The sequence below is a fragment of the Lacticaseibacillus boliensis genome (genome assembly GCF_054784775.1).
This window is the reverse complement of record NZ_BAAIHN010000007.1, coordinates 1-56,137: the sequence shown is the minus strand read 5'-3', so window position 1 is coordinate 56,137 and position 56,137 is coordinate 1. Positions and strand designations below refer to the sequence as shown.

The following is a 56,137-nucleotide window of genomic DNA, read 5'->3' as shown; positions in this document are numbered from 1 at the left end:
GCTTCGCGCTTTTCCGGATGGGTCTGCGTGGCTTCAACTAATTCCGCAATCTCATCTTTAGATAAGAACGTGAAGAACTTGAGGAACTTCTCGACGTCTGCATCGTCTTGGTTGAACCAGAACTGATAGAATTCGTAAGGACTGGTCTTGTCTGCGTCCAGATAGACTGCACCGCCGGCAGACTTGCCAAACTTAGTCCCATCAGACTTCAACATCAACGGGTTGGTCAACCCATAGACTTCAGCGTCGCCACCTTCAACCTTGTGGATCAAATCGATCCCTGCAGTGATGTTGCCCCATTGGTCGGCGCCACCGAGTTGCACCTGCACGTCTTCGTTCTTATATAGATGTAAGAAGTCAATCGATTGCAAGATTTGATAGGTGAATTCGGTGTATGAGATCCCGTTAGCAAGGCGGCTGGCAACGACTTCTTTGGCCAGCATCTGGTTGACTGGAAAAAGTTTGCCGTAGTCACGCAGGAAGTCCAGCATCGACAGCTTCGACAACCAGCTGTAGTTATCCACGATCCGGAAGTTATCTGTACCAAACAGGCGCTCCATCTGGGCGGTGAGCTTCTTTTTGTTCTTGTCGATGGTAGCCATCGTCTGCAACACGCGCTCGGAATTGCGCCCTGACGGATCCCCGATCGAACCAGTCGCACCACCGATGACGATCACAGGCTTATGCCCCATCAGCTGGAAGCGTTTGAGCATCATGAATGGGATCAGGTGCCCGACGTGTAAGGAATCACCGGTTGGATCTGTGCCGACGTAAATGCCCACCTTTTTTTCGGTCGTGAGCTTGCGCAAACCTTCTTCGTCGGTCAGCTGGTTGAGCGCCCCACGCCAAGCCAACTCATCTAAAATATTCTCTGTCATGATGTTCCTCCTAAATTTTTTTGACCAAAAAAATAGCCCTGTTCGCATTGCGAACAGGGGCGAATTGATCCGCGGTACCACCCTGATTTGGCCGAAACCATCTCAATGATGGTTAACGGCATCGCCCGACGATCAGTGTTGTGAGCTGTAATTCGCAAAGCCTGGCTGGTTGACTCGCAGCACCCGTCAACTTTCTGATCACTCACCAGCACCTGCTACTGATACTCACCTGAATCGCATTGAAATTAGTGTAGCACAGCCGTTTGAATTGTCAATCCTGATGCTATCTGCTTGCTGTCGTCAAGATAGAATTGAACAAGCGCCCAACAATTTGCTTTTTTGCAATCAATTTGTGCAGCCCTTGGAAAGTCGGTGTGATCGGCGTAAAATACGGATTAATTAAGGCTCCCCAAAAATTGTCGTTACCTATCTTTACATCTTTTAGGCGGAGGCTTATAATGTACTTGTTATTTAGAACCATTCTAATTTATCCTTTTGGAGGCCACACATTATGAACTTAGCAGAAAAGATCAATGTGATGCGGGCCAGCGTTATGGGGGCAAATGACGGTATCCTTTCAGTTGCAGGGATCGTCATTGGGGTCGCAGGTGCGACCAGCAACAGTCATGCAATTCTTTTGTCCGGGTTATCGGGGATGCTTGCCGGCACCGTCTCGATGGCCATGGGCGAATACGTTTCCGTCAATGCGCAACGAGACGGTGAAAAAAACGCCGTGATCAAAGAATCGCGGGCGTTAGACAACAACTTCGACGGGGAAGTCGACTTTATCCGCCAACAATATATTCAGACGGGTATCTCCGCAGATCTAGCGGAACAAGCCGCCCGTGAAATGATGACCAACGATCCGTTGTCGACGGCGGTGCGTGAGCGTTACGGCTTCGACCGCCACGAACAAACCAGCGCGATTTCCGCCGCTTTGGCCTCGATGATCTCGTTTCCTATCGGATCGATCCTGCCGCTGGTCGCCATCAGCTTCTTCCCCACGGCCATTCGCATGTGGGCGACGGTTGCAGCCGTCATCATCGCGTTAACCATCACCGGCTACACGGCAGCCGCCTTAGGCAACGCTAACCGGCCACGGGCAGCGCTTCGCAACGTCGTTTCTGGGATATTGACGATGGCGGTCACCTACTTTGTAGGCACCCTGTTTGCCCGTTAGGAGGGACGCTTCGATGAAATCTATCTCAATCAAAAACAAGCATCCTCGCGACAAGCAAACCATGGCTGAACGTGCCAACACGTTACGTGCCGGGGTCCTCGGAGCCAACGATGGCATTTTAACGGTTGTCGGCGTCTTGTTCTCCGTCGCTGCGGCAACCACCGACCACTTCACCATTTTCATCGCCGGTCTTGCTGATCTTTTGGCCTGTGCCTTTTCAATGGCTAGTGGTGAATACGCGAGTGTTAGTTCCCAAAAAGATACTGAAACCGCCGTGGTGGCAACCGAATCGCGCCTGCTCGAAACCGATTATCCTGGTGAACTCAAAACCGTCGTGGCCCACTACGTTGATCGCGGCGTGACCGCGACCACAGCTGAGAAAATCGCCAACGAGCTGATGCAAAAAGACGCGCTTGGGACGATGATCGACATCAAATACCAGCTCAAGCAAGACCACTACATGAACCCGTGGGATGCGGCGTTTTCTTCGCTGGTTTCTGCTGCCAGTGGGGGGATCTTCCCGCTGATGGCGATGACCTTCATCCCCGGCGTCTGGGCATGGCCAGGGACGATCGCCTCGGTCGTCCTCACTAGCTGTCTCACCGGCTTCTTATCCGCCAAATTCGGTGATGGCATCGTCAAAAACGCTGTCATCCGCAACGTCGTCATCGGGATCATCACCATGGCGATCCACTACGGCATCGGCCAAGCCATGTAACTACCTAATAAGCCTTCAAGGCAAACTGCTTACCCAGCTTACCTTGAAGGCTTATTTTGGTTGCAAGTCGGTACGTTGACCCATCAAAATGGCGTATAATAAAGCCTGCAGACTAATTTAGCAATCCAATTCCTGTTGCTTGCGTAAAGCTTGCGCTAACCGCTCTAAGCGGTCGATCGTGTCGCCAAGAGTCAAATAATAATAAACAATATTGCCCTCGTGGTGACTACCCACCATCCCGATTTCTCGCAAGACCTTGAGGTGATGCGAAGTCGCCGGCTGTGATAAGCCGATCGTCTCGGCGAGTTCACTTACGGTCAGGCCCTTTTTATCAGGTGCTGTCCCCAAGCTCATCAACAAGCGCTGGCGGCTACTCCCTGCCAGCGCATTAAGGTGTCCAATATCAGCCTGAAACTCTTCAAGGGCCGCGCGTTGAATCTCTGAATAATGTGCCACGATTGTCATCCCTCCATCGGTTAAACTAAAACCCCAGGTACAGTTTACGCCATTAACAATTTATTTAACAGTATTGTTCCATAACTGAGCATACACCTAATTTGGTAGTAAGCGGTGCCATTCAGGCCGATCATGCTAATTTCAGAAAGTTTCACGTCAAATTTCACGATAAAGCTTGCATTATTCCTCACTGTATTTTAATATTTGTCTAATGTTAATGTGACATTCACGAAAAGAGGACATTGTTATGACTGTAAATATTGATTGGGATAACCTCGGTTTTGACTACATGAACCTACCTTATCGCTACATTTCTTATTGGAAAGATGGCGCTTGGGATGACGGCAAGTTGTCGACCAACAACATGCTCACCATCAACGAAAGCTCACCGATCTTGCACTACGGCCAAGGCGCTTTTGAAGGCTTGAAGGCCTACCGGACCAAAGCCGGTAAAGTGCAATTGTTCCGCCCAGACCGCAACGCTGCGCGTCTGCAAGGCTCAGCGGATAAGATGCTCATGCCCCAGATCCCAGTCGACAAGTTCATCGATGCAGCCAAACAAGTTGCCAAAGCTAACGAAGAATATGTTCCCCCTTATGGCACCGGTGCGACCTTGTACCTGCGCCCGATCTTGATCGGGATCGGTGAAAACATTGGTGTGGCGCCTGCCAAGGAATACCTCTTCACCATTTTCGCGATGCCAGTCGGCCCATACTTCAAGGGCGGCATGGTACCAACCAAGTTCATCGTTGCAGACTCCTTCGACCGTGCGGCTCACTTTGGTACTGGTGGTGCCAAGGTCGGCGGCAACTACGCGGCCAGCCTGCAAGCCGGCAAGTATGCGCATGAACACGGCTATGGTGATGCGATCTATCTTGATCCAATCAACCATGAAAACATCGAAGAAGTCGGTTCCGCCAACTTCTTTGGGATCACCAAGGATGAGAAGCACTTGTTGACGCCAAAGTCCCCATCGATTTTGCCTTCGATTACCAAGTACTCCATCTTACAACTCGCCAAGGAGCGCTTCGGTCTTGAAACCGAAGAGACCCAGATCTCCATCCACAGCCTGGATCAATTTGCCGAAGCTGGCGCTTGTGGGACCGCCGCGGTTATCACCCCAATCTCCAGCATCACTTACGGCGACGACGTCCACACCTTTGGCGATGGCAAGACCGGCAAGCTGACCGAAGCTATCTACAACGAACTCACCGGCATTCAGTTTGGCGATATTGAAGCGCCAGAAGGCTGGATCTATCCGGTTGATTAAATCAAACCATCAAGAACTCGGGAAACCGGGTTCTTTTTTTGCTGAAAAACGGGACCAAGACAAAATTAACATTGCCGAAATAGCCGCGATGATTACAGAGAGGTACGCGCCATAAAGCATCGCATTTGCGCAAAAAAGGCTCTGCCAAGCAAATCACAAAGTTTGCGATTTACTCGGCAGAGCCCTTCTATTGTCTGCTTTATGTCTCAGCGGGTGATGATAGCTAGTTAAGGCTGCCGCCGTGGACCTCAGTCGCTTCCACCGCAAGGATAAACGCCTGGTCGTCGATCGTGCGCACCTGATCGACCAAGGACTTGAAATCAGGCTGTTCAACCACCACCATCAACATCTCTGTTGACTGCCCTGAGTAACCACCGACGACTGATTGTACCGTCAACCCATAATCGCTTTGCTCTTGGATTGCCAGCTTGATCGCTGCTATCGACGCACTCATGATGTAGACGGCCTTCTTCCGATCAAACCCGGTTTCGACATAGGTCATCACCAAACTGGTCAGCCCGATCGCAAAGATTGCGAGGATGAAGGCTTCCACACCAGACACCGGAATGTTGAACAGGCAAACGACCAGATCGACCAGGAACAACCCGATCGCCGGTTTGAGCGCCCAATACTTTTTTAAAATCATCGGTGGCACGGTCGTCCCGCCACTAGACGTATCAAGCTGATAGTTCAAACCCACGCCAACAGCAAAGATCACACTCCCGACAATCACCGCCAGCAAGCGATCTTTAACGAGATTCTGCTGTGGAATCACCGTTAACAAAAGTGGCAGGACAAAGCTACCAATCAAGATCCGTCGCGTCGTTTGCTTATCGAGAAATACCCATGCCAACGCAAGCATGATCAGGTTGACGGCCAACGTCGTGATCCCGACAGAAACCCCGAACGCCTCTTGCACCAAAATGGCGATCCCGGTGGCGCCACCGGCGGCAACGCCATGTGGCGCATAAAACCAATTGATGCTGACAGCGATAAGACTTAGCGCGACGAGCATCAGAACGCCGCGCCAAAGCGGGTGGTGGTGTTTGCGCATAAGTCACCTCTTTATCATTATTATCTTAATGATAACAAGTCACTGAAGTTTTGCCAAGCGCGCCTGCAACCGGCGGATCTGCTTTTTGAGCTGATGACCGATGTCGGTTTCCGCCACCGTTCGCCTTTTGGCCTCGGTTTCGACCACCCGCTTGGTCGAAATAATGTCCGTGAGATTGGCTAGCGCCAGGTCCTTGGTCACAAAAGGCTGGTGAGTCACCAATTGCATCCCATAAGAATTATCCAGTAGCGTGTAGCCCCCGATGCCAGTGGTTTTTTGATACGGTCGTGAGAAACCACCGTCGATCACGAGCATTTTCTTGTTTGCCATGATCGGTGACTTGCCTTTTTTCACCGGCGTGTGGCCATTGATCACATGTCCGGTATCGGGATCCAAGGCGAACGCCTCGAGAATTTTACGCACAAAAGGCTCGGAACGTCGCAGCCGGTAATAAGGATTGGGATGTTCGTCATGCGTCTCAGGCGCATCGATGAAATAGCGCTCAAAGGTCGTCATGTCGTGCTTGCCAAAAAGCGGTGAGTATGGTCCCGTCCACAAATACCACAGCAAATCAGTCGCTAGATCTGCCTGTTCCTTAGGGTTGGCATACGCCAAGCGCAGATTGGCCTCTAACATCTCGAACAACTGCCGGCCAGCATAGGTCGTCCCGTTGATCGTCAAGCCGACAAAGTTCCCTTGGGCATCCACAGGCACACAGCCATGAATCAACAAGTTGTGGTTATAACGCAGATACATACCGCCGTTAGCCACCAGAAAATCCATATGCCGGTGCAGTTTTTCCGAGTGTGTGAAGGCCTGTACCAGTTGGTTCACAACATGTTGCTCTTCTGGCAACAAAGCGTAGGGATCTTCTGGGTCAACAGTGGCAAAGCAAGTATCGTGTAGCGGATAGCGCTTGCCGTGCAACATGATCGACTGGCGATCCGCCGAGATCTTGTCCAACAACAGCCGGTGGTGCATCTCAAATTCTGGCCTCCGCTTGATCACAGGGCCTTCAAGCTTGAATTGAATGATCGTGATTGCCTGATGGATCTTGGTGATCTCCAGCAACTCATCTTCTGGAACGTTGGTCGCACCGTGCGGCCGAAACGCCGGGTTATCCTGGTAATAATGTTCTGCCAGCCGCGCAAGATGCCGCAAGTTGATCCCATAACGGTCTTCCAAGATGCCCAGGTTGTTGTAGCGTGCACTGATCCGGATCAAATTAGCGATACACAACGGCGAACCTGCCGCGCCACCAAGCCATAAGATGTCGTGGTTCCCCCATTGAATATCAACACTTTTTCTTGCAATCAACGCCTCCATCACCATGTCCGGTGCGGGGCCCCGATCGTAGATATCACCAACGATGTGAATATGATCAACCGTCAGGTGCTGGATCGTCGTGCAAGTCGCCGCAATCCAATTGTCCACCTGATTAAGGGCGATCAAGTTGTTGATGATTGCCCAATAATAATCTTCCTTGTCAGTGTCGGTCGACGAGTTATACAACAGCTCTTCTGTGATGTAGACAAAATTCGGATCCATCGCTTTGCGGACTTTAGAGCGCGTATATTTGGTGGCCGTATAGGCTAACAAGCGCACCAACCGCGGGACAGTTGTTAGGTACCACTGCACCAACTCCTCGCCTTGAAAGTCTTCATGCCTTGCAGCCAAACGTTCTTTGGGATAATAAACCAAAAATGCGACTTCTTTCAGCGTCTTTTCGGTCATCTCCCCGTGAAAACACTCCCGGATCTTTGCAATCACATTCCCGCTACCGTTGCGGAGCACATGCTGAAACGCGTTGTATTCACCATGGATATCACTCATGAACGCCTCGGTGGGCTTGGGCAAGTTTAAGATCGCCATCAGGTTGATCAGCTCGGTAGTGATTTCTGGTACGGTTTGGTATTTTGCTGTCGGATCGGTCATCGAATCCCTCCTTTTTGCAGGTAGACCAATAGTCATAATGTCATCATCATAGCACACTTAGACGCATCAGGAAAACGGTTACTCCAATCTTCTTGATAGCCACCGGCTCGCGCGTTGTTATGAAAGCCTACATCCTAATTGACCTGGTTTGAAAATTTTGTTGGCAACCTTACCAATTTTTAATATCAGAAATTTTACGACACGCAAAAAACGCCTCTGGCTGGATAGCGGTCAGAGACGTTTAGCATCAAGCTTGGCAACTCACGGCTGATAAGCGATCAGATCACCGGGCTGACAATTCAATGCGGCGCACAACTTGGCCAACGTCGAAAAACGGATCGCCTTGGCTTTACCGGTTTTAAGGATGGATAAGTTGGCCAGCGTCATATCCACCGTTTCTGCCAGTTCCGTCAAGGTCATCCCCCGATCCAAGAGCAGTTGATCTAAATTTATGACAATCATCGCTACCCCCTACACCGTGAGCTCATTTTCTTGCTTGTATGCTAACGCGGTCGCCCACAATCGCTCCAATACCGCTAAGAAAATCGTCACCATCAACGGCACCGCGACGATACCGGCCCCCATCAAACACAGCCCAGGGGCATCTTCTTGCTGGGCGGCAATATATATCTGGGGTAAAATCGCCGCCAGCCCGATCGTGATGCCTGCCACCGCCAGTTTCAATGCGCGTAAGTTCGCCACCGCCAGCGGCGAAAAGGCCGTGTCGGTATCTACTCGCCGCAACAAGCGCCACGCTTGGACCACAGCGACATAAAAACAGATCCAGGCAATGTAGCCGCCGGCAATAAACACCCATGCCCACAGCGCATGCTGGTAGATCTCGGCTAATTTTGGTCCCAACCGCCAAAAGCCGGCGATGCCAAAGAATGCGACGACCACACCGGCCAGCACCAACATCAATTTCAATAATAGGGTCCGTACTTTCATCTCGCTCACCTCAGCAATAGTGTACCGGATAGTTTATCGAATATCAATATGATTTTATCGAAATTCAATAAATTCCCGTTTCCTGGGTCAAGCCAAAAAAACGCCCAGCATCGCTGCCTCATTCCTGAGGGGCGCTACTGGGCGTTCCATCGACAGATCAAGCCGCGGTGATGACGATATCATCGTCTTGGACATCGGCCTTCAACTGCTTAACGTCTTGATGTTCGAGATAGTAGTCGGTCACTTTGTCGCGGATGTGCATGGCGATGACCCGCCGTAGCGGCCGTGCGCCTAACGCTTCATCATAACCTTTGGCAATCAGCCAGTCTTTGGCTTGATCGCTGACAGCCAGCGTAATGTTCTTCTTGGCCAGCGTTTGGTTGACGTCGTCCAACATCAGATCCACGATCTTGCCCAAGTCGTCTTTGCTCAGGTGCGCGAATTCGACGATGCCGTCAAACCGGTTCAAGAATTCCGGACGGAAGAACGGCGCGAGCTTGGTTTGCAGCCCTGTGGCGGCGTCTTTTTCGCCTGTCAGCGCTTCGTTGCCAAAGCCGGCATTAGACGTGGCGATGATGATCGTGTTCTTGAAGTCGACCACGTTGCCTTGACCATCTGTCAAACGCCCGTCATCGAGCACTTGCAACAGCAAGGTCAACACTTGCGGATCAGCTTTTTCGATTTCATCGAGCAAGACGATTGCATACGGATTGCGACGGACCTGTTCCGTCAAGGTGTTGCCATTGTCTTCATAGCCAACATACCCGGCAGAAGTCCCAATTAGCTTAGAAACCGCCGTCCGGTCGCTGTATTCAGACATATCCAAGCGAATGATCGCGTCTTTGCGCCCAAACATATCTAATGCCAACTGCTTGGCCAGTTCCGTCTTGCCGACACCAGTTGGGCCGACGAACAAGAAGCTCCCGATTGGCCGTTCACCATCGTCAAACCCAGCCCGGTTGCGCCGGATCGCCTTGGCGACCATATCGACCGCTTCATCTTGACCGATGACCTTGCCTTTCAGCCGGGCCCCGATCGACTGCAACCGCTGGATATCGTTGGACCCCAGCTGGGCCACCGGAATGCCGGTCAACCGTTCGACCGCTTGGGCGACATCGTTAGGCTTAGCCGTGACTTGCTGGCTCTCATCCCCATTGTTGCGCAACTGATCATTTGCCTGCGCAATCTCTTGCTTGAGCTTGGCAGCCTTTTCGAAGTCTTCATCCTTGGCCGCTTGATCCTTTTGGGTCGTCAGATCATTGATCCGCTTTTGTAAGGTGACCTTGTCTGTGACCGGATGCTTGGCGGCCAGATGCGCCGCCGTCATATCCAGCAAGTCGATCGCCTTATCTGGCAATGAACGCTGCGGTAAATATTGCACTGAGTAGTCGACACAAGCCTTCAACACGGCGTCTGGTAAGGTGACATGATGGTGTTCCTCATACAACTTGCGCAGCCCTTGCAAAATTTTGAAGGTGCTGTCGGCGCTGGGCTCATTGATGGTGATATCGTTGAACCGCCGTGCCAACGCCCCGTCTTTCATGATCGTGTTGCGGTACTCATCTTGGGTAGTCGCCCCGATCACCGTCAGATCACCGCGAGACAGCGCCGGCTTGATGATATCTGCCAGGCCTTTACTGCCGCCTTCGCCGGTGGCACCGGCACCCAAGATCTGATGGATCTCATCGAAGAATAAGATGACGTTGCCGGCTTTTTTCACCGCTGCGATCAGGTCTTGGATATTTTGTTCAAAGCTCCCCCGATATTGCGTACCGGCTTCCAGGTTGGATAAGTCGATGGCATAGATTTCTTTGTCTTGAATCGCTTCTGGGACATTGCCCGCCACGATTGCCTGCGCGAGACCTTCAACGACCGCGGTCTTACCGACGCCGGCATCCCCGACCAAGATCGGATTATTCTTGGTCCGCCGACTCAACACCTCGGCCGTTTCTTGAATCTCGTGATCCCGTCCGATGACAGGATCCAGCAGACCATCTCTGGCGGCTTGCGTCAAATTGCGGCCCAGCTTATTCAAGATGTTCTTGGACTTCGGCTTTTCCTTAGTGGCGACGGGAATATTTCCGGATTGATTTTGCAACTGAGCCGCCTCTTCCGGGGTCAACTCATGGCCATTCACGACATAACGCGGCCGACCATTATCCATGCGGTGCATCAGCTGATTAAAAAAGTCATCCATCCCATTATCAAAAAATGGATCGTTAAAACTTGCCATTGTCATTCCTCCTCATTAAGCGGTACCGTTAAAAAAGCACCGCCAACTCATGGCAGTGCGCTCGGATTATAGTCGGACCACTGCCGGTCTTCTTGTTTACATAATATATTATTGCATCCTTTTAGCACTCTGTCAAGGAGAGTGCTAAAATTATCGCAAAAAAAGCAGGCCACCCATGGGGCCCTGCTTCGTTGCACATTAATTTAATAACACCGCGTCATCATTCAGTTCGTTACCAGACTGTTCCTTAAACATCCGCAACAGGTCCGGCACCGTGAGGCCTTGCTTTTGATCTTGGCGAAGATCTACCGCGATCTTGCCGTGATCGAGCATGATCAAGCGGTTGCCGTACCGCAAGGCGTCTTGCATGTCATGGGTAATCATCAAAGTCGTGATTTTTTGGGCCGCGACCAGCTGCTCAGTCAAGGCCATCACCGTCGCTGATGTCGCCGGATCCAGCGCCGCGGTGTGCTCGTCTAACAACAACAGCTCCGGCGCCTTCAAGGTCGCCATCAACAGCGTGATCGCCTGGCGCTGACCGCCGGACAACAGCCCGATCGCGGTGCTCAAACGGCTTTCGAGGCCGAGGTTCAAACTGGCAAGCTTTTCTTGAAACAACTTGCGATCCGACTTGCGCACGCCGGCGCTCCAGAAATTACGCCAGGTGCCACGCTGCATCGCCAGACTCAAATTCTCTTCGACTGTCAGCATTGGGGCAGTGCCTGACAACGGATCTTGAAACACGCGCGAGATCAGCTTGGCCCGCTTGGCAACCGACTGGTAGGTGACGTCTTTGCCGGCGATCTTGATTTGCCCGTGCGTGACCGGCAGCGACCCGGCCACCGAGTTTAACAGCGTCGACTTGCCGGCGCCGTTACCACCGATGATGGCAACGAAATCGCCTTCTTCAAGCGTCAGGTTAATGCCTTTAAGCGCATGGTTTTCGTTGACCGTTCCTTGGGCAAAATATTGATGTAAATCTTTGACTTCTAATGCTGGCATCGGCTAGTCCCCCATTCGTTTCTGATTTTCGCGCCGGGCTTTGGATTGTTTGAACCACTTCTGAACCAGCGGCAGTGACAGGAATACCACCAGCATCAAGGCGTAGAAGAGGCGCAAGGCGTTAGGATCGACCCCGAGCTCCAGCACGCCGGCGATGATCAACCGGTAAATGATCGCCCCGACGATGATCGTCAACAGCCGTTGCCCGAAGCTCAAGTTGTGTAACAAGATCTCAGCGATGATGATTGCGGCCAGCGCAATGACCAAGGTCCCGATCCCCATCGAGATATCCGCGTAGCCGTTGGTTTGCGCCATCAGGCTTCCAGACAGCGCGATCAGGCCGTTGCTGACCATGTAGACGATGATCTTCATGCTATCGTTGTTGATCCCGTTGGCAGCAGCCATCGCCTGGTTATCGCCGACGGCCCGCGCCGCCAGCCCCATCTGGGTGTTGAAGTAAAACACCAACAAGACGATCACGATCACCAAAACGATCGCGCCGACAAGGATCGCATCCGTCGTCGAGTTCCCGGTCGAAAACAGCGTAAACACAGTTTTCACATTGCTGAGCAGCGACAAGTTGGCCTGACCCATGATGAACAGGTTGACAGAATACAGCCCGGTCATGGTCAAGATCCCTGTCAGCAGGTCAGGAATTTTCAACTTGGTATGTAAGAATCCTGAAACCAAGCCTGCCAAGGCCCCACCGATGAAGCCGTAAAGCGTGGCTAAGATCGGGTTGGCACCATGCACGAGGCTGTGCGCGGTGATCGCAGCACCTAAAGGAAAGCTCCCTTCAGCCGTCATATCGGCGATGTCTAAAATTCTGAAGGTCAGATAGACCCCGATCGCCATGATCGCCCATAATAATCCTTGAGAAACACTTGAAGTGATAATACTCATGTCTAACTCCTTCTACTGCTGACGAGGCATGACCTCGCGTATACTGGTTTGGTTGTGATGAAAAACTATTTGGCTGCTTTGTCCAGGTCTGCTTGGGTCAGATTGAAAAGCTTCATGCGCTTGGCGTTAGAAACCAGTTCTGTCTTGGCTGGAGATTCGATCGGCAGCTTCTTCACGTCTTTACCTTTGAGGATCTTGACCGCCATCTTCGCGGCTTGCTTGCCAAGAGCTTCGTAGCTGATGCCTTGAGTGGCAACCCCGGCAGACTTGATCATCGTCGCGTCGGCGTTGACCACTGGCACTTTTTTATTTTCAGAGACCTTGCCGATCGTTGGCATCGCCGCGGCGGCAACGTTATCCGTTGGGATGTAGATCGCATCGACTTGGCCGGCCAGCGACTCAGCGGCTTGTTGCACGTCGTTGGTGGTGGCAGCGGTTTTCACGACCGCGGTAAGCTGTAGCTTTTTGATCTCTTGTTTGGCCTGACGGATCTGAACCACCGAGTTTTGTTCAGCGGCGTTGTACAGCAACCCGATCTTCTTGGCTTTCGGGAAAAGCTTGTGGGTGAAGTCGATCTGGCCTTTGACATCGACGGCATCGGTGACACCGGTGGCGTTTTTATCCGGCGCCTTGATGTCTGTAACCAATCCGGCAGACTTAGGATCCGTGACGGCGGTGAATAGCATCGGCGTGTCGCTGTCTTCTTTTTGCAAAGCTTGCGCGGCAGGCGTGGCGATGGCGAGGTTCAGGTCGTTCTTATCTTGTTTGAGTTGTTGGCTCATCGATTTCAAGTTGGCTTGGTCGCCTTGGGCGTTGACGTAATCGATCTTGATTTTGTCGCCTTTGTAGCCTTGGGCCTTCAGCTCTTCGGTAAAGCCTTTACGCGCGTCGTTTAAGGCGCTTTGGTCGATCAACTGCAAGATCCCGACTTTCACCGTGCCTTTAGCGGTACTGCTTTTCTTCCCACACGCGGCGAGGCTCAAAACGGCGGCAAGCGTCGTCAGTCCGATCATCAACTTCTTCATCTTCATTTGTTTCTCCTCCAAAATAAAATGGTCGGCCACCTGGAATTGCTCCATGTGACCGGCCAATTTTTCCCGGAAAATAAAAGCCACATGGAAGCTGTTCTCCATGTGGCGTCAAAGACATGTTAAGGGTTACGCCTATCATGGATACAAACCTGCTACGCGGTTTGCATCCTAAAGATGCAAGCCGCTATCCGTAATAGCCGTAATAGTACGCGTTATTCAGTTGTGTTGGTGTTAGTCGTAACATGGTCAACACTCCTTTGCTTGCTATGTGTTCGACGATACACTCAGCAAATCCTCATGTCAATACAATTTTTTCGTTCAACCGTTATTTCAGATCCGCATCGGTGATGCCAAAAGCCTTCATCCGCTTCTCGTTTTTGACCAGCCGCACATCTTTTGGTGCTTCAACTGGGATATCTTTGACCTTCTTGCCTTTGATGATCTTGATCGCCATATCAGCCGTTTGCTTGCCCACAGATTCGAAACTGGCACCTTTGGTAGCCACCCCGGCCAGCGGGATCATTGTCGGATCACAGTTTACCACTGGCACGTGCGTTTCGGTCGAGACTTTCCCGATCGTCGCCATGCCCACGGCGGCAATGTGATCGTTTGGAATGTAGAAGGCATCAACTTTTTTGGCCAGCGCCCGAGCCGTCGCTTCAACGTCTGAAGACGACGCCACCGTCATCTCGACTGGCGTCAACCCCAACTGCTTCATCGCCTTGCGTGCGCGCTTGACCACGGCCAAGGCGTTGGGTTCACCGGCGTCATACAGCATGCCGACCTTCTTGGCTTTCGGGAACATTTGTTGCAACAATTCAAGCTGCGCTTTGACGCTGGTCAAAACGGTGACCCCGGTGGCGTTTTTGTCAGGTGCCTTCATCGCGGCCTTCGTGATCAACCCCGCCGCCACCGGATCGGTGATCGCAGAGAAGATCAGCGGCGTTTTGTTGCCGGCTTTTTCCATCGCCTGGCTGGCAGCGGAGCCGATGGCGATATTGACCGTGTTGTTGGCGCTGGTCAATTGCTGACTCATCTGGTTGAGATTGCTTTGATCGCCTTGCGCGTTGAGCACCTTGACCTTCGCCTTGCCGTAGCCTTTGGCCTTCAGCTCTTCGGTGATGCCTTTTTTGGTATCGTCGAGCGCTTGTTGGTCGAGTTGCTGCAAGATCCCAATCTTGATCGTGCTGGGATCGCTACTCTTCGTGCTCTTGCCACAGGCTGCCAACAACAACACCGCCGCGGCGGTGGCTAAACCTAACATTAACTTCTTCATGATTGTTCTTCCTCCATCATAAAAACCGGCCACTGGAAGCGTCCATGTGGCCGGCCAATTATTTTCCGGAAAATAAAAAGCCACATGGAGTTGATTCCATGCGGCGTCATTGTCATCTCAAAACTGACGGCCTCATGGATGCGCGCACGCAGGCTTGCATCCATGATCCAAGCCCGCTATCCGTAATAGCCGCCAAAGTATGTATTCAGTTGTGTCGTTAGATGCTTCATGTTCAACACTCCTGTCTTGGATAATGACATAACCATACGCCTGATTATGAGAGCCGTCAAGGCATACGATGAGAATTCTTTAATCTATTGGGCGATAGTCCCACTGCCGCTTCACAAAATGTTGCCCATCGCGGGTATCGAGCTGGCTGATGGTCGCATTGTGAAGCATCGCCGGCTCGCGCAGGCGAGCAAACGGCACGCCCAACAGCGTGTTCAACAAGAGTTGAAAGACCAAGCCGTGCCCCACGACCAAGAGCTTGCCGCTGGGATGAGCCGCATAAGCCGCCGCAATCACCGCCCGACTGCGATGCAAAGCGTGGTGATAAGGCTCGATGCCGTAGCGTGCCGCATAATCAGCGTCAAAGCGCGCCGGATCGCTGAAATAGACCTTGAGCGCTTCAGGCTGAGCGACTTCTTCGACCGTGTGCCCGTCCCATTGCCCCAGCCGCATCTCTTCCAATCCAGCCGCCGGGCTCAGTGGTGGCCGGTGCTGATTGGCCGCCAAGATGATCTGGGCAGTGGTCAACGCACGCGGCATGCTTGAGCTGATGATCTGGGTAAACGCCACCGGTGCCAGCGCTTGGCCTACTGCTTCGGCTGCGGCCACTCCTTGTGTGGTCAGCGGTTCATCCACCAACCCGCCATTAAACGCATGGCGGGCATTCACCAAGGTCTCGCCGTGCCGCACAAAATAAAACTCAGTCATTACCATCACCTCCGTATACTAGTATACTAGAGATTGCTTTACGGAGGTGAATGATGCATCAACTAATCCTTAATGGTTATCTTATCGGTACCGGGATCATCGGCGGCTTACTCAGCACCATCGCCGGCATGGCATCATTAGTCTCCTATCCCGTGTTATTGAGTATCGGTCTGCCACCGGTGGTCGCCAATGTCACCAACACCACCGCGCAAATCTTCAGCGGGATCGGGTCGACGGTCAGCTCGGCCAAGGAATTGCGCGGTGCCAGCCACGAAACCGCGACGATCACGATTTTTTCGTTGATCGGTTCCGCCTGTGGCTGCGCGCTGTTGCTGGTCGCTCCGGCCAGCAGCTTCGAGCGGGTCGTGCCGTTTTTGATCGCCGCGGCCGGCGGATTGATGCTGTATTCGCTACTGCACCATCCCCAACAGACGCAAACCACCCACGCTCATCCGCTTGTGCGCAGCGTCGCCTTGTTTTTGGTCGGCATCTACATCGGCTACTTTGGGGCGTCAGCCGGCGTCATTACGCTGGCTCTGCTCACCGTCACGGAATCGCTGCCGTTTGCCACGACCAACGCCATCAAAAACTTTGTCAGCTTCACCGGCAACGCCTTGGCCATGCTGATCTATGCGTTCACCACCACGATCGACTGGCACGCCGCAATCATCATGGGCGTCGGTTTTTTGGTCGGCGGCTGGTTAGGCCCCAAGATCGTCTTACACCTGCCAGTTCGCGGACTCCGGTTTGCCATTGCCATCGCGGCGTTTTTGCTCGCGATCTACCTCGAATTTTCCTGACTAACCCAAATAAGCATCGCGACCACCGTCCAAAAGGCGATGAGATCGCGGTGCTTATTTGGGTGCACTCCTAGTTGGCCAACCCAGCATCCGGCACGATTGCTTCAGTATCGTCTGTTTCTGGTACGATCACGTCTGTTGCCATCACGGTAGCATCCGCGGTAATCGTTTGTGGATCAAGCCGGTCATGCATCTTTTGGACCTTATCCATGTTGGTCACAATCACCATCGTCGTTGTGGCTTTGCCTGCTTGTTTGATGGCATCCAGGTCGGCCGTCACCAGCAAGGTCCCATGGGTGACGGTATCGCCCACGGCCACATGCGTCGTGAACGGCGCACCTTTCAACGCCACGGTATCGATCCCGATATGGATCAAGAGCTCCAACCCCGCCGGCGTGGTGATTCCCACCGCGTGTTTGGTTGGGAAAACGGCGCTGATCGTGCCACTGGCCGGTGCATAAATGTTACCGTCTTGAGGCTCAACGGCGAAACCATCGCCAAGCATCTTCTGCGCAAAGGTGTCATCAGCGACTGACCCTAACTCGATGAGCTCCCCATCGGCTGGACTGTAAAGCGTTTCTGTGATCGTCTTGCCGGCAACCGATGCTGTTTCTGGTTTTTCGGCGGCAACTGGGTCCTGAGCGGCTTCCAAAGTGCTTACCGGCACCTTTTCGGCGACCAGCTTGTGCAACGGGTCTGCGACAAACTGCACATCGGTCCCGATCACGATCTGCAAGTTCTTTTTATCTAGCACATTGACCGCCACCGCTCCGGCGGCACGGATCGCCGACGTGTCGATCGCCGCGGTGTCTGCCAGCTGTAAGCGTAGGCGCGTCGTGCAGTTATCTACGACCAACAGGTTCTCATAACCACCCAACGCAACATAAATTCGCTTGGCTTTCACCGCATACTTGTCGTCTCCGGCAACTTCGCTGATTTCAGCGGCGGCTGTTGCATCGTCTTCGCGACCTGGTGTCTTGAGGTCAAACTTCTTGATCGCAAAATCGAAGGTGAAATAATAGATGAACGCCATCGCCACGCCTTCAACCAGCAACATGTACGGCATGTTGGCGATGGGCATCCGGGCGCTGAGAATGAAATCGACGAGCCCGGCGGAAAAGGTGAAGCCTGCGGTCCAATGCATCAACGCGGCAAAGGCCATGCTCAAGCCCATCAGCACCGCATGAATGACGTATAACGGCCAAGCGACAAACATGAACGAGAATTCCAACGGTTCCGTGACCCCGGTGAAAAATGAGGCCACCGCGCCGGCTAACATCAACGAGCCGGTTTGCGCCTTTTTCTCAGGCTTGGCGTTGCGATAAATCGCCAGCGCCCCTGCCGGTAAGCCAAACATCATGACCGGGAAAAAACCTGCCAAGTACCGGCCGGTGATGCCTTTGACCCCGGCGTTCGCCCAGAAGCGTCCCACGTCGTTGATCCCGGCGATGTTAAAATCAAACACCGCATTCAACGCCTGATGCAACCCCGTCGGGATCAACAGGCGGTTGAAGAAACCGTATAGGCCTGCGCCGATCGGGCTAAGCCCGACCATGAGCTTCCCGAACGCGACCAACGCCCCATAGACCGGCGGCCAGATGAAGAACAGCACCACGCTGATCACCAACATCACCGCTGCGGTCAAGATCGGCACCGACCGCTTGCCGGAAAAGAATGATAATGCCATCGGTAATTTGGTGTTGGCAAAGCGGTTGTATAACGCCGCGGCAATCAAACCACCCAAGATCCCGATAAAGACGTTGCCGGACAACGCCCCAAATGCCGGATCCACGGCTGCTGTTTTGATACCTTTGAGCGTCGCCACGCTAGCCGGTGACAACACCGCCACCGGCACCGAATAAGCGACTAGACCCGCGATCGCCGCCGCGCCATCTTGTTTTTTCGCCATGCCAGTCGCCAGCCCTAGCGCAAACAATAACGCTAAGATGCCGAGAACGGCATTCCCACCAGCCATGAGAAACTGTGCGACTGTCCATTTTTCAGGTAGCCAATGACCGACCCCGACTAATAGTGCTGCTGCGGGTAATACTGAGATTGGCAGCTGGATCGACCGTCCCATCCGTTGCATGTAACTTTTCATAATGACCGCCTCTTTCAACGAAACCTGAACCAATTTCGTAAATATATGATAACAATGTCTAGGTTACGCCCGGAAGTACCGGCGGTCAAAGGATCGTGTTAAATTAAGTAACAACCGTCAGTTTTAATTGGGCCATACCAATTGTGAGGTATGCTGTCATCTAAGCGTAGCGGGCAGCCGCCTTGATGGACGCGCCGGTGGCCTTTTGCACACAAAAACGCCAGCGGCCGATACACATTGGTATAGGTCACTGGCGCAAAAAAGTTTAAATTAAGCCCGCTTTTGGTAGGTCCCAGTGGCGGTGTTGATCTGAACAACTTCGCCAGCCTGAATGAATTCCGGCACGTTGATGACCAAGCCGGTTTCCATCGTTGCGGGCTTGCCACCGGAAGTCACAGAACCGCCTTTGATGTTAGGCTGAGTTTCGGTGACCTTCAAGTTAACCGTCGAAGGCAAGGTGATCCCGATCACTTCAGTACCATAGAATTCAATTTCAACCATGGCGTTTTCCAGCAAGTACAGGCGTTCGTGTTCAATGGATTCGTCTGGCAGTTCGTATTGTTCATAGGTATCCGTATCCATAAAGTAGCTCATGCCATCTTGTTCATACAGATATTGGGCATTCTTCTTCTCTAAGATCGCGGGCGTCAGCTTTTCGCTTGGGCGCATGGTGGTTTGCACCGTTGAGCCTGCGCGGACATCATACAGCTTCAACTGCATCAAGGTGTTGCCTTTGCCTGGCTTGTGGTGGTTAGATTCCAATACTTTGATCAACTTGCCGTCTTTTTCAAACGTCATTCCTGCACGTAAATTAATTGCTTCCATGTGTATTCTCCTTATGCGCTTATGCGCGGTTGATTGCGACTACCAACACCATTGACTGGTGGGGGCAAAGGCATGATCAAGGCATGGCCAAGATCAATAAAAAAGATGAACATGATACCTCCCACAGTGATCAATCACTGTATACGATCTGTTGCGTCCGTGCCGCGATCGTCTTGATTTGCGAAAAATCTAACTGTTCATGGCCGGTCGTCATGATCACCAATATGTAGCGATGCCCATCTTTGGTGGTGACGATCCCGGCGTCGTTATTCGTTTGGGTTAAGAAACCGACTTTATCTTGCACGGTGGCGTGTTTATCCACGCTCGCCACCCCGGCTGGGATGCCGTTGCGATAAACCTGCTTGCCCATGTCGTTAAGCAAGCGTGCGCGTAACTTGGCGTCGGCATACGGCCCCTTGCCGGCATCTAGCAACTTGAGGAGCTTGACCAGATTTGCGACTGTGGTCTCGGCCGACTTGCCGGCAAAAACAGGGGCGATGCCGAGCGTTTTGAGATAGGCGTCCACCTTGTCTTTGCCATAACGCGTCAGGATCGTTTGCGCATAACCATTGTCGGAATTGATGATCATCGCATCAAAATTAGCCTTATCCGTGAGGGTCCAAGGAAGCTTGTCTTTTTCGAGACGGTGGAAAACATAGGCGGTAATAAACAGTTTGTACGTCGACGCCGATAACACCGCCTTTTCAGCATCAGCACTCACTGACCAAGCCCCGCGATGATCGAATCCTTGGGGATGTTTGGCCGCCGCCGAACCCGGTTTTGGCGCGAGGCTGTAATAGCTGAGTTGTACCTTGCCTGTGGCGGCCAGCTGCGAGAAGTAAGTCGTCAGCGACTGCTTGCGCTTAGCCAGCTCGGCAGCACTCGGCTGCTTGGGTCCGCGATCGCGTTTTGCCGCCGGTTGGGCGCGCTGTAGCACATGCGCGTGCACATACACCCCGCCAACGATCAACACGATGATCACCGCGACGACGGCAAGCAAACCGCGGCGGTAACGCTTTTTTAGCCGGTGAGTCCGGATAAATTCCCATAATTCGCGCAGTACTGCCATGAGTGCCCTCCCGAATCCGTGTGCATACATCTAAAATTTTAACGTTAAAAGGCCAACAGAACAAGCACAATCGCGCACTTCCCCTGCTGGTCTTTAATTATTTTGCAAAAATTTCGTGGATCGGCGGTACCGGATGGGCCACCAACCAGTCGTGCACCTGGCGTCCCAAGGCATCTGTCATCTGCGATGCCGCCGCCATTTGTTTCGGCGTGATCGCGTTGACATGCATCCCGCCGGTGATGATGGCGTTGCCTGGCAACACAGACTGGATCCGCTTGGCCAAGCGCTCGGTCAAGACCCCTTCTTGATGCACATGGCCCGGGCGACTTGGTAGCGCGTGCGTATGGATCCCGTCTTGGCCGACAGTCGTCACCACCCCATAATGCGGGACGTCGCCACCTGTCAGCGTCAACAACACGTCTCGGCTTTGACGAGTCAACCGCACCTGGATCGAGTAACCGGCCTGCGTTGCGGTAAACACCTTGTCGTTCATTGGCGGGCCGCCTGCTTGGCCTCGGCCAAGCCCAGCCAGCGCGTCGACAGCTCGTTATCGATGTGCAAATGATCCAACAGCTTCATCGTGGTGTGATTGATCAAGTCATCGATCGTCTTGGGCTGATTATAAAACGCCGGGATCGGCGGGATGATCTCAACGCCCATGCGTGCCAGTTTCAACATGTTCTCGAGATGGATCTGGTTGAACGGAGATTCGCGCGGCACAACGAGCAACGGCCGCCGTTCCTTGAGCGTGACGTCTGCGGCTCGGCCGATCAAAGAATCCCCGAGCCCTGTCGCGATCGCCGCCAAAGTTTTCATGCTCGCCGGGACGATGACCATGCCGTCGTGTCTGAAACTCCCGCTGGCGATCGCCGCGCCCATGTTGCGCACATCATAAACCACATCCGCTAGTGCATTCACTTGCGCTTCGTTGTAGCCGGTGGCCTCAACGGCAAGGTTTTCTTTTGCCCAGGGACTCATCACCAGATGGACCTCGATTTCAGGATCCGCGTGCAACGCCTCTAAAAGCCGCAACCCGTAGATCGTGCCGCTAGCACCTGTAATTGCCACAACGATTCGCTTCATGCACTGACTTCCTTTCTGCTGTCCTACTTCAAATAATCTTGCCAGTTTGGCATTTCCTTGAACGGTGCCCGCTTGAACTGGGCCAACATGTCGTATGGCACGGTGCCGTCTAAAACCAGCTTCGACGACATCCCCCGCTGACGGATACGTGCCGGATCGTATTCTGGCAACTCGGAAGGATCCAACGGATGGTTGCGCAGGCCTTCTAAGACCATGATGTCTTTGTCTGCTTGGAAGCGCGTGTTGATCGTCCACATGACATCGTTCCAGTCGAAGATATCGACGTCTTCATCCACCAAGATCACCGTTTTGAGCTCTTTGAACGCGGAAAATGCTAACAGGGCCGCTTGCCGCTGGATGCCTTCGTCATTAATGTCATCCTTGTGGATCTGCATGATCGTCATCAACTTCCCGCCACCGGCCGGGGCGTTGTAAACATTGGTGACCTTGCCGGGGATCGCACGGTCGACCAGATTCAAGATCGACGCCTCTGTTGGGATCCCGGCCATGGACACATGTTCTTCTGACGGGCCGATGGTGGTTTGCACGATCGGCTTGTCTTGCCGATGGGTGACGGCCTTGATCTTGACGACGTTGACCGCTGGGTTAGCTGTGCCGTTGTAACCAGGAAATTCCGGCATGGCAAACCCAGAGTTGGTGTTGATGTCTTCTTGCATCTTGACGTTGGGTTGGATCTCGGCTTCGATCACCCATTCAGAACGCGCGATGGCCTTAGCGTCGACCGCGACGCCTTGGACGATCTGCACCGGTTCGTCGCGCAATGCCCCCGCCACCTGCAATTCGTTGTAGCCAAGCGGCGTTGTCGGCGGCTCGAAAGTCGCCCCGATGGTGATTGCCGGGTCGAGCCCGATGTTGATCGTGATCGGCATCGGTTCGTTATTGGCTTCATATTGCTTCAAAAACGCCCCAATATGCCGCCCGCCTGGCATGATATACATCCCGATGGTGTCTTTGTCTTCCAGAACCATGCGGTGGATGGTGACGTCAGATTCTTGGCCGTCAACAGAATGGCCATAAACCACCCCCATCGTGATGTACGGGCCGGCGTCGTCCGGCGTGTTGGTCGGCGCCGCCAACAATTTGCGAATATCAAAGTCCTTGTCGGTAGCCAAATGCACGACTTCTTGCGCAGGCGCATCGGCGCGTTGCACTTCCACCGGTGCCACCGGATGCGTGACCGCTTCGTTCAGCGCCTGGCCGAGATGCTTATAATCTTTGTGCAAGATCGTGGCGACCCGCTGGCGAGACGCCTGCAAGCCGATCAAGACCCGCGAGTTAGGAAAGCCTTTGACGTTGTTGAACATCATCGTCGGGCCTTCTTGGGTCGGGCGCATGACCGTCCCGCCGGCGCCAATGTAGCGGTAAACCCCTGCCAAGTCGGCGTTCGGGTCGATTTCTTTATCGGTTTCATGATACTGTCCAGGCATGTTTTTGATTTCAGCTAAGACTTTGCGCAGATCGTATGGTTGTGTCGTCATTTATTTGCCTCCGTGACTTGTTGATGTCTTCATTATCTTCTGCAACAGCGCGCAGAACAATTCGGAATCACGCGCAACATATTCCAAATTGGAATTAGTCAGGAGTCGCATGCGTCTTGATAAATTGCCAAAAAGTAGCAACGGCTGGTGCAGGCGTCGTTTTCAAGCACATGAATGCCAGCCGGCTGGTGATCTGCGGCGTGATGGGTACCGCCCGGATATTGGCATACGCGTTTAGCGGCACCGACTTGCCCATCATGATTGCCACCCCCATGCCTCGGTTAACCATGCCCGCGACCAAATCGATCCGCTGGCCGGTATACCCGATCGTTGGCGTGATCGCGGCGGCTTGCATCAAATCCAGGACGGGCTTGGATAAGCCTGTTTCCGGACTCAGCAATAGCAACGATTCATTGGCGAGATCTTGGATCGACACGGAAGATGCTTGCGCTTTAGGATGATCAGCCGGAAACAACGCGACAAAATGATCTTTTTCTTCATCGAGCACCTGATACTTTGCCGGAGGCTGATCAAACAGACGCGTAAAAATGATATCCGTTTTGCCGGCATCAAGGTCCGCCACCAATGTCGTCGTTTCGGCCTCGGCAAAGTTCAATTCGATCTCCGGATGCTGTTTGCTGAAGGCCGCGATCGCGTTGAACGCCCGATACTGGGCGACCGACGGGATCGTCCGGATCACGAGACGCTTTTTTGCTTGCGCGCGTTGCGCCTGCAACCGCGTTTGCATGTGGTGCGCCGTCTCTACGATTTGTTGCGCATAAGGCAACACTAATTGCCCTTCTGTGGTCAACTTGATCGTCCGGTGGGAACGATCGATCAATTGGACGTCGAGGCTTTGTTCCAACGACTTGATCTGCTTGGAAATCGTCGCCTGGGTGGTGAACCGCCGCGCGGCAGTCTCGGTGTAACTCAACGTCTGCGCCAGATCGACAAAACTGGCCAGTTTATGTGTATCCATGATTCCTCCGTCATCTCGTGTGGGTATCCGGCCACAAAAAAACCTTGCAGCGATTCGCCCTGCAAGGTTGTTAATCCATCACGCCTTTAAACATGCCTTGCTTGCGATTTCAAAGTCACATCAGGCCATATCGTGCTTCTTCACCGATAAATCAACACTTTTCCTCTATAAGGAAGACGCATCGAGTTACATCGTGTCACTCAAATCTGGCACTTTTCTGACAAATTCTGACAAGTCTCGCACACGCAATTATACAAGATTACTGCATAAAAATAAGCCTCCCATCCACTGGATGAGGGGCATTTTGTTAATATGCAGGTTGATGAGCAACCAAAAACTAAATCTCATGGTCTACCTAACAATCCGAAGCTTTGGCGCCTTGCTTAGCTGCTTGTCGATGAGCGAATGCCGAAAAATAGTTTCGAATTCTTCCTTTGGAAATCCTAAATCGGAAGAAATCTTTGCCGAATCAGTGACTTTTGCTTCAATGAGCATTTCAGTAGCTTCTTTAAATAATTCTGGACGTTCTTTTGGTATTACATCGTCATCAGGCTCATGCTTACGCCAATGATTTGATGAGATTTTTTTTTGTAGATAGAGGTACTGATTTTCGGTCATTAAGTGCAACTGACTAGCCTTATAAATTAATGCCGAAATAGAAACTTTCCAATATTGCTTGGCCTCAATAAAAAACGACATATCGGTAGAAATCAAATAATCCATAAAGCTATCATCTGGTAAAAGAAGACTAGACGCAAAATAATGGGCTTGCCTTTCAAGAAGCTTCTTGTACTTTGCATTATCAAGCTCAAAGATGTCTTCAACTGATTCATGCAGAAGTATATGGCCAAGCTCATGTGCCATATTAAATCGTCTTCTCGCGGCCGACTCGTCATTATCAGTAAGCGCAATAACTGGCCGTCCACTAATCCAGCTAGAAACTGCGTCTAGCTTCTCACTATGCATGGTTGTCTCGGAAACAATAATGCCGTTGGCTTCCAAAACATTAGTTAGATTTCCAATCGGTCCTGTACCAAGCTGCCATAGATCACGAACGGACTCCGACATTTCACGAATCATGTCATCGGTTATTTCTTCAACCGGAACATCTAATGGTGTTGGAATGTTTACTTCAGGAAAATCAATATATTCTGAGAGATATCGCTCGGCTTCTGCGACTAATTGCAATCTCATTGTCTGCATTTCTCGCAATTTATTGGTGCTAGCGGCTTGGCTCCTAAAAAAAACGGCGCCCATCGGGGCCGTTGCTTCATCCCTCGAGAACCAACCTGTTGGGAAATTAAGAGCATGAGCCATTTTCAAAATTGAATCACCACGTGGTTCCGATGTACCTTGTTCATACTTGCTTATAGATTGTCTCGAAAGTTCAGCCTGTTCAGCCAGCTGAGCCATACTTATTCCTCGCATCATGCGAGCTTTCCGTAATTGAACGGGATTAAACTTGGCCTCCGTCATTCGTTTTCTCCCTCTCTAGTAATTGTTGAACTCGGTCGTTAAATGCTAGATTAAGTTTTCGTTTCTCATCTCGACTTGGAGTCGAAGTAACAGAAACCGCATCAGTAATATCACACTGATCTAACCAAGCAGTAACTCCAACATTTGGCAAACTTAAATTCACATATCTTAGTTTATAATTGGGACCGCCATATGTCACCATGATATATGGCATTTCCGCTAATTCTTGAGTTTCGTCACCGGCTGGATTGAAGAGATCAATTTCTCGATTAAGGAAGCTACGAGAGTTCCGATTCCAAGCGCTCTTAGGTAGGGACTTTTTAGAACGCGTTTTATGAAGAGTGAATGCGGAGTGCCCGTCATAGATAACAGGATATGTATACCCATTTTTTGAAACCTGATGTTGTTCAAACGTCAGTGGTAATCCTGAACGCTCAGCCTCTGACTGAAACGCAATATCCACATATACATGACGCAACATTCCATACGCGTTTTTAGCCTGAAATAATTTAAGGATTTGCTCTCTGGTTGTAAGCTCATCGAACAACGCATACCCGCGCTTGACCGAATTACTGATAAGTCCTGGAAGACGCGGATCCATTTGATTTTTCATTTGATATTCTAACGGGCTCATATGAAGCTCCTCCTTTTACATATACCGACCTATGTATATATATTGCCTTTTTTAACACGTTTTGTCAACTTTGGTATTTTAAAAAGTCTAAATACTCAGATTAGGTTGCACATTGTGAGCAAAAAATAAGCCTCACCCGAATTAACGAGTGAGGCAATAATGAGCTACTTAAACGTTGCGTAAGGATCCACATTACGCCCGGCACTATCCGCGCGACCGACAGCTAGATACCCGTAGCTGCCGGACCGCGGCTGCCGAATCCAGATATAGCCACCCGATACACACTTAGCGTCATAGGTCACAACTGACCCCGCTGGCAGTGTGGCGATCTTGCTACTCTCCGTGGTCGCGCCCCAGCGTAGGTTGATGGCAGACTTGAGCGTCGCCTTGCCTGACTCAGCCGTCCACTTGACACCCCGCGCATCCTTCCACGTCTTGGCCTTTGCGACTGGCTTAGGCTTGGCGACGTTCGTCACAGTCACCTTCAAGGCATTGACAGTCCCACTAGAGATTGTCGTCTTGGCGTACTTCCCCCATGCGGCTTTATTACCATAAAAGATGTTGCGGTCGATGCCAGCGCTGGTGAACTGCCAGATAGTTGCCGACTTCCACGCTCCTGTCGAATATGGAAAGCTCGGTACAGTCCAGCTATCGGCATTAACTGGATAGCCCGCAATCCAAAGCCCGCAGTATGGCGCACATGACGCCACTTGCGCCACCGCAGACGCCTGCACGTAGATCAGCGGCCAGACACCCGTGAGCGTATGAACGCGCTGAACGAACTTCAATGCCCAGCCTGTATTTCCCCAAGCAACGTTGCTACCTTGTTCCCAGTCCAATGCTAGAACTGCTTCACCAACATAGTTCTTGATGTTTGCGATTAAGTAATTTGCCTCGGCGACTGGATCACCACCACTCGCATAGTGATACAAGCCCAGCAAATGCCCCGCCTTCTTAGCGGCAGCATACTCGGCATTACACTTCGGATTGACGTATGATAGTCCCTCCGTCGCTTTAACGATTACGAAATCAATATCAGCCTGACCCGCTTGTGCAGGAGTCTGGTAACTTGCCACGTCCACACCTTTTAGCGTCATTTTTCTGCCTCCGTCGTTGAGTTCGATTCACTAACAACTGACTCGGCTTTTTGTTTGGCCAGTGCTGCCTGAACCGCGTTATCGATTCGTTGCTGAGTTTCGGCTTCTAACTTATCAGCCGCTTCTTGCTTCGCAGTTGCTTTGGCTACTTGAGCATCACTGACTGCCGAAGCAGTGCCTTTGACCCCAGAGTATACGCCAGATGCCGTAAGTCCAGCAGCCAAGCCAACCATTGCACCAGCGGCAAGATTGCCCCCACCAGTGGCTACTATTGCACCGAATCCAATTAAAGCCCCACACGCGCCTGCCACAAAAGGCATGATGCCGTTCGGCAACTTCGTTTGCTTGATTGCTTGCGTTGCGCCGGAACAAATCACCGCAATCAGCACAAACTGAGCTGCGGTGACCAAATTAAGATTTTGAATTGCTTCCACGTTGTTTCCTCTTTTCTTGTGAATTCTGTTTACGACTTGGTTGCTTACGATAGTGATACGTCAGATAAGCGACTGCAATTGGAGCCAGTGCTTTGACCAGATTCGTGAGATCTCCGAGAAATTGATGCCAGTTAGTCCAGCTCATCATCAGCATCACTCCTCGCTGCGAGGACAACGATCAGTGCCAAGAGCGCAGCGTCTTGCACCCACGGCATAAACCCGCCTGTATGTGCAGCATGAAGTAGCTGATACACAGTCAACGTTGCCATCAAAAAAGCCGCTAACCCTAGGGTAGCAGCGTCCCATTCCTGGTGATGGCTCTTGCTCATGCACCAGAGCAACATCACAATTCCAATCAAAACAAATGCGATGTCGAAGCCATGGTCATTGGCGATGTCACGGACATACGGCGGCCAAACGAAAGGCTGCGGCTCACAGATCATATTGATGCCAACGCCAATCAGCGAAAGCGCAATGATCACATGGTACGGATTATCTTTAAGACCTGCCCAAGCCGTTTGCAATTTTGCTAACACAGTTCCTCACCTCTTTTCCAAGTGAACGTTTCAACTCTATTTAGTGGTATCTGTACTTGGATCAGTTGTGTCGCCACCTGCATCAGTCGGTGTGGATTCTTCGTCTAACTGATCTTGAGTGTCATAGACAAGATCTTGGAAAGACGCGATATCAGCACGTACTTCCTTCTTGTTAGCGTCATACAACGCTTGGTTCTGAATTGATTGGGTAACATTATCCGAGCCGTTGCCTTGTTGATCAATCGTTGCGTTCAAGAATGCAACTTGGGTCCCATTGATCATGCTCTTACCAGTTAAGCTGATGCTCTTGTTAGTTTCTAATGACATGATTAGTCCTCCTTGGCTTCGTCAGCCGGTGCTTTAGCGTCTTCAAATGCTTCGTGTAATGCGAGATACCCGTCGAGATCCTGACCAGAAATCTCATGCTTCTCAACCCATCCGTCAACGATACGATCAACGTCATCAATATGGTTCACGTAGGTGCCACCCTCGATTTCGGCATCTTGGTCGAGCCAAGTGTTGTGTTCGGCTTGATAAGTGTCATCGAGTTTGTCACCAGATAAGGTGTGCTCTTTGAGTAATGTTTGCTCCTCTTCAGCGGCCTCTTGCAGTTTCTTGGTCAACAGCTTTTTGAACTTCGCCAGGGCAATTGTATCGCGACCCTTTGCTGATACTTTCTCGATAAAGTTAGATGCCTTACTAATAACTGAGTTCTTTAAAGTGATTTTCATGATTATTTTTCTCCTATGCGGACTTAGCCGCTGACTTGAGTTCTTCAATTTCCTGTTTCATCTGTGCGAGTAATGGTAACAAAGCGGGTGCTATCCGATCGTAGTTAATCCCTTCAAGCTCGCCATCATCGCCACGGACGACTAAGTCTTCAAGCCCTGCCGCCGCTAAGTCCTCGGCAATCATGCCAAAGTATGGTGTCGGTGCTTGTTTTTGCTCGCCACTTGCGTAGTGAGACAACTCGGCTTTATCCAACCAGTGGGCTGTCGGCAATGATATCAAAGCCTCTGCCATACTAGTCGACCGTGACCGTTCAATCATGGTCTTGTACTTAGACGCAGACGTTGATCTACGAAGAGATCCATCATTAATAACAACAACGTTACTAGAGCCACCAGTAGTTTTGGAATATATTGCTGGTGCGATGATATATGATGCACGCATATAAATGCAACTCCAAGCAGATTGTCCGTCCATTGATGCTCCAACACGAATAAATGGAGAGCTTGAAACCGTACCATCATCAGGTGAGCCACCAACAATGACAACGCCACGTTCAGCGCCACCTAAAATCGTTGGTTCCCACGTACCGTTTGCGTTCTTACCACTTATCAGTCCGCTGAAAGTATTCTTACCAAGCTCCCACGTAAATATGTCAGAGCCGACGTTTGCTGAATTCGCAAGCATGATACTATCTCGGCCGATAATCGTGGCACCGGCCCAGTTGGACCCAACGCCCTTGTTTGAAATAGACAGATATGGCGATGTCTGCGTATCAAACAGCGTTGGCTGGATAAACTGGATTTGACCGCCCTTGAGTAGCACACGATTGGTCGAGTCGGCAACTGACATGTAGCCCTTATCGACATTAATATCGATATTGTCTGTGGTTGAGTGAATCCGTCCAGACTGAAAAGTAACCGTGCCCGTATTGAGGTTGATCGCTAGGTTAGCGCCTGTAATCGTGCCAGCCGAAATCGCACTAGCGTTCAGCCCAATGACGTTGAGTAAACCAGCGTTTAAAGTGCCCGTTATGATGTTAGAGGCGTTGATATTTTTAACATTGACTAAGCCGGCATCGAGTTCGCCTCCAATAATGTTCGACGCAGATAAATTTTTGACCGTGATCTTCGACGCGTCGATCGTACCCGACGCGATCATGTCGGCAGATAAGTTTTTGACTGTCAACTTACCAACATCAAGCGTGCCAGATATGATGTTAGTGGCACTCAAAGCTGTGGTAGCGATAAGATCCGCCGCTATACTCCCGCTGGTGATATTGTCAGCGTTGAGCTTAGTCGTCGCGAGACGGTCAGCGGTGATTGAACCAGATGTGATTTTTGCCGCATCGAGGTTAGCAATAGCCGCTGACTGGATAGACGCATCGTCAAAGTGACTAGCAGCCGTGACATAAAGGCTTGCACCTTGGATTGTGACTGTCCCGCCGCCATCAGCAGACAGGCTCAACGCGGCCGCTATTTTACCGTCGACCATGACGCGCTCATCAATGAGGCCTTGCAGTTTAGTGATTTGGATATCCGTATAAGTTGTAGCATCTGCTGGCGCTGGTGACCAATCAGAAGGTACGGTCCCAGTTTCTAACTTTTCAAGGGCAATAAATATTGCGCCACCAACGGCAGTATAGTCAGATGATTCAAAACGGATAGTTACCGGCCCATCCACTGTACTGATGAAAGTAAATGCAACCCGCTGCCACGACTCAGTAAATGCAAACTGATTTGTTGCGATAACTTGAGCATTGTATTGTGTATTGCCTGCTGAATAATATGCCTCAATAGTAGAATCACCTGGTGAAGCACTCCGAACGTACCCGCTGTATACATAGCTCTGGCCTTTAACCAATTTTACCGTGGTTGCATCCGGTGACATTGAATCCCAAGGATAAGCAGATAGTTGCTGCATTTTCGCCCCTGAATAGGGAAATTCTGGATTTGCATTAAGCAATATGTGAGTGCTTGTATCACCCTCCCATATCCAGCTCTGCATTGTAAGGCTGTCCGGCAACAGATTTGTACCACCGACAGAGAGGTTATCCAGCCCACTCTGTACACTGCTTGCCGTCGCCAGTGCTGAATTGGCATTGGCCACTGCATCGTTGGCCTGTTTGGCTGCCGCCGCCGTGTCAGCAGTCGCTTGCTTAAGCGTCGAGTCGACTGTCGCCAGTGCCGCATCCACATCAGACTTGTTTGTCGTGATGAGCTTGGTGTTGTCAGCAATGGTCTGTGAGAGTGTTGCCTGTGCCGCCGTGTTGTCAGCGAGCTGCTTAGTCAGGTCGGCCTGTGTCTTTTCGTTGGCGGCTAACTTGCCGTCTAGGTCAGCGACGTTTTTCTTGGCCGTGGCTAGGTCAGCGGCGGCCTGAGTCATGGTCGCTGTCATCTCGCCTAGCTTGGTGTCGACCTGCTTCTGGATCTGCGTCCCAGTCGCATCAGATGCTTCGTCGTGCCAAGCGCCATCGTGGTAGATCCACATGTGGGTCCCGCTGGCGGTGGTCTGATAAGCGACATCCCCTTCTTTGCCATCGAGACCAAGGTTGACCGGTGATTGGTCAGACCAAGTGATGGAGTTGAGGCCATTAGCAGCCTTCGCAATCGTCACCTTATCGATGATCTGTACTTGGTTAGTAAGCGCAGATACTTGGCTACTCAGTGAGCTGTACGCCACATCTGGGCGAGACGTGCTGTCGTACGTTTGGGTGAGATACTGCTTAGCAGTCGGCTGCCAAGTGTAAGCCGTGAGCCGTGCCTCGACGTCGATGTCGTCTTGCGTGTGCTTGACGTGCACCGTGTCACCAGGCAGCACCTGGGACACAACGCCGAGTGATTTGTATTCCTCCGTATTTTCGAGCAGCACGACGTTGAGCTTGTAGGTCCAGTTAGCCTGGTCGATGTGGTTATCACTGAATTCTTTGGCTGCAGCGTCACGTAAAAGCTTGTAAGCATCATCTACCGGTACAGCGCCATCTTGGTCGCCAGTCGCCTGTGTCTCATCGATCGCCTTGATGTCGCTATAGGTAATCGTACCGACTTTAGGCTTGCGATAGTTGCCGATCAGCGGGCTATCGACGTACAGCTCAGGTAGCAACAACCCGTTATAACCTTCTGGAAGCAGTCGCGTAATGATGCTCGTGCTGTCCTTTGTCGCCGTGTAGCCGAGCAAGTTGTGGGCGTACTCAAACCGCACGCCGCGATCCTTGCCGATGCGTGGATTGACGGAAAAACTGAAGTCCTGCCAGTCAAATTCACCGCCCCAGCGATTGAGGAAAGTGTTGTCGTCGGTGCCAATCAGAGCGTTGATCACACTCATGCGTACTAGACGGGCACTCGCCGTGTTGCCGATACTCGACATAACCTTAAAGCCGGTATCGTAGTTGGCACCCGTCATGATCTGGTCGAGCGCTGCCTGACCGTCCTTTTCAACAACGTTCGTGTCCGCCAAAAAGTTGTCGTTGAGGTCCCAAAATACTTGATAAGCAGTGATGCTCAGCAGGCCCATGGACTTCACCACCGTCTTGATGCGGAACGCTGTGGCACCACCTGGCACCGGGACCCGCACGATGTTATCAGCGACGAGATCAGTGGCGTACTTGCTCATCATCGGATAGTCGAATGTCAGCGTGAACTTGGTGTTCAGTTGCCACGTGACCACGTCATTGCTGACATCGTCCAGAACATGGCCATGGTGGCTAAAATCTGTCTGATCACGTGGATAAAGTTCGATCGTATCTGTCATACATAACACCACCTAGGAGTAACAACGACCTTCGTCGCTCCAGTCAGGACGACATGATTAACGCCTGGCTTGAACTGTGGAAAGTCGCCTTTAGTTGAGCTTGTGACGTCTTTGCCGCCCATCGTCACCGTGTGCGTCATGCAGTCAATTGTCACGTCTGCCGTTACTGAGTCGATAGAGAACTCATCGGTGTTGACAGACAGCTTCACCGTACCGGATCCAGAAACCACAAGTAGTGGGTCGGAGGACTCACTGCCAGGGTTGTTCAAATCGAAGTTAGCGGTGAAGGTCTGCGCCAGCGTGTCCTGGTACTCAAGTGGATCTAGAACAAAGGTCGGCTTATACGTGCCAATCACATCGGTCGTGTCAATGGTTAGCTCACCAGGCGTGCATGACTTCACCACGTAGTAGAATCCGGTGTCATCACTAAAAGCAAGCTTTGTGGCACTTTGCAAAATTGCCTTGGTTTTTCGCCAGGCGTCATTGATGTTTTTAACGTCGACTAGTTGCAGGGTTGGCGACCAGCTAGTGTCTTTCCAACCAAGCTTTTGCGTCAGCGAACCATTTTTGCGTCCAGGCACATCAGTCGTCTTCACATCACGAGCGGCGGCTGGAATAGGCGGCTTGCTTGTCAGATAAGTGCCCGGCACTGATTCGCCCAGCGCTTTGCCGTCAATAATCAAGTCAACCATTCCTATCGCCTCCCATAACTAAAGTTTTGTGTTGCGTCTTGTTGTTGCAGATAGTCCGACGTATACGGACCGGTGATTGTTGCAAAGGTACGGCCATCAACTTGCAACACGATTGGCCCACCCGTCGGCATGTGAGCGGCAATTGCAGCACCCATCTTGTTCCAAGTGTCCTCATTCAGAGGGATTACTCCCTCTGGTCCAGCTTCACCGCCAACTTGTGCGCGAGCGCCGTCCATGCCAAACATCGTCGGTTGCGTCATAATGCCGCCTTGGGCGTACCAGTCAACAGACAGATGGGGAATGGATCCTTTTAAGAGATCGCCTACATGCCACCCGCTTGGACTGATACCAAAATGTGGCATCGGGATGTGCGGCCAGTGAATCGAGAAATTGAAGAAGCCCTTGATGGCGTTGATTGCACTCCCAACGGCATTCTTTGCCGCATTGATCGGTCCTGAGATTGCATTCTTGATGCCATTCCAGACACTTGACGTCACAGACCTGACCGCATTCCATGCACTAGATACAGCAGACCTAACGCCGTTGACCGCACCAGATACGACAGACTTGATACTATTCCATACTGATGAAGCGACCGATCTAATCGAATTGAAAACGGATGAGGTAACGGACTTGATTGCATTCCACGCCGAGGAAACAACCGACTTAATTCCATTCATGACTGACGAAATTGCGGATTTAATCGCATTCCAGACAGAGGTCACCACCGATTTGATTGCGTTAACCGCTGATGAAACGGCGTTCTTAATTGCATTCCAAACCGATGTGATGAATGATTTCACAGCGTTAAAGACCGATGATGTCACCGACTTAATCCCATTCCAAGCGCTAGTTACGACAGACTTTATTGCAAGCAGAAGTGGTCGCAAGAAGTTCTCAATCGCGTTCCAGACATTGACAATAAATGACTTCACAGCATTGAAGACGGCCGTTGTGACTGTTTTAATCCCATTCCACGCCGACTTGATTACATTACCGATAGCCGCGAGAATTGGACCAAAGAATGCTTTGATGGCGTTCCAGGCCGTCGTGACCACAGTCTTAATCAGGTTCATCGCTGTCGTGGTTATAGTCTTCCACACTTCCATATAGGTGCCGATAATGACGGCAATCGCTGTGATAGCGACTGTGAAGACAGTTTTAATGCCTTCCCAAATGGCGCTGAAGAAAGTCTTGATGCCATTCCAAACTGCCTTGATGGCTGTAGATATCGCTGTGAAAGCTGGTTGTAAATATGCACCGATCGCAGTAACTACCGTTGTGAAGATGTTCTTAATCCCGTTCCACAGACCAGCAAAGAAAGTTGAGACTCCTTGCCAGACGGTTTTCACAACATTGACGATAACTGTCCACTCGGTCTGCAAATATGCACCGATAGCATTCACGACTGTGGTGAATATCTGTTTGACACTGGCCCACAAGTTGCTAAAGAACGACGAAATCCCGCTCCAAACGCCTTTCAGCCAGGTAACGATAGCCCCCCAGTTCTTGATTACGAGGATCACAGCCGTAATGGCAGCAATAACACCGGCAATTACAGCGACAATTGGTAGGATTGTACCCGTCAACAGCGCCATACCACCACCAGCATCAGTAGCAGCCGCTCCTATCATTGGCAAGACAGTTGCAATCATGGTGATAACTGGCGCAAAAAGACCAAGTGCTACAACAATTGCACCAATTGCAACTGTCAGTGTCTTAACTGGTTCTGGTGCTTTGGAAAATGCAGTCCCGATGCCTTGAACAATTGGAAGCAACGCCTTGATCACCGGCAACAACGTCGTCTGAATTGTTCCCCCAAGTTTAGCCATTGTTTGCTCAAATTCTTTTTGAGCTTGCTTAGCTTTATCAACCGGGTCGAGCGTCTGAGCAAACGACTTGGATACGGTACCACCAGAGTCCGAAGCGGATTGCTTCAAACTGTCTAGTGAAATCTTGCCGCTTTGAATAGCAGCAACCATCTTTGGCGCAGATCTGGTCCCAAAAGCTTCAACGCCTGCGTTCAAAGCATCAGTTGGTGTTTTGGCGTTCTTAATAGCATTAAAAGTCTCAGTGATGCCTTGACTGAGTGTCTTGTTTTCCTTGGCATAGACCGTCGATGCCTTAGACATGCCTTTGAGCGCAGTCTCAGCATCAACCCCGCCCTTAGCCCAACTGGCAATAATTCCAATGCCTTGCTGCAGCCCAATGTGCAACTGCGAGAAGACAGGATATGCGGCGGCAACTGAAGACTCCAGGTCATCGACATTCATGCCAGAGGTTTGTGCACCCTTGGCAAGAGAGTCCAAGACTGCGGGCATTTGCTTGCCGGTAACGTTGAATTGAGCCATTGAAGTGTGCAAGGCGTTGACGGCATCAGTCCCGCTTTGCCCGGTGATCGCGCTGAATTTAGCAACTTGTTCAGAGGTTGTTTCCAACGCTTTGCCAGAGAGGTCAAACTGTGACTTCAAGGCCGCCATGGTATTAGACAAGTCCATGGAATCCATCTGTGATCCAGCCATTGACCGCTCGACACGCTCAAATGACTCACCTAACTGATCAGCTGCCGGACCAAGCGCACCCGTCTTGCTGGTCAAATTATCTACAGCATCATCTGTCTCTGACCAGGCTTCCTGTGCCTTACTGTTGAAATTCATGATGCCTTGACCAGCCGACTGCAGGCCATTACCGATATTTTGCAATTTGTCAGCAAAGGTGTTCCGCGCAATCTGGTCCAGTTTGTCATCAGTGGTGCTAGCCTTCTGACCAAGTGTCTCCATTTTGTTACCAAGGTTGGCCATACTTGTTTCAGCGTCATTCAGCTTGATGCGCATGTTGTTAGCTTGTGTTGAGTTCTCGCCATATGCGGTTTTAGTTTGCTGCAGCTGTTGTTTTAGGTTCTCGACCTTCTGCTGAGCAATGCCCATTTGGGTGCCTAGCTGGCGATGAGCTACTTCATTTTTTTCTGCAGCAGTGGCACTACCGCCTAGTTGAGCGGTCTCAAGTTTGGCTGAAGAAACAGCTAACTTCATCTTCTGATCAAGTTCACCTTCCTCAGACTGGAGACCGTTCAGCCTGTCCTTCGCATCGTTGGCCTTAGCGCCGTGCTCGGTCAACTGCTGATTGACACCAGCCAGCGCTGTCTTGAGATTGGTCTCAACACGTTGAGCATCAGCTACCTTACCAACCAGGCGATCAAAGGCAGTGCCCGATGTTTGTCCCTTCTCCTGCATCGCCTGCAGTTGAGCGGTAAGCATCTGCGTACGTTTGGCCGCAGCTTCTGACTGGATCTGCAACTTTTGCTGTTCTGCAACCAGTCGCTGTGACGAACTGGCATTTTCGTCCATCGCTGAGATCTGCGCCCGGAATTCTTTAGCCGCCGTGTTCATGATGGTGTTAATGTCCTTGACAGTGTTGGCAAATGCCACTTGGCCATTCATCTTAAAATCAAGAACAACGTTTTGTGCTTCATCTGCCATATTTTTTCCTCCTTTCTGATTAGTTAAAGAACGGGATCTGGTCGAGCGTGACTTGCTTTCGCTCAAGCTTCGGTGCAGTTGCCGACTTTCGTAGTGCATCTGGATTGTTCGCCTGGATCCAGAACAAATACTGTTTCATCCACAAATTTGGCGTCATCTTCAGAAAGTGCTCCAGGTCGATGCAAAGTAGCGATTGGGCCACAAACAAATAGAAGGCCCAGGGATATTCATCATCCGTCTGGGCCTCCTCCTGTTGCGGCGTCGTTATTTTTTTATATCGTCAAGTTGGAAGTCCTGCGCATTCAGAATGTCCATTGCCTCCTTGATGACCTGTGGAATTTGAGAAAACGGCACTGCCAGATTCATTTCTTGGTAAGTGCATTCAGTGCCGCCTCCAATCAGTAAGCCGTATACGAGCGACCAGACTAGGTGTTGGACCTTTTTATCGCGAATATTGATGGTATGATACTTCATCATCGCATTCAGGTCCCGCTCAAACTTTTTGTACCCTTGGCCATACGCAGATTCGATTGCATTGATGGAATCAAACGTAAACATTGCAGGAACTTTCACGCCTTGAATCGTGAGGTACGTCGTTTCTCTTAATTTAACCAGTTCCGATAGTCTTGCCATGGTTTATCCTCTCTAACCTGCCGCTGGGGGCGTCACGGTAACTGCACATGTGGCGGTCTTACCACCATCTTTGGTGGTGATGGTAATCGTCGCGCTACCCGCAGCTACACCAGTTATTGTCCCGTCTGCAGCTACCGTCGCCTTAGTATCATCACTCGACTTGTACGTTACCGATTTTTCGGCAGCATCGTCTGGTGCTACCTTGGCGGCCACCTTGACTGTCTTACCGACTTCAACAGATACAGTCGTCGGATCAGCTGTCACCCCGGTTACTGCTACCGGGGTCACGGTTTTGGGGAAGCAACTTCCTCCAGCTGTTCTTTGGAGTAGATCACTTGCTTGAAGAAGTCATCGATCGACATGTCAGCACTGTCGCGAGCCGAGTTATAGCGTGCGTAGTAAACACCAGAGTTCCGCAAGCCACCAGCGTTGTAGACAATTTCTGGATTGACTTCCTTGAACGCATCTTCGGAAGTCTCATGAGAGTCGTTCATCGCTGGGTAAAGCGTGCAAGAGGTGAGCCAAATACCATCATGCTGGCCATTGGAGAGCAGCGTATCAAACCCAATGGCAAATTCAGGCATTTGCTTAGCGTCTGTGGTGCCAAACTCGACGCCATGCTCGGCAGCGACACCTTTCATTTGATCAAGCACTTCCACGGGCATACCGATATGCGTGTGTGTGACTTCGATATTTGTCTCTTGAGTGATCGTCCCAAACTTCTTACCGCTGGCGTAAATATCAGTGGACTTGCCATTGCCTTTAAAGGCAATCTTCTTAATGTTTGAGATCCGGGCAATTTCGGTAGAGTATTCTGGTTCCGAACTTGCTGTTTCGTTAGTCGTCTTCATTGCGAAAAACAGATCTCCCACCGTTAGTTCCAGCAAGACATCTCCCGCTTTAGATGGCGTTGTAGATGTTGGTTCTACCATGTGTAATACCTCCTATTTTTTCAGCGCCGCCATGGTTGGTGCAACCATGAGCCGCTTCAGTTCGTCTTTGTTCGTTTCAAATGTGTTATGCACAAAGTTGTACGGCCTGATGCCGCTGGCTGTGCCGTGTTCCAAAAACAACCACCAGAATGCATCCCCAAAAGTAACTTGCACATGATCTTCTTTATTGACCACTCTGAGCTGGTCCTTGAGACTGCCATATTCTTTGGCCAGTGGCGCGTTGGGATCACTTGGCAAAACCGGCGTCAACTTATCGGCATAGGCCTTCGCTGCGTTAGCCAGACCTTCCATGCCAACCTTTTCAGAGACGTTCATCGCCGTCAGTTGTTTGGAGATCATCTCGAATCCGTTCTGACTACTCATCAGCTATCACCTCGATGTAGGTGTAAAAGTTTGTGATCACCGTATCGTTCTCAGCGGTTGGGCTGCCCGGTTGGCCCGCAAAGTCCCGAAAAGGAACGTCTCCAAATTCAGCCATAAATGGCCGTATTTCGCGTTCTGTGCCTGTCGTGAATAAACTTACCTGGTACTGACAAAGCGTGTGCTGTGCCCCACCGCTGGCGACGACACGACTCGTGTGTGTGAATGAATAAACCCAGTAGGGATAACCGGCATCTTTTGGGGCAGTATCTCTGTACACAGGTCGGCCAAGCGACTTCAAGTGCGCCTTGAACTCGTCAAATGTGATCAACATAGTCGAGACTCACCTCCATCGTTTGGTCTCCCGGAATCTCATAGATCCGAGTGATCTTGTAATCGACGCCCTTGATGCGGATCCGGTTACCAGCTTGTGTGATCGACGTGTCACGTCGGATCATGACGCGCAGCACAACGTCTTGCTTAGATTGCTGAGCTAAATACTTTTCAGTCGCAGTGATACCAATATCGGCGTAGTAGAGTGAGCGCTTTTCGACCCACTTCTGCACTGGCCTGTCGTCAGCATCAACCGTTGACTGCAGGCTGAGCAGTTTGGCCACCCACCGCAGTTGATTGGTTAGTGGTTGCTTCGTTGCCATTAGTCAACACCTCCAGATAAAAGATGGGTTCCAAGGACTCAAGCGCAGCGGCTAACAGATCACTGGCTGAACGGTTGTCATACATCACCGTCGCCACCATGACCTGCAAATACTCCTCGGAGTGGCCAATCTTTTTGATCACGTAACGATCCGCAGCGGTCAAATAAAAAGGAAGCATAGACGGATCCATGTCTTCCTCTAGTCTGATATGAGCTTTAAGCTTATCCAGCAAGTCCGTTTCGCCCGTTGGTTGATCAGCCATCTAAGCCACCTCCTTAAGCGGCAGCGGCAACGGTGACCTTGCAGTCGCCGGTGAAGGTGCCAGATGTCGCCGTGATTGTCGCCGTGCCCTCTTTGACGGCTGTGATGGTACCGTCAGCGGCGACAGTAGCAACTGTCTCGTCGCTGGACTTGTATGTCGTAGCGGCTACGACTGCTGCTACATTGTCAGCATCAGCCGGATCAGCGGACAGTGTTGGCTTCTTCGCGTCCCCGACCTTAAGGCTCATCGTACCTTGGAACTTGATGCCAGTCGCAGGCTTAGCGGCTGGTTGCGTTGGTGTGTCGCCACCCTGACCAGCACCGGTGTCGTCACCGGTGTCGGTCGGTGGCGTTACGCTTTTGGGGCCGCAGTCAGAAGCACAGCGCCTTTCGTGGTCAGCAGACCGGCATCAGCAATCGCGTAAGCGCCATAATCAGTAGTGCGACCCTTAACGTGATCTTCCATGGCAACGGTGAGCGCTTGGTTGATGTTTACGACCAAAGTGTCTGGTGCATCAGCAATCAAAACATCCCCATCAGCTGCACCAGCATCAGGCTTGACCACAATGCCCAAGATGTTACCAACACCGCCTGCGTTCAAATTTGGGACAAACAATGGACGGCCTTGGCCATCGACGATATTTGCCAACTGGTTCCAGATGGTCTTGGAATTAGCATAGATTACAGCCTTGCCAGCAAAGCTGGAGTGGATCCGTGCGAAGGCACTCGTGAGGTCGGTGTATTTGATCTGGTCGGTGTAGGTTGTGACTTGTGGTGTGCCATCTTCTGCCTTAAGCGCAGTCTCAACGCCCAATGGAGAAGCCTTCCCATCACCAGAATGGATAGCAGTGCCCAAAGCTACACCAAGACGATCGCCAAGTTCTTGAGTCAAGAAGCTGACAAAGTCTTCTTCGCCCATGGACTTCATCTTCCAGGAGACGGTAGCCACCTTGTTCAGCTCGAAGCCCTTCAACACAAGTTGGCTGAATGTGTTTTGTTCGTCAGTGGCTTGCGTGTTCTCGTCGACCCACTGAGCATCACCAGAAACAATGCCGTCATGCTTGTTGATGGTCAAAGTGCCGCGAACGTTGTACTTCTTGGCATCAGCAAACAGTGGATACTGTTCTTCGGCAATCTTCCAGATGCCAGCAACCACGGTGTTAGGAATCAACGTCGGCGTATTCCCCGTTTGATGGGTGAAACCTTCGCCAGCGTTCAGCCGCGCATTGGTCTCGTCAAAGATCGATTGCTCAGCGCTGTTCAGGGCGCCACCAAGCATCAACTTGGCCCATGCGTGCTGGTAGCTGGGTGCGTTGTTGGCAGGCTTATTGGTGTCAATGGGCTTAGCTGTCTGCACTGGAGTCAGGTTGGTTGTTGCAACAGTACCCGTCGCCAGATTGACTGGCGCAGCGTTATTCAACGCATTCAGGTCAGCCTGCGCCTTAGCGATATTTTCCCACTTGCTATCCAGTTCCTTAACGTCAGCAGCAATCTTGGTCGCATCTTCGGCCTTGCCGTCCTTAAGCGCGGCGTTAGCTTTGTCCATCAAAGCCTTGCGCTTTGCTAGGTATTGTTCTTTGTTCATAGTGTTTCTCCTTTCAAATTGAGAAGCTGAATTTCGGCATCTAAAAGAGCCAGCCGCGACTTTTCGTCAGCAGTTGGCTCTCGGTATTTCTTAAATTTGTTGAGGGTTGCTAGCGATGGAATATGGCCACCAATGCTGGCCGTCATCTGCATCGTTGCTGGGGCTTTGCCATCACTAAACATCATCTTGTCAGCAAAGCCCTGATCAATAGCTTCTTGCGGTCCAATCCAGTAGGTCGAGTCCATCAGCTTGAGGATTTCGTCCTGCGACTTGCCAGTCTTTTGCATGTAGGCATTGGCCAGAGCATCATTGGACTTTCTCAGCATTGTGCTGGCATCGTCCATCGCGTGATAGTCGCCTTGAGCACCACCAGAGACGTTATGGATCATCATCATGGCCACTGGGGAAATCTGTACCACATCCCCTGCCATGGCGATCACCGATGCCGCTGAATAAGCAGCCGCTGTCACGTTGACGGTGACTGGAGCCTTGTAAGCTCGCAACATTGTGTAAATTTCAGCACCGGCATCAACAATGCCACCGCCTGAACTGATTTCTACTTCGAGATCATCCCCATCGGCTTGATTGATTAAGTCGGAGACAATTCTTGGTGAAGCATAGTCATCACCAAACAGATCGTAAAACCAGCCATATTCGTTGGTCACAATGTCGCCTTTAATCGGGATCACTGTCGTCATCATTATCACCTCCCTTCGATGGGTCGCTCGGTTGCGGATTAGGTTGCTGATTACTGCCGCTGTCGCCAAGCGTGCCAGTGTCCTTGCGCAACAGCATCTTGTCACCGTCAGGAACAGGCGACAAATTGAAGTAGCTGCGGACTTCATTAGGCGACATGGCACCACGGTCCATAAGATTGACCAGCGAAAGCTTAGTCTGCATAGACGCGTAGCTCAGGTCATTAGACTCAAAAATGATTGAGTTACCAAAGGCACGCTGTCGTCGATTAAACAGGCGACTCGTCCACTGCTCCGACATCTGTCGGATAGGAGGCTCAATCTGCGACTCGTACCAGCTAATCCACTGATTTTCGGTATAGCTGGCTTGAATGATCGGCTTGCTGACATGATAAAGCGAATAAATTCGGTCAATTGTGGCCGCACTCTGCTTTTCATTAGGCACAAAGTCGTGCGGCTCTAACTGCGTTGCGTCAGTCTTCGCATCAACACCAGCAGCACCAATACCGCCATCATTTTGAGATGTACTAAGATACGTGCTGACGAACTTCTTCGTATTGGCCTCGATATCTTCTGGACGCAGTGTGGTGTTGAACTTCAGTAACCAACGCACAGCAGCTGAGTTCTTGATTGCATTCACAATGCCTTGATCGGTGGTCGACACAATCTCCATCAGCGGTGCCAGTACGGGACCATTGCTCTCACCAAAAATTTCGTTGGCGTTGTAGTCCTTTCGCAGGTGAATAACCTGCGTATACGGGAACGTGTAGATCTGCCCATTCGGCATGTAGAACTTGAGGTACAAGTTACCCTGATCGTCCTGCAATGCCTCGACACTCGTGGCCACAATCGGCCAGATTGCATTTGGCAGACCATTGCCATCTGTCTGAACAAAGGCAAATGCGTTGTTGTTCAGCTCAAGCTGCGTGATCATCTTCTCCTGCAGCATCTGACCACTCATAATCGGGTTCGGGTCACTCAAGAGGAACGCGATATATGGATCCGGGTTGACTGCAAAAGCGTCACCGGTACCAGACCTGATGTGTTTGGCCACCGCCTTACCAATCGTGGTCGCTTTGACCTCAATTGCTGATCGCACGATATCACTCTCATACACTTTACCGTTCCAGCCAAAAAAGCCGTTGCCCATATCAGTTACCAGCTTGTACTGGCTTGTGACTGGCACAGCTTGATTTTTTCGGTGGAAAATATTGTTCCAAAAAGCCATTGTTTCACCTCCTCTCTATGTTAGATAACAGCGGCATAATCATCCTGCTTGTTGGTTATAACCGTGTATGCGTCCAGCAGGGAAGCCATACCATCAATTCGTTTACGTTGATTGCTACCCTTGTCTGGCTGAATATTGCCGTTGCGGTCAGTGTCGACGTTTGTGTTCGACAGGCACCACTTTAGGATCGGATTGTTGCCATACACGATTCGCTTAGAACGCAGGTCAGCACCGAGCGAATGCATCGGTGCTGAGAGCGTCTTTTTGCCTTGGATAACTGGCTCGAATGTTTTCTCTCCATAGCGGCCTTGCAAATCGCGAACGAAATACTGCGCAGACCAGGCATCGTAACCGCCAGCAAAAAGGTAAATGTCCTGCTTCTTCTCAACTTCTTCGAACCATTCCATGATGTCGCGGTAGTAGACCTTGTTACCTTGGCTCGTGCGCAACAGTCCCTGATCACGCCAGGTCACATACGGGATATTGTCTTCTTGCGCTCGTTGGCCAAGGATATCCTCCGGCAACCAATACATTTGTTCGCAGTAAATGTGATCATCGTCTGGCACCATGAACAGGATGGTCGCGCAGGTAAGGTCAGTCGTCTGTGATAAGTCAGCGCCGGCGATTCCGTAGCGAGGGTGCAGCTTCTTGATATCAAAGGTTTCCTCGTTGTTGAGTTCGTCGAATGTCAGCCAGGCTTCTGTCGATGTTTCACGAATGTTGAAGTCCTTGCACACAAGATTCTTGACCAGTCTGTGGTTGGCCTTGGCTTTCTCGACACGGTTTGCCAGTGCCTTGCGATTCTTGATTTTTCCCAGTCCAGGGTTAGCCATGACCCAGCAGTCCGGGTCTCGCCATTGTTCTCGGCGATCCAGCTCATAGATCAAAAACAGCGAGTGTGTATCGGCGTATCCGCCAACTTGATCATAGCCATTGATGGTCATCTCAGCTTCTTCATAGATCTGGTCATAGATGTCTTCACGGACAGTCCCAGCAGTCGAAGTGATGAAGATAAGCGGCTGCTCACGGGCAGTCACGCCATCTGCCATGATGTTGTACAGGCTCTCACCATTCTTCCACTGGTGAATTTCGTCCATCAGCACTCCGCTGGGGTTGAGACCATCAAGGGTATCAGAGTCGCTAGCAAGCGGCTTGAAGATACCGTCGTTGTAATCTTCTGATGACAGGTCAGCAACGTGGGGCTTGATGCGTTTGGCTAACGCCGGCGACTTGCGCACCATACGGCGAGCCTCCTGCCAAATAATCTTCGCCTGGTCTTTCTTGGTGGCCACGGCGTACACTTCTGGTCCCGCTTCGCCATCAGCAATCTGTAAGTACAAGCCGACACAAGAAGCCAGCAAAGACTTCCCGTTTTTCTTGCCGACAATTAGCACGACGCGTTGATACTTGCGATCACCTGCACCGTCGACAAAGCCAAAAGTAGCTGCAAGCAAAGCCTTTTCCCAAAGTTCAAGCACAATGCGTTTGCCACCAGCGGCGCCCTTGCTTTGGTGGCAATAGTTTTCGGTAAACTCAAGCATGTGGTTGGCACGCCGATTTGAGTAGTAATACTCGGAGTCGTTGTCGTGCAGGTCTGTGGCAAGCTTTTTGTACGTCTTGTAGATCTTCTTACCAACGACTTGAGTGCCGCCATTTTGCACAAAGGTATTCCAATACTCAGTGATGGGGTCGTAATCGTCAGGGTAAGCGATGCGCCGATCGACCCGCACGGTCACTTTGATGTGTGGACGATCAGTCATGCTCACTCACCTCGATCCGCAACGAATTCGTCGAAATCATCATCTTCATGTCCTGGATCCGGCGGCATGATGACCGGCGTCTTCGGTAGTAATGCAAAGAGTTTGTCCATGGCCGCCGTGTAACGATTGATCATTGTGTTGTACGACTTCTGCGATGGATTCTCAATGCGCATGTCCTGCTTACCGTTTTTGAACCGGATCACTGGGCCCTGATTTTTGATGTCATTTTCCAGTAATTGCAGGGTGATGGTCATAAATGCGCAGCGTTGAATCAAGCTGTCAGAAGCTGAAAGCTTTTCGTCAGAGATGCCAGAGGATTTCAACGTGGCCACCAACCGGTCATATTCTGCTTTGATTTTGGCGTCTTGCGTCGCCGTTGCCATTTTGTGGCTCACTTTTATCAACTCCAATCAAAAAGGCCATCCCCCCCTCATACGGGAAAACGACCTGTGTGTTATTCGAAAGTTTCATGCCGTTCCTTATCGGCTAAAAATTTGTGACGACGACGGGGGGAGTGTGTAGCAGGCACCAACTGGCCAGTAGCGTCAAACTGCACGTCAGGTCTGAGTACACCGACCTTTTCAAAGTGTTCTTGCTGGTGGCAATCAAAGCAAAGGTATTCAAGGTTGTCCCAGTTGAGCGTAACGTTTGGATCATTGATGTTATCCTTCGTGATGTAGTGCTTATGGTGGACGATGTAGCCTGGCTTAATGATGCCTCGCTTCAAGCACCGCTCACACAACCCACCAACTGAATCGATATAGGCAGCACGACATTGTCGCCATGCCTTGCTGTGATAGAACGGTTCACTTATCTCTCGTGGTACCATGGCCATCAGTCAACCACCTCACAGATCCATGAACGTCTAAGCAGCCACTGCCAGTCAATGCCAAGCACCCATCGAAGCAGCATATAAGTATAAAGCATTGGCTTATTGATTCTGATGTTGATCATTGTTCTCATGTGCGTGCCTCCTGCCTGCAAACTAATAGCGCCGCTCGTCGCGACGCCACACCGTGGCCACCGTTTTCCGCCGGCGGCTGCTAGAATAAAACTCTTGCGCGCTATCATCTTGTAGTATTTATTATTGTTTTGTCCCACGCGCCTGGGCAATGACGACCAACCTTTTGACAGGCAAGCCGCCTATTAACCGGCGGCAGTTGCGCAACCGTCGGCTCCTGGGAAGGGGTTCCCTCGCCAGCAAATGCCGGCTATGACGACCAGCCCCGTGACAAGCTGGCCGCCTCAAATCATTTGATGCTATAACCATATCACGGCGTAATCAAGATGTCGGCACCACGACGGTTACTCTTTTTTGGAACCATCGGCAGGCAACTCGCGAACATCACCTGGACCAGGTGCATCCCACTTGTCGAGGAACCTCAGCGTGTGCTTGAGTTCGGCATGGATCTTCTTGATTGTCGAGTACGAGTAACTGATGTCATCACAATTGGCGATATCGATCAGGCTCATGCCGTCAACGTACTTGCGCCTAAGTATCTGGTTCTCGATGCCATCAAAGTGACGGATCAAGTCGAGTGTCAGATCTCGTAATTGATAGTCCTCGCTTAACGCCTTGTCGATCTCAGCCAATGCCTCCTCGACCTTGGCTCCGTGCGAGTGCTTTTGGATACGCACATGTGATAGGTCACCATCGAGCCAGCGCTTTAGCTCCACCTCAGTTCGCCGCTTATCAAGCTCAAGGCTAGTGATCTCTTCTTCGTTGGCCAGATAGCTCTTTAGCCAGCTGAAACGTGTCTCAGTGTACTTGCCCACAATGGCCACCCCTTATGCTAAGATTAGGTGTCGAGCTAATCTTAATGGCTACCTTTCGGGGTGGCCTATTTTTGTGTCTAGCCATACGGATGCAAAGTCTTGTCCAGCAATTCGTCAAACGTCATCTTGCCACCATGACTTGCGCGATCTTTTTCACGGTTGATTTTAGCCTCGTTATCGCGGCGCGCTTGCATCATCCGGCGATGCTTCTTTTTGACTGCCGATTTATTCTTACCCATGTGGTGCCTCCTTGATACGTTGGCGGAAATAGATTTTTCCGGTATTCAATCCTCGTACTACGAATGACATAGCTTGTCACTCGGTTCGGGGCCAACCGGCGCAGTTCCAAGCACCACGACGCCAGGCACTTGCGCGTACGTGGTGATGTATGTGACGTACACCTGAAGCCAGCGGCCAGTGTAGTTTTCGCCGTCCCACTCACGCAACGTAAGATAGTCGCCTGTGTGGTAATTTCGGTCGTTCTTGCGAATTTCAAAGTTCTTATTCCCGCGAATTTGCGCGTCAAAAAACTCAGGCGCAATTTTTAGATGGTGTTCAACTGGTTGTACCAAGGTGTCGTCGCCTCCGTTTCATCAGATGGGATGCCGGTAAAATACTCGCCCCAATCATCGTAAGTAATCATCAGTATTGCTCTGACACGAGATGAAAGATGCAATTGCTTTGGAGCAATTCTGCATTTCCACAAGATTCCAAGACTTTTGATTAACTTTGTTTCGTGATGTCTAATCTGCCGAGCACAATATCCAGAGCAATCGGTATCAGTAAAGTCTGGTATAGACTCCCAGTAAAGCATCGCTAACGTATCTTTCGTGATCTCATGCTTGAGCATGCGCGCAATCACTCGTTTTCGATTATTTGCCATGTTCCTCACCTCCGCGTCTCGATGAATCCGATCAGCTCGCGAGTCTCCCAGGCCAGAAATAGGCTGTCTGAGATGTGACGCTTGCCTGGATTACCGAGCGTCTTTAGATCATGTGCGTTCAGAACCTGAACCCGCTTATCAGCATCCTCACGTTTGAAGAAAACTTTTGGATCGAATCGTTGCACTAGTCCTTCATTGACCTTGGCGGCGCAATAAAGTGTGGGAACACGATTCATATAAGGCTTAGTCATGCTCGCCCACTTCCTTTTTAGCTCGTTCGTAACCCATTCGCTTGCGATAGGCAACGTTGCACTTTGGACAGGGCCGAGTAACCATGACGCCTGGCATCGGCATTTCATGGATCACATGCGTGCCATTGCATAAATTGCACAATTAAAACATCTCCAATCTCTTATCTTTGGTGGCTTCAGTGAACTTAATCACGCCACCATTTTTTATTGCTCCACGATACATCCGCGAGATCAGTTTGCTGTTGTATGCCTCATTCAACTGAGCGCTACTCATGTTGGTCGTGATAATCGTGCGTCCTTTTCGTTTGTTCATGATGCCGAACAGGAACTGCTGAACCCAATCTGATGCTTCGCGCTTGGCATAGCGATCAAGGCCACTGTTCATGACCGACTCTGATCCGAGGTCATCGAGTACAAGCAAGTCAGCGTCGCCAGCAAGCGATGTCACATACTCTTCAGTGAATCGGGACTGGTGATCGTTAAACGAGGCCTTGACCAGTCGTGCCGCTTCGTTGATCGACATGAAGATGCATCGCATCTCTGGGTTCGCTGTCGCGTTCACAGCATTGGCGATTGCCATGGCCAAATGCGTTTTGCCCGTCCCGGGCGGCCCCGTCAAAATCGTGTTAGCAAGGTAGTCCTTTTGCAGATACTTGGCCCCAATTCGACGTGCCTGCATCCAGTTTTCGTGAGCTTCCGTACCCGCCGGCGATTGGAAGTTGTCAAAGGTTGCGTCTAGCACCTCGTCGTCATCGAAGATGGAGTCTAGCTTGAGCGCGCCGCGGTGCTCGCGGTGGTATACGCGCTCAGACTCGGCCTTGATGGTTGCCTGCCACTGCGAGTTACGCTGCTCGGCCACACACTTCGGACAAAATGGTTGATGGCCATCACCCTGCAGCAACTGCATGTGAGTGTCGGGGTTGACAGGGCACATCTCAGCCAGCTTTGTCACTTTACGCAACAGTGCGAAGCTAGAACTCAATCCCCCCATACGATTCGCCGCTGCCTTTCGACTTTCTTCCGTCTGGATATCTGCCTGCTTGGCCGCGATCCGCTCCATTGCGTTTTGCAGTTCGTTGTCTTTCATCCGCATCCACCTCCTCAGGCGACTTATACTTCTGCTGCTCCCACCGCCGCAGAACCGAGTTGACGTAAGCATAGCGGCGAACGTTTGAGTCGACCGCAACACCCATGGCCTTGATCAGTAGCGCGTTGGCATTTGCTTCCGTGGCACCGATATCCTGTAGATCCTTGACCCAGTAATCTAGATCAGCCATCGTTTTCGGACTGAGCTGACCAAAACCATTCTGCTCCCAGAACTCCAGGACGTCCTTCCGCGCAGCGGGTGACTCTGGTGGTAGTGGTGGTATATTCTTATCATTCTTAGGTTCTTTAGGTTCTTGTTTATGCACCGAGCGTTGTACTGGGCGTTGTACCGACCCTTGTACCGTTCGTTGCTCTGACCGTTTTCGAGATTCGCCGTCAAACGACTGATAATCCGCGTAGTGAAGGACTTTTACCCTTGTACCGTTCGTTTTCGATTTGGTGAGGGATATCATCTCATCTTCGACCAATAGCCCCAGAAATCTGTCTACCGTTCCACGCGAAGCTCCCCAGCCCGCCGCGAGCTTGGATATACTTGTCAGCCGTTCGCCAATACCTATAGTGATCAGTTTTCCATTCACAAGGACCTTCCGCGGCTCGTGGTTTACCATCATCAGAATGTCCATCCACCACTTGGCATATCGCTCGTTTCCGTTTTCCCAAAGCCAGTTGGCACGGACGGAGCGATAGAGTTTGATCCAGCCTCCGTCTGCCATCTGATCACCTCCCCTTTGATTGAGTCAGGTACCAGTCGGGCGAAGATGGATGCGGGTCGTAGTCGAAGAACTCACCAGGGGTCACATGCAAGTATTGGCAAAGGCTATCAAGGGTAACGTATTGAATCATTTTTACACGGTGATACTTGATTGCAGTTAGCGCATTCCGTGAAAGGCCTGTACCATCAGCGACTTGTGTTACCGAGAGATTCCGCTGGGCAAGCAACACTGCAAAACGATTCCGAATCGCCATATCCTCACCTCCCTGCTACAGTGACTGGAACACCGGTAAGTTCCTTGACAACTTTGGCAAAACGTTTGGGATCACCATTGTTCTTGCTGACGTGGATCAGAGTGATACTTTCGAGATCTGGCGACTTGTTGGCATCGATGAATTTCAGCGAGTCCTGCATCTCAAAGTGACTGTTGCGGATCCGACCAACAAGTTTCGGAATAATTCGCCCGCTATTACGGTTATCATCGATGAGATCCTCAGCATAATTCATTTCCACGATCATCTGAGTGATGTGATTGAATCGATATCGGACGAAGTTTGTGTCTGTGATATACAGCAGCCGTTGTCCTTCGTTGTCATCAAGAAGAAATCCCATCGGTTCCGCTGCATCATGTTCAACTGGGAACCCAGTGATAGTCCAACTGCCCACTTGTTCTGGAACAAATGGCAAGAGAGTATGAATGCGATAGCCAACTTCCAGATCAAGTGCCTTTGCTGTTCCTCGGCTCATGAAGATAGGCATTGTAGCTTCATCGAGAAATTGTTGAATGTATTTTGAGTGGTCACCGTGTTCATGCGTGATCAACATTCCAGCAACTCGGCTAAAATCGAAACCCATGCCTGGTGCAACATGCTTGTATGTGATGCCCGCTTCAATCATGATTTGAGTTTTACCGTCATCGACGCAGTAGCCGTTGCCGCTTGACCCCGATCCGAATACTTTTGTATCAATCAAAACGGATCAGCCTCTTTCTTCGGAGTGGGATCACTAACTGGTTCAGGCTTTGAATCAGAAACAGGTGCAGATTGCACATTTGAGGCTGACTCAGTAACAATTTCGCCATCCTCAGTAACATCTGACACCGGATGAGTAACAGTAGTCGAAGTTTCAGTCAGGGCTTGCGGCTTGGCAATTGAATCAAAATCAACTGAATTGGCATTGTCAGTCACATCTCGACGAGTGGCACGGTAACTTTCGTCGGTAGCTTTTTCGTATTCAGTGGCCACGAACCCATTACTGAAGTCCTTTGGAATCTTATTGACGACATTGTTCCGCATCTTACGAACAATCATCGATTCACGTGCTTGTGGACTGGACCAAGCTGGAGAAATTTTGCCCAAGGCAACCAGTTCTGGATCATCTAAGATTTCATCCAAAGTCATGTCGTCAGCTTTAGTCATGAATTTATCTTTGGCACCACCTTTGTCCCACATCAGGTTCTGAGACACATGTGCCAGCAGATTCTTTTTGACATCCTCGCGTTCACCGATGTAGAAATTAACGTCACCATTGGTCAGTTGCACTGGATAGACAACACGCACGACCTTGCCCTTTCCTGACTCAGTCCATGTAGGAGGCTGAGATTGGATTCCGACGTGCTTTGGATATTCAAATCCGTCGCCTTCTCGCACGGCCCAGAACGGATAAACTTGTTTGACACCTCGACCAAACCGAGCAAGCAACGCGTCATTACCGTCGCCTTCGATACCCATTTCAATTTCCTGATAATATTGGTTGGTTTCTTTGTTCTTGTGACGCCGAGTGATGAAGTAAACTTCACGAGGCTGAGCAGAGGCGTTGACCTGCAATGCAGCAATGGTCAGCAGGTTATTGGTGATGTTGCTTGTGTCAACGTCTTTAAGGGTCAAGCCAGCGTCACTGAGAGTGCCGCTCATGGCCGTCATGGCGTTGAGTACGCAAGTGCGTTGATAGTCGGTCATTTCGATGCCGTTGCCTTGAAGCTGTTGAATGATCATTGGCATGAACATGTCGTTGACCTTTGCAAGGCTTGATTTGTATTGAGTTGATGGTGTTTGATCAGGCATTATGCTTCCTCCTTAGGATCTAAAAACACTTTGTAATCATGGCCGCCGAGATTGGCGTATACGTCTGCTTTGATATCGAGTCGATTGATCCCCCTCAGATATGTCTCAGTGTCGCCTTGAATATCTTCTGGATCATCGAGCATGGTCACGAGCGTGCGCTGCGTGCCAGAAATCGTAAATACAGGAACTTTCATGTTATGCCTCCACTTTCAAATACTTGTCGTCAGTAACTTTGAGACGAATTTGTTGGGCGTCAGTTGGAAAGATTTCAGTCAAGCCTTCTGCATTATCAATAAAGATTGGCGCCTCAACGCCGTGCTTGCGGTCAAGTGCATTGATGATGTCGAGTCCTGCACGCATCCGCGCACCGGTATTCAGGCCTGCGCCATAATCGATACCATCGACTGTGGTCTGCACCGTATCGACCACAGTGCCGTCCTTTTGGGTGTCGAACAGATGGAACTTAACAACTTGGAACAACTCATTGAGCTTGGATTCGATCAGGCCGGACTTAGCGCGGGTGAACTGCTGAAGCAGATAGTCTTGGCCTTCAAGCTCTTGGGCCTTGGCTTTATACTTAGCCTCGTCCTCTTTTAGTTGAGCGATTCGCTCGTCCTGAATCTTGATTTGTTCATACTTGCTGAGATCATTCTCGACGGACTTTAAGCCAGTTTCTTGTTGAGCAAGTTGTTGTTTAAGGTTTTCAAGTTCCACAGCACCAGTTGAATCATCTGCTTGTTCGAGCTTCGTGATTGATTCCTGTTGTCGCTTGTATTGCTCGGTTTGATTAAACGCGGGAGTTTGTTCCTGCTTGTGCTGAAGCTCATCCTGCGAAGCCTGAAGCTGTTTCTCAGCCTCGGATAAATCATTTGAGATATCGGCAAGCGATGCCTGGTTGGAATCGAGATCAAGTTGATGCTTTTCAATATCGGCTGATGCGGTCTTGCCTTGGAAAATTAACCCTGAAAGTTTATCGGAATGTTTGACATTGAATTCCTTGCGAAGCTCATCAGCTTGGCCGTCTGGTAAAGATTGATGACACGTAGGGCAAGTGAGGTCAGCTTCGTTGAAGATAACCTCTGCCTCCTTGTGATACTGATCAAGCAACGAATCGTGCTTTGATTGAGCGGATTCCAACAAGTCCTTGGCACGAGCAACATTTGATTCAAGCAACTGTTTGTTCTGCTTGAGTGTGAAGACGGCTTGTTGCTGGTCATTTACCTGCTTCCGAATGTCGCCAAGCTTAAGTTCTATGCCAGCGTTATACGAAGCTTCGGTCTGAGTGAGCTTCACCTTGAGGTCTGCAATCGCTTGTTGACGCTGGGCATCACCATTAGTGGACTTTGCCAAATTGATCTGCGTTTGTAAATCAGCAATAGATTGATGATACGTGGCTTGCATTTCAGTTAGCTGAGCCTGCGTTGCTTCAGGATGTTGCTTAGCCCGTTCAGCTTCATCGATACGTGCAGGGATACCATCAACTTGTTTCTTGAGTTCTTTGCGCTGATAGGAAATTTCCTTACGCTTGTCATCAACTGACTTACCCTCAAGTACGTTCTTCAGTCCAGATAACTGATTATCGGACTTGATAACTTCATCGTCTTCGACTTCTGGAAATAGCGTCATCAGGATGTCACGTTGTTGAGCTGTCTTTAATTGATTGAACGCGCCTGGAACCGTAAGCAACTTGAACAGTCCCTCATCAATCAAACCGTCAATATACGCTTGATAGTCAGTCAACTTCTTAGGCACATCATCGATGAACAATTTGGTCGTATCAGACTTACGTTCACGGTCAAGCTCACCGCGATGCTGCACCCAATTTTCTTTAAGCTCACGGCGCAACTGGACTTGTTGGCCATCAATTTCAAGTTCGGCTTCGACAATTGGCTCAGCACCCTCAATTTCCTTGCCTTGAGCATCACGAGGCTTGGTCCAAAATTTAGTAGCGCCGTGAGAATCTTTCCCGAAAAGCAACCAGGTAAATGCGTCGAACAAAGTGGACTTACCAGTACCGTTCATCCCATCGATAGTGATATCCGCCCCTTGTGGATCCAGATGGTAGGACTTTATGCCCTTGAAGTTAGTCAGGGTTAGGTTCAGCAGTTTGATCTGCATCTTCATCGCCTCCTGCAATAATTGAGAGTGCGATTGCCAAGCCTTCTAGTCGGCCAGCTACTGCCTCGGTCTTCAATCCAGGTAGCGGATGACGAAGATGTTCAGCCTCGATTAATACCTGATCAGCTATTTTGACGACGTTAGTGCCGTCGATAAATGGTTTCATGCTATAATCTCCTTGTGATTATTGTCTCAGCCGACCAGGGGTGCATCCTTGATCGGCTTTTTGTTGTTTCCGTTTGACGGATAATTTGGTACACTCGATTTGTTAGAAAAGGAGTGGATGTCTTATGACAAAACTTTTGACTAACGTTGATCCAAGATAGTTCCGTTCTACTCAACGTAGCAGGAGCGTCTCAAACTTGTGCTACGTTGTGACTTCGGTATTCCCTGTAGCGACGAACGGTGCCAGCATTGATCATGAGAACACGTGGGAGACCGACTTGGAAAGCTGGCCTAGTAGCCGTAAACAAACCAGTCATTCGCTTCAAGATCAGCAGCATTTGGCATCCAACCACTTCGCACTTCATGAGTTCCCTTAGGCATTAGAATCAGCCGACCGTTTGTATTGGTCGGAATAATCATCGGTCCACCAGGCATCCACGCCATGCGTGCGATGCCTTTTCTTTTACGACGATCGAGAGCAATCGCTTGATTGATATACAGTCCTTGAGATTTCTTCATACTTGAGCCTCCTATGCGTCCAGCCATTCGCTAACATGAGTGGCTAACCAATACACGATTGCACCGACAACGGCGCCGATTATCATGCTTGGAATATCTACTGGGATTCCCATGTGTTACCTCCTGCCCTGCTTGAGTTGCGTGTGCGAGCGCGTTTTAAGATTTCATCGACCCAAGTAATTCATCTATTTCGATCCGATCGTAGAAGCACTGACCAACATTCCGGATGCGATGCAGGCCAGCATCACGCAAGTTTTCCAAACTGCGTGTGCCGTTAACGTACTTCTCGGCCTCTTTGGTGGTCATCCACCGCTTAGCCTTGGATTGATCCTTGGCTAGCTCATCGTGGACGACGCGGCGAATCAGCGGTTCTAGTGCGGCCGCGATTTGTTCCATCCACTCTTGCGGCATTGGTTAAGCCCCCTTGATTGGCTCTCCTTCAAGGGCCTTGTGCAGAAAAAGGTTAACGAAGTACTGTTGACCCTTGCCGGTAACTTTCGGAGTCTTATTGACCGTCACATGCCCATCGGAGTGCGTGATGGCCGTTTCCTTAACCTTGAATAACTTCAAATCCATCGCGCGCTGAGTCGGGCTGTTGTAATCGGCACCCTGACGCTTAATCAAGAACCCGTTCTCTCGTAGCCAAGCAAAGAACCGTTTTGCACCAATATCGATGCCGTTTTGTTTGAGCAGCTTGGCCATGTCACCAACAAGAATAGTGGTTTCACTGATGGATACTGCATCGGCAAAGAGTGCTTTAGGTTTCATCGCGTCATTATCAGCGGTAAGAGCCGCCGTCTTGGCTTGTTCGTCCTTGAGCTGTGTAGCTAAGCCGATGATGAAGTCGGGATTACTTAGCGTTTTTTGGAGTGTTTCAGGCGTCATATAAGCACCGTGCTTGCGGATTGACGGGAGGACTTCGTGTGTCACCCAACGATTGAACCGTTTGGCAGCGGGTTTTCGACTAGCACCAATCAGTTTGTACAGCCCCGGTTCACTGATGAAGTTGGTGCCACCCTGACGCCCTAAGTTAAACTTAGCCCGTTCATCATCATCCAATGAGGACACGGCTACTGTTGTGTTGCTAAGTTCAAGCGCCTTTGCGACGTCTGGCGCGGCAAACCAGATTTGTTCGTCATGGTTCAATGTGCGAACGTCATTGCCCTCAAAGTTAAATAGTTGTGGCTCGTTCATTTCGATTCCTCCTTACTTCAATCCCATATAGTCTTTGACTTTCGCCAAGTTCGTATCTGCCGCCGGGCCAGCGGTCAGCCCTTTTAACCCTGGATTATTCACCTCGGTATTTGGGACATGAAATCGCATCTGGCCGGTCTGAAAGCAACGTTTGGAGCGTTGCGAATACTGACTGAGCGGAGAAGTTGGTGATCGATGCACCACGAACAGACCGA

The 56,137-nt window shown here is 50.8% G+C and carries 65 protein-coding genes (1 of these 65 cut by a window edge); 4 read left to right on the top strand and 61 right to left on the bottom strand.

All coding sequences use genetic code 11. The features are described 5' to 3' along the window. Window positions 1–878, bottom strand: the 5' portion of a protein-coding gene (gene tyrS, locus ACYVRB_RS04820; RefSeq protein ID WP_461213905.1) for a tyrosine--tRNA ligase. The gene continues 382 nt to the left of window position 1, outside the view; the window shows 878 of its 1,260 coding nt (coding positions 1–878); it begins with the start codon at window positions 876–878; the stop codon falls past the left edge of the window. Window positions 879–1,389: 511 nt separating this feature from the next. Here tyrS and ACYVRB_RS04815 point away from each other — a divergent pair. Both ACYVRB_RS04815 and ACYVRB_RS04810 read left to right on the top strand, forming a co-directional pair. Next, a complete protein-coding gene (locus ACYVRB_RS04815; protein WP_461213904.1) occupies window positions 1,390–2,058 on the top strand; it encodes a VIT1/CCC1 transporter family protein in 669 nt (222 codons plus the stop codon). 13 nt (window positions 2,059–2,071) lie between these two features. Continuing rightward, window positions 2,072–2,776 carry a VIT1/CCC1 transporter family protein gene (locus tag ACYVRB_RS04810; protein WP_461213903.1) on the top strand — a complete coding sequence of 235 codons (705 nt, stop codon included), beginning with the start codon at window positions 2,072–2,074 and terminating at the stop codon, window positions 2,774–2,776. A gap of 117 nt (window positions 2,777–2,893) precedes the next feature. On the opposite strand, the gene ACYVRB_RS04805 is transcribed toward ACYVRB_RS04810, so the two are convergent. Next, window positions 2,894–3,232 carry an ArsR/SmtB family transcription factor gene (locus tag ACYVRB_RS04805; RefSeq protein ID WP_461213902.1) on the bottom strand — a complete coding sequence of 113 codons (339 nt, stop codon included), beginning with the start codon at window positions 3,230–3,232 and terminating at the stop codon, window positions 2,894–2,896. Between the two features lie 247 nt (window positions 3,233–3,479). Between ACYVRB_RS04805 and ACYVRB_RS04800 the strand changes: the two genes are divergently transcribed. Beyond that, a complete protein-coding gene (locus ACYVRB_RS04800; protein WP_461213901.1) occupies window positions 3,480–4,502 on the top strand; it encodes a branched-chain amino acid aminotransferase in 1,023 nt (340 codons plus the stop codon). Window positions 4,503–4,725: 223 nt separating this feature from the next. Here the strand turns inward: ACYVRB_RS04800 and ACYVRB_RS04795 are convergent, their stop codons facing one another. The 11 genes from ACYVRB_RS04795 to ACYVRB_RS04745 form a co-directional block, all read right to left on the bottom strand. Continuing rightward, window positions 4,726–5,556, bottom strand: a complete 831-nt coding sequence (locus ACYVRB_RS04795) for a YitT family protein (RefSeq protein WP_461213900.1) — start codon at window positions 5,554–5,556, stop codon at window positions 4,726–4,728. 39 nt (window positions 5,557–5,595) lie between these two features. Continuing rightward, a complete protein-coding gene (locus ACYVRB_RS04790) occupies window positions 5,596–7,491 on the bottom strand; it encodes a fructose-1,6-bisphosphatase (protein WP_461213899.1) in 1,896 nt (631 codons plus the stop codon). 261 nt (window positions 7,492–7,752) lie between these two features. After that, the gene (locus ACYVRB_RS04785; RefSeq protein WP_461213898.1) at window positions 7,753–7,953 is read right to left on the bottom strand and encodes a helix-turn-helix domain-containing protein; all 201 of its coding nucleotides are present in this window, start codon (window positions 7,951–7,953) and stop codon (window positions 7,753–7,755) included. Between the two features lie 9 nt (window positions 7,954–7,962). Next, entirely contained in the window at window positions 7,963–8,439 is a 477-nt protein-coding gene (locus ACYVRB_RS04780) for a DUF2975 domain-containing protein (RefSeq protein ID WP_461213897.1), read from the bottom strand. 157 nt (window positions 8,440–8,596) lie between these two features. Then, window positions 8,597–10,672 (bottom strand): AAA family ATPase, encoded by a 2,076-nt coding sequence (locus tag ACYVRB_RS04775; RefSeq protein WP_461213896.1) that lies wholly within the window; start codon window positions 10,670–10,672, stop codon window positions 8,597–8,599. A 198-nt stretch (window positions 10,673–10,870) separates the two neighbouring features. After that, window positions 10,871–11,674: an ABC transporter ATP-binding protein gene (locus ACYVRB_RS04770; protein ID WP_461213895.1), complete on the bottom strand. Its 804-nt coding sequence runs from the start codon at window positions 11,672–11,674 to the stop codon at window positions 10,871–10,873. A 3-nt stretch (window positions 11,675–11,677) separates the two neighbouring features. Continuing rightward, window positions 11,678–12,577 (bottom strand): ABC transporter permease, encoded by a 900-nt coding sequence (locus ACYVRB_RS04765; protein ID WP_461213894.1) that lies wholly within the window; start codon window positions 12,575–12,577, stop codon window positions 11,678–11,680. Between the two features lie 65 nt (window positions 12,578–12,642). Continuing rightward, complete coding sequence (locus tag ACYVRB_RS04760; protein ID WP_461213893.1) at window positions 12,643–13,608, bottom strand: ABC transporter substrate-binding protein; 966 nt, start codon at window positions 13,606–13,608, stop codon at window positions 12,643–12,645. Between the two features lie 325 nt (window positions 13,609–13,933). Continuing rightward, window positions 13,934–14,884 (bottom strand): ABC transporter substrate-binding protein, encoded by a 951-nt coding sequence (locus ACYVRB_RS04755; protein WP_461213892.1) that lies wholly within the window; start codon window positions 14,882–14,884, stop codon window positions 13,934–13,936. Further along, window positions 14,881–15,048: a hypothetical protein gene (locus ACYVRB_RS04750; RefSeq protein WP_461213891.1), complete on the bottom strand. Its 168-nt coding sequence runs from the start codon at window positions 15,046–15,048 to the stop codon at window positions 14,881–14,883. The genes ACYVRB_RS04755 and ACYVRB_RS04750 overlap by 4 nt, the downstream gene beginning before the upstream one ends. Window positions 15,049–15,193: 145 nt before the next feature. After that, the gene (locus tag ACYVRB_RS04745; protein ID WP_461213890.1) at window positions 15,194–15,820 is read right to left on the bottom strand and encodes a histidine phosphatase family protein; all 627 of its coding nucleotides are present in this window, start codon (window positions 15,818–15,820) and stop codon (window positions 15,194–15,196) included. Between the two features lie 53 nt (window positions 15,821–15,873). On the opposite strand from ACYVRB_RS04745, the gene ACYVRB_RS04740 reads away from it, so the two are divergent. Continuing rightward, window positions 15,874–16,620, top strand: coding sequence for a sulfite exporter TauE/SafE family protein (locus ACYVRB_RS04740; protein WP_461213889.1), 747 nt, complete (start codon window positions 15,874–15,876; stop codon window positions 16,618–16,620). Between the two features lie 70 nt (window positions 16,621–16,690). Here ACYVRB_RS04740 and nagE read toward each other — a convergent pair whose 3' ends face one another. The 48 genes from nagE to ACYVRB_RS04500 form a co-directional block, all read right to left on the bottom strand. Beyond that, window positions 16,691–18,721, bottom strand: coding sequence for an N-acetylglucosamine-specific PTS transporter subunit IIBC (nagE, locus tag ACYVRB_RS04735; protein ID WP_461213888.1), 2,031 nt, complete (start codon window positions 18,719–18,721; stop codon window positions 16,691–16,693). A gap of 270 nt (window positions 18,722–18,991) precedes the next feature. Further along, window positions 18,992–19,546 carry an elongation factor P gene (efp, locus tag ACYVRB_RS04730; protein ID WP_461213887.1) on the bottom strand — a complete coding sequence of 185 codons (555 nt, stop codon included), beginning with the start codon at window positions 19,544–19,546 and terminating at the stop codon, window positions 18,992–18,994. Between the two features lie 130 nt (window positions 19,547–19,676). Continuing rightward, on the bottom strand, window positions 19,677–20,615 hold the full coding sequence (locus ACYVRB_RS04725) for a serine hydrolase (RefSeq protein ID WP_461213886.1): 939 nt from the start codon (window positions 20,613–20,615) through the stop codon (window positions 19,677–19,679). 97 nt (window positions 20,616–20,712) lie between these two features. Beyond that, window positions 20,713–21,108, bottom strand: a complete 396-nt coding sequence (gene lpdD / locus ACYVRB_RS04720; RefSeq protein ID WP_461213885.1) for a prenylated flavin chaperone LpdD — start codon at window positions 21,106–21,108, stop codon at window positions 20,713–20,715. Beyond that, on the bottom strand, window positions 21,105–21,698 hold the full coding sequence (locus tag ACYVRB_RS04715; protein WP_461213884.1) for a UbiX family flavin prenyltransferase: 594 nt from the start codon (window positions 21,696–21,698) through the stop codon (window positions 21,105–21,107). Before ACYVRB_RS04715 ends, lpdD begins: the two co-directional genes overlap by 4 nt. Window positions 21,699–21,721: 23 nt before the next feature. After that, window positions 21,722–23,197: a UbiD family decarboxylase gene (locus ACYVRB_RS04710; protein WP_461213883.1), complete on the bottom strand. Its 1,476-nt coding sequence runs from the start codon at window positions 23,195–23,197 to the stop codon at window positions 21,722–21,724. Window positions 23,198–23,291: 94 nt separating this feature from the next. Beyond that, entirely contained in the window at window positions 23,292–24,176 is an 885-nt protein-coding gene (locus tag ACYVRB_RS04705; RefSeq protein ID WP_461213882.1) for a LysR family transcriptional regulator, read from the bottom strand. Window positions 24,177–24,527: 351 nt separating this feature from the next. After that, entirely contained in the window at window positions 24,528–25,652 is a 1,125-nt protein-coding gene (locus tag ACYVRB_RS04700; RefSeq protein WP_461213881.1) for a helix-turn-helix domain-containing protein, read from the bottom strand. Next, window positions 25,633–26,286, bottom strand: a complete 654-nt coding sequence (locus ACYVRB_RS04695; protein ID WP_461213880.1) for a hypothetical protein — start codon at window positions 26,284–26,286, stop codon at window positions 25,633–25,635. Before ACYVRB_RS04695 ends, ACYVRB_RS04700 begins: the two co-directional genes overlap by 20 nt. A 164-nt stretch (window positions 26,287–26,450) precedes the next feature. Next, complete coding sequence (locus ACYVRB_RS04690; RefSeq protein ID WP_461213879.1) at window positions 26,451–27,383, bottom strand: GH25 family lysozyme; 933 nt, start codon at window positions 27,381–27,383, stop codon at window positions 26,451–26,453. Further along, window positions 27,380–27,817, bottom strand: a complete 438-nt coding sequence (locus tag ACYVRB_RS04685; RefSeq protein WP_461213878.1) for a hypothetical protein — start codon at window positions 27,815–27,817, stop codon at window positions 27,380–27,382. Before ACYVRB_RS04685 ends, ACYVRB_RS04690 begins: the two co-directional genes overlap by 4 nt. A gap of 131 nt (window positions 27,818–27,948) precedes the next feature. Then, window positions 27,949–28,353 carry a hypothetical protein gene (locus ACYVRB_RS04680; RefSeq protein WP_461213877.1) on the bottom strand — a complete coding sequence of 135 codons (405 nt, stop codon included), beginning with the start codon at window positions 28,351–28,353 and terminating at the stop codon, window positions 27,949–27,951. Between the two features lie 36 nt (window positions 28,354–28,389). Beyond that, on the bottom strand, window positions 28,390–28,680 hold the full coding sequence (locus ACYVRB_RS04675) for a hypothetical protein (protein ID WP_461213876.1): 291 nt from the start codon (window positions 28,678–28,680) through the stop codon (window positions 28,390–28,392). 2 nt (window positions 28,681–28,682) lie between these two features. After that, the gene (locus ACYVRB_RS04670; protein WP_461213875.1) at window positions 28,683–29,084 is read right to left on the bottom strand and encodes a DUF1617 family protein; all 402 of its coding nucleotides are present in this window, start codon (window positions 29,082–29,084) and stop codon (window positions 28,683–28,685) included. 13 nt (window positions 29,085–29,097) lie between these two features. Then, window positions 29,098–32,832 (bottom strand): phage tail spike protein, encoded by a 3,735-nt coding sequence (locus ACYVRB_RS04665; protein ID WP_461213874.1) that lies wholly within the window; start codon window positions 32,830–32,832, stop codon window positions 29,098–29,100. Then, entirely contained in the window at window positions 32,829–33,524 is a 696-nt protein-coding gene (locus ACYVRB_RS04660; protein ID WP_461213873.1) for a phage tail protein, read from the bottom strand. The genes ACYVRB_RS04665 and ACYVRB_RS04660 overlap by 4 nt, the downstream gene beginning before the upstream one ends. Before the next feature lie 2 nt (window positions 33,525–33,526). Further along, window positions 33,527–37,003: a phage tail tape measure protein gene (locus tag ACYVRB_RS04655; RefSeq protein WP_461213872.1), complete on the bottom strand. Its 3,477-nt coding sequence runs from the start codon at window positions 37,001–37,003 to the stop codon at window positions 33,527–33,529. A 264-nt stretch (window positions 37,004–37,267) separates the two neighbouring features. Beyond that, entirely contained in the window at window positions 37,268–37,636 is a 369-nt protein-coding gene (locus tag ACYVRB_RS04650) for a hypothetical protein (RefSeq protein ID WP_461213871.1), read from the bottom strand. Window positions 37,637–37,648: 12 nt separating this feature from the next. Continuing rightward, entirely contained in the window at window positions 37,649–37,900 is a 252-nt protein-coding gene (locus ACYVRB_RS04645; protein WP_461213870.1) for an Ig-like domain-containing protein, read from the bottom strand. 20 nt (window positions 37,901–37,920) lie between these two features. Then, window positions 37,921–38,568 (bottom strand): major tail protein, encoded by a 648-nt coding sequence (locus ACYVRB_RS04640; RefSeq protein ID WP_461213869.1) that lies wholly within the window; start codon window positions 38,566–38,568, stop codon window positions 37,921–37,923. 12 nt (window positions 38,569–38,580) lie between these two features. After that, entirely contained in the window at window positions 38,581–38,952 is a 372-nt protein-coding gene (locus tag ACYVRB_RS04635) for an HK97-gp10 family putative phage morphogenesis protein (RefSeq protein ID WP_461213868.1), read from the bottom strand. Then, complete coding sequence (locus ACYVRB_RS04630; RefSeq protein WP_461213867.1) at window positions 38,945–39,283, bottom strand: hypothetical protein; 339 nt, start codon at window positions 39,281–39,283, stop codon at window positions 38,945–38,947. Before ACYVRB_RS04630 ends, ACYVRB_RS04635 begins: the two co-directional genes overlap by 8 nt. Continuing rightward, window positions 39,267–39,605 (bottom strand): phage head closure protein, encoded by a 339-nt coding sequence (locus ACYVRB_RS04625; protein WP_461213866.1) that lies wholly within the window; start codon window positions 39,603–39,605, stop codon window positions 39,267–39,269. Before ACYVRB_RS04625 ends, ACYVRB_RS04630 begins: the two co-directional genes overlap by 17 nt. Next, window positions 39,532–39,867: a head-tail connector protein gene (locus ACYVRB_RS04620; protein ID WP_461213865.1), complete on the bottom strand. Its 336-nt coding sequence runs from the start codon at window positions 39,865–39,867 to the stop codon at window positions 39,532–39,534. Before ACYVRB_RS04620 ends, ACYVRB_RS04625 begins: the two co-directional genes overlap by 74 nt. Before the next feature lie 13 nt (window positions 39,868–39,880). Further along, window positions 39,881–40,132 (bottom strand): Ig-like domain-containing protein, encoded by a 252-nt coding sequence (locus ACYVRB_RS04615; RefSeq protein WP_461213947.1) that lies wholly within the window; start codon window positions 40,130–40,132, stop codon window positions 39,881–39,883. Between the two features lie 86 nt (window positions 40,133–40,218). Next, window positions 40,219–41,451 (bottom strand): phage major capsid protein, encoded by a 1,233-nt coding sequence (locus ACYVRB_RS04610; protein ID WP_461213864.1) that lies wholly within the window; start codon window positions 41,449–41,451, stop codon window positions 40,219–40,221. Next, the gene (locus tag ACYVRB_RS04605; protein WP_461213863.1) at window positions 41,448–42,149 is read right to left on the bottom strand and encodes a head maturation protease, ClpP-related; all 702 of its coding nucleotides are present in this window, start codon (window positions 42,147–42,149) and stop codon (window positions 41,448–41,450) included. The genes ACYVRB_RS04610 and ACYVRB_RS04605 overlap by 4 nt, the downstream gene beginning before the upstream one ends. Next, a complete protein-coding gene (locus ACYVRB_RS04600) occupies window positions 42,127–43,374 on the bottom strand; it encodes a phage portal protein (RefSeq protein ID WP_461213862.1) in 1,248 nt (415 codons plus the stop codon). Before ACYVRB_RS04600 ends, ACYVRB_RS04605 begins: the two co-directional genes overlap by 23 nt. 20 nt (window positions 43,375–43,394) lie before the next feature. Further along, on the bottom strand, window positions 43,395–45,134 hold the full coding sequence (locus tag ACYVRB_RS04595; protein WP_461213861.1) for a terminase large subunit: 1,740 nt from the start codon (window positions 45,132–45,134) through the stop codon (window positions 43,395–43,397). A gap of 2 nt (window positions 45,135–45,136) precedes the next feature. Further along, window positions 45,137–45,517 (bottom strand): hypothetical protein, encoded by a 381-nt coding sequence (locus ACYVRB_RS04590; RefSeq protein ID WP_461213860.1) that lies wholly within the window; start codon window positions 45,515–45,517, stop codon window positions 45,137–45,139. A 71-nt stretch (window positions 45,518–45,588) separates the two neighbouring features. Then, complete coding sequence (locus ACYVRB_RS04585) at window positions 45,589–45,969, bottom strand: HNH endonuclease signature motif containing protein (protein WP_461213859.1); 381 nt, start codon at window positions 45,967–45,969, stop codon at window positions 45,589–45,591. Between the two features lie 470 nt (window positions 45,970–46,439). Further along, window positions 46,440–46,910, bottom strand: a complete 471-nt coding sequence (locus ACYVRB_RS04580; protein WP_461213858.1) for a hypothetical protein — start codon at window positions 46,908–46,910, stop codon at window positions 46,440–46,442. A 77-nt stretch (window positions 46,911–46,987) separates the two neighbouring features. Further along, window positions 46,988–47,149: a hypothetical protein gene (locus ACYVRB_RS04575; RefSeq protein WP_461213857.1), complete on the bottom strand. Its 162-nt coding sequence runs from the start codon at window positions 47,147–47,149 to the stop codon at window positions 46,988–46,990. Window positions 47,150–47,206: 57 nt separating this feature from the next. Next, window positions 47,207–47,482: a DUF3850 domain-containing protein gene (locus tag ACYVRB_RS04570; protein ID WP_461213856.1), complete on the bottom strand. Its 276-nt coding sequence runs from the start codon at window positions 47,480–47,482 to the stop codon at window positions 47,207–47,209. Continuing rightward, on the bottom strand, window positions 47,455–47,793 hold the full coding sequence (locus ACYVRB_RS04565; RefSeq protein WP_461213855.1) for a hypothetical protein: 339 nt from the start codon (window positions 47,791–47,793) through the stop codon (window positions 47,455–47,457). The genes ACYVRB_RS04570 and ACYVRB_RS04565 overlap by 28 nt, the downstream gene beginning before the upstream one ends. A 5-nt stretch (window positions 47,794–47,798) precedes the next feature. Continuing rightward, window positions 47,799–48,044 carry a hypothetical protein gene (locus ACYVRB_RS04560; protein ID WP_461213854.1) on the bottom strand — a complete coding sequence of 82 codons (246 nt, stop codon included), beginning with the start codon at window positions 48,042–48,044 and terminating at the stop codon, window positions 47,799–47,801. A 142-nt stretch (window positions 48,045–48,186) separates the two neighbouring features. Then, window positions 48,187–49,131 carry an ATP-binding protein gene (locus tag ACYVRB_RS04555; protein ID WP_461213853.1) on the bottom strand — a complete coding sequence of 315 codons (945 nt, stop codon included), beginning with the start codon at window positions 49,129–49,131 and terminating at the stop codon, window positions 48,187–48,189. Beyond that, complete coding sequence (locus ACYVRB_RS04550) at window positions 49,016–49,864, bottom strand: DnaD domain protein (protein ID WP_461213852.1); 849 nt, start codon at window positions 49,862–49,864, stop codon at window positions 49,016–49,018. Before ACYVRB_RS04550 ends, ACYVRB_RS04555 begins: the two co-directional genes overlap by 116 nt. Before the next feature lie 4 nt (window positions 49,865–49,868). Then, the gene (locus ACYVRB_RS04545) at window positions 49,869–50,117 is read right to left on the bottom strand and encodes a helix-turn-helix domain-containing protein (RefSeq protein WP_461213851.1); all 249 of its coding nucleotides are present in this window, start codon (window positions 50,115–50,117) and stop codon (window positions 49,869–49,871) included. 4 nt (window positions 50,118–50,121) lie between these two features. Next, complete coding sequence (locus tag ACYVRB_RS04540) at window positions 50,122–50,835, bottom strand: MBL fold metallo-hydrolase (protein ID WP_461213850.1); 714 nt, start codon at window positions 50,833–50,835, stop codon at window positions 50,122–50,124. After that, on the bottom strand, window positions 50,832–51,926 hold the full coding sequence (locus ACYVRB_RS04535; RefSeq protein ID WP_461213849.1) for a hypothetical protein: 1,095 nt from the start codon (window positions 51,924–51,926) through the stop codon (window positions 50,832–50,834). The genes ACYVRB_RS04540 and ACYVRB_RS04535 overlap by 4 nt, the downstream gene beginning before the upstream one ends. Beyond that, the gene (locus ACYVRB_RS04530) at window positions 51,926–52,120 is read right to left on the bottom strand and encodes a hypothetical protein (protein ID WP_461213848.1); all 195 of its coding nucleotides are present in this window, start codon (window positions 52,118–52,120) and stop codon (window positions 51,926–51,928) included. Before ACYVRB_RS04530 ends, ACYVRB_RS04535 begins: the two co-directional genes overlap by 1 nt. 1 nt (window position 52,121) lies before the next feature. Beyond that, on the bottom strand, window positions 52,122–54,044 hold the full coding sequence (locus ACYVRB_RS04525) for an AAA family ATPase (protein WP_461213847.1): 1,923 nt from the start codon (window positions 54,042–54,044) through the stop codon (window positions 52,122–52,124). Beyond that, a complete protein-coding gene (locus ACYVRB_RS04520) occupies window positions 54,010–54,210 on the bottom strand; it encodes a hypothetical protein (RefSeq protein ID WP_461213846.1) in 201 nt (66 codons plus the stop codon). The genes ACYVRB_RS04525 and ACYVRB_RS04520 overlap by 35 nt, the downstream gene beginning before the upstream one ends. A gap of 290 nt (window positions 54,211–54,500) precedes the next feature. Then, complete coding sequence (locus tag ACYVRB_RS04515) at window positions 54,501–54,728, bottom strand: Thoeris anti-defense Tad2 family protein (protein WP_461213845.1); 228 nt, start codon at window positions 54,726–54,728, stop codon at window positions 54,501–54,503. Window positions 54,729–54,884: 156 nt separating this feature from the next. Continuing rightward, window positions 54,885–55,139: a hypothetical protein gene (locus ACYVRB_RS04510; protein ID WP_461213844.1), complete on the bottom strand. Its 255-nt coding sequence runs from the start codon at window positions 55,137–55,139 to the stop codon at window positions 54,885–54,887. 3 nt (window positions 55,140–55,142) lie between these two features. Then, entirely contained in the window at window positions 55,143–55,922 is a 780-nt protein-coding gene (locus ACYVRB_RS04505; RefSeq protein WP_461213843.1) for a phage antirepressor, read from the bottom strand. Window positions 55,923–55,934: 12 nt separating this feature from the next. Then, a partial coding sequence (locus tag ACYVRB_RS04500; protein ID WP_461213842.1) for a hypothetical protein occupies window positions 55,935–56,137 on the bottom strand: 203 nt, incomplete at its 5' end.

Excerpts from the sequence above, each read along its gene's own strand:
- ACYVRB_RS04815 (WP_461213904.1), top strand. The coding sequence starts at position 1,390 with ATGAACTTAGCAGAAAAGATCAATGTGATGCGGGCCAGCGTTATGGGG.
- ACYVRB_RS04810 (WP_461213903.1), top strand. The coding sequence starts at position 2,072 with ATGAAATCTATCTCAATCAAAAACAAGCATCCTCGCGACAAGCAAACC.
- ACYVRB_RS04800 (WP_461213901.1), top strand. The coding sequence starts at position 3,480 with ATGACTGTAAATATTGATTGGGATAACCTCGGTTTTGACTACATGAAC.
- ACYVRB_RS04795 (WP_461213900.1), bottom strand. The coding sequence starts at position 5,556 with ATGCGCAAACACCACCACCCGCTTTGGCGCGGCGTTCTGATGCTCGTC.
- ACYVRB_RS04790 (WP_461213899.1), bottom strand. The coding sequence starts at position 7,491 with ATGACCGATCCGACAGCAAAATACCAAACCGTACCAGAAATCACTACC.
- ACYVRB_RS04785 (WP_461213898.1), bottom strand. The coding sequence starts at position 7,953 with ATGATTGTCATAAATTTAGATCAACTGCTCTTGGATCGGGGGATGACC.
- ACYVRB_RS04780 (WP_461213897.1), bottom strand. The coding sequence starts at position 8,439 with ATGAAAGTACGGACCCTATTATTGAAATTGATGTTGGTGCTGGCCGGT.
- ACYVRB_RS04775 (WP_461213896.1), bottom strand. The coding sequence starts at position 10,672 with ATGGCAAGTTTTAACGATCCATTTTTTGATAATGGGATGGATGACTTT.
- ACYVRB_RS04770 (WP_461213895.1), bottom strand. The coding sequence starts at position 11,674 with ATGCCAGCATTAGAAGTCAAAGATTTACATCAATATTTTGCCCAAGGA.
- ACYVRB_RS04765 (WP_461213894.1), bottom strand. The coding sequence starts at position 12,577 with ATGAGTATTATCACTTCAAGTGTTTCTCAAGGATTATTATGGGCGATC.
- ACYVRB_RS04760 (WP_461213893.1), bottom strand. The coding sequence starts at position 13,608 with ATGAAGATGAAGAAGTTGATGATCGGACTGACGACGCTTGCCGCCGTT.
- ACYVRB_RS04755 (WP_461213892.1), bottom strand. The coding sequence starts at position 14,884 with ATGAAGAAGTTAATGTTAGGTTTAGCCACCGCCGCGGCGGTGTTGTTG.
- ACYVRB_RS04750 (WP_461213891.1), bottom strand. The coding sequence starts at position 15,048 with ATGGATGCAAGCCTGCGTGCGCGCATCCATGAGGCCGTCAGTTTTGAG.
- ACYVRB_RS04745 (WP_461213890.1), bottom strand. The coding sequence starts at position 15,820 with ATGACTGAGTTTTATTTTGTGCGGCACGGCGAGACCTTGGTGAATGCC.
- ACYVRB_RS04740 (WP_461213889.1), top strand. The coding sequence starts at position 15,874 with ATGCATCAACTAATCCTTAATGGTTATCTTATCGGTACCGGGATCATC.
- nagE (WP_461213888.1), bottom strand. The coding sequence starts at position 18,721 with ATGAAAAGTTACATGCAACGGATGGGACGGTCGATCCAGCTGCCAATC.
- efp (WP_461213887.1), bottom strand. The coding sequence starts at position 19,546 with ATGGAAGCAATTAATTTACGTGCAGGAATGACGTTTGAAAAAGACGGC.
- ACYVRB_RS04725 (WP_461213886.1), bottom strand. The coding sequence starts at position 20,615 with ATGGCAGTACTGCGCGAATTATGGGAATTTATCCGGACTCACCGGCTA.
- lpdD (WP_461213885.1), bottom strand. The coding sequence starts at position 21,108 with ATGAACGACAAGGTGTTTACCGCAACGCAGGCCGGTTACTCGATCCAG.
- ACYVRB_RS04715 (WP_461213884.1), bottom strand. The coding sequence starts at position 21,698 with ATGAAGCGAATCGTTGTGGCAATTACAGGTGCTAGCGGCACGATCTAC.
- ACYVRB_RS04710 (WP_461213883.1), bottom strand. The coding sequence starts at position 23,197 with ATGACGACACAACCATACGATCTGCGCAAAGTCTTAGCTGAAATCAAA.
- ACYVRB_RS04705 (WP_461213882.1), bottom strand. The coding sequence starts at position 24,176 with ATGGATACACATAAACTGGCCAGTTTTGTCGATCTGGCGCAGACGTTG.
- ACYVRB_RS04700 (WP_461213881.1), bottom strand. The coding sequence starts at position 25,652 with ATGACGGAGGCCAAGTTTAATCCCGTTCAATTACGGAAAGCTCGCATG.
- ACYVRB_RS04695 (WP_461213880.1), bottom strand. The coding sequence starts at position 26,286 with ATGAGCCCGTTAGAATATCAAATGAAAAATCAAATGGATCCGCGTCTT.
- ACYVRB_RS04690 (WP_461213879.1), bottom strand. The coding sequence starts at position 27,383 with ATGACGCTAAAAGGTGTGGACGTGGCAAGTTACCAGACTCCTGCACAA.
- ACYVRB_RS04675 (WP_461213876.1), bottom strand. The coding sequence starts at position 28,680 with ATGTCATTAGAAACTAACAAGAGCATCAGCTTAACTGGTAAGAGCATG.
- ACYVRB_RS04670 (WP_461213875.1), bottom strand. The coding sequence starts at position 29,084 with ATGAAAATCACTTTAAAGAACTCAGTTATTAGTAAGGCATCTAACTTT.
- ACYVRB_RS04665 (WP_461213874.1), bottom strand. The coding sequence starts at position 32,832 with ATGACAGATACGATCGAACTTTATCCACGTGATCAGACAGATTTTAGC.
- ACYVRB_RS04660 (WP_461213873.1), bottom strand. The coding sequence starts at position 33,524 with ATGGTTGACTTGATTATTGACGGCAAAGCGCTGGGCGAATCAGTGCCG.
- ACYVRB_RS04655 (WP_461213872.1), bottom strand. The coding sequence starts at position 37,003 with ATGGCAGATGAAGCACAAAACGTTGTTCTTGATTTTAAGATGAATGGC.
- ACYVRB_RS04650 (WP_461213871.1), bottom strand. The coding sequence starts at position 37,636 with ATGGCAAGACTATCGGAACTGGTTAAATTAAGAGAAACGACGTACCTC.
- ACYVRB_RS04640 (WP_461213869.1), bottom strand. The coding sequence starts at position 38,568 with ATGGTAGAACCAACATCTACAACGCCATCTAAAGCGGGAGATGTCTTG.
- ACYVRB_RS04635 (WP_461213868.1), bottom strand. The coding sequence starts at position 38,952 with ATGAGTAGTCAGAACGGATTCGAGATGATCTCCAAACAACTGACGGCG.
- ACYVRB_RS04630 (WP_461213867.1), bottom strand. The coding sequence starts at position 39,283 with ATGTTGATCACATTTGACGAGTTCAAGGCGCACTTGAAGTCGCTTGGC.
- ACYVRB_RS04625 (WP_461213866.1), bottom strand. The coding sequence starts at position 39,605 with ATGGCAACGAAGCAACCACTAACCAATCAACTGCGGTGGGTGGCCAAA.
- ACYVRB_RS04620 (WP_461213865.1), bottom strand. The coding sequence starts at position 39,867 with ATGGCTGATCAACCAACGGGCGAAACGGACTTGCTGGATAAGCTTAAA.
- ACYVRB_RS04610 (WP_461213864.1), bottom strand. The coding sequence starts at position 41,451 with ATGAACAAAGAACAATACCTAGCAAAGCGCAAGGCTTTGATGGACAAA.
- ACYVRB_RS04605 (WP_461213863.1), bottom strand. The coding sequence starts at position 42,149 with ATGACGACAGTGATCCCGATTAAAGGCGACATTGTGACCAACGAATAT.
- ACYVRB_RS04600 (WP_461213862.1), bottom strand. The coding sequence starts at position 43,374 with ATGGCTTTTTGGAACAATATTTTCCACCGAAAAAATCAAGCTGTGCCA.
- ACYVRB_RS04595 (WP_461213861.1), bottom strand. The coding sequence starts at position 45,134 with ATGACTGATCGTCCACACATCAAAGTGACCGTGCGGGTCGATCGGCGC.
- ACYVRB_RS04590 (WP_461213860.1), bottom strand. The coding sequence starts at position 45,517 with ATGGCAACGGCGACGCAAGACGCCAAAATCAAAGCAGAATATGACCGG.
- ACYVRB_RS04585 (WP_461213859.1), bottom strand. The coding sequence starts at position 45,969 with ATGGCCATGGTACCACGAGAGATAAGTGAACCGTTCTATCACAGCAAG.
- ACYVRB_RS04575 (WP_461213857.1), bottom strand. The coding sequence starts at position 47,149 with ATGGGTAAGAATAAATCGGCAGTCAAAAAGAAGCATCGCCGGATGATG.
- ACYVRB_RS04565 (WP_461213855.1), bottom strand. The coding sequence starts at position 47,793 with ATGGCAAATAATCGAAAACGAGTGATTGCGCGCATGCTCAAGCATGAG.
- ACYVRB_RS04560 (WP_461213854.1), bottom strand. The coding sequence starts at position 48,044 with ATGACTAAGCCTTATATGAATCGTGTTCCCACACTTTATTGCGCCGCC.
- ACYVRB_RS04555 (WP_461213853.1), bottom strand. The coding sequence starts at position 49,131 with ATGAAAGACAACGAACTGCAAAACGCAATGGAGCGGATCGCGGCCAAG.
- ACYVRB_RS04550 (WP_461213852.1), bottom strand. The coding sequence starts at position 49,864 with ATGGCAGACGGAGGCTGGATCAAACTCTATCGCTCCGTCCGTGCCAAC.
- ACYVRB_RS04545 (WP_461213851.1), bottom strand. The coding sequence starts at position 50,117 with ATGGCGATTCGGAATCGTTTTGCAGTGTTGCTTGCCCAGCGGAATCTC.
- ACYVRB_RS04535 (WP_461213849.1), bottom strand. The coding sequence starts at position 51,926 with ATGCCTGATCAAACACCATCAACTCAATACAAATCAAGCCTTGCAAAG.
- ACYVRB_RS04530 (WP_461213848.1), bottom strand. The coding sequence starts at position 52,120 with ATGAAAGTTCCTGTATTTACGATTTCTGGCACGCAGCGCACGCTCGTG.
- ACYVRB_RS04525 (WP_461213847.1), bottom strand. The coding sequence starts at position 54,044 with ATGCAGATCAAACTGCTGAACCTAACCCTGACTAACTTCAAGGGCATA.
- ACYVRB_RS04520 (WP_461213846.1), bottom strand. The coding sequence starts at position 54,210 with ATGAAACCATTTATCGACGGCACTAACGTCGTCAAAATAGCTGATCAG.
- ACYVRB_RS04515 (WP_461213845.1), bottom strand. The coding sequence starts at position 54,728 with ATGAAGAAATCTCAAGGACTGTATATCAATCAAGCGATTGCTCTCGAT.
- ACYVRB_RS04510 (WP_461213844.1), bottom strand. The coding sequence starts at position 55,139 with ATGCCGCAAGAGTGGATGGAACAAATCGCGGCCGCACTAGAACCGCTG.
- ACYVRB_RS04505 (WP_461213843.1), bottom strand. The coding sequence starts at position 55,922 with ATGAACGAGCCACAACTATTTAACTTTGAGGGCAATGACGTTCGCACA.